Origin of the sequence: Mesorhizobium humile (assembly GCF_033977215.1) — a bacterium.
Classification (GTDB): Bacteria; Pseudomonadota; Alphaproteobacteria; order Rhizobiales; family Rhizobiaceae; genus Mesorhizobium; species Mesorhizobium humile.
The window spans coordinates 169,059-224,101 of sequence record NZ_JAVIIV010000009.1 but is presented as its reverse complement, the minus strand read 5'-3'; the positions used below and the strand labels follow the sequence as shown (position 1 = coordinate 224,101).

Genomic DNA, 55,043 nt, shown 5'->3' with positions numbered 1-55,043 from the left:
CGCTGAACGGGCAGGGCGGATGACGGCGGAGACTCGCGAGCGCATCCGCGAGACGGCGCGGCTGCGGGGCTTCGGCCGAACAGCCTGGCGCGGAGCCTGTTGCGAAAACACCCCTTCACCGTCGGACTGCCCACCAACGATACCCGTGGCCGCTTCTCGCTGCCGCTGACGGCCGGGGTTTCGGATGCGCTGGTCGACAAAGGGACAACGTCGGCGGCATGCGTGGCCAACATCAAAGCGACGGCCGAAACGGCGCCCAAGGGGGCGATGCGGAGGGCTCTTTAGACCTCGGATAGGTTTTGCCGGTATCTATCGGCAAAAAGGAGCTGGAAAGTCATGACCGAGATCTGGCGCTCACTCCTGGGCAATCTTGCCCTCGTCTCGATCCTGGTCGTCGCCTGGGACCTCGTGGCGGATTTCACCGGGCGCCTGCCGCGGTTGATACAGTCGCTGATTCTGGGCGCGGTCATGTGTGCGGGTTCGATCATTTCCATGGCGACCGCGCTCAACGTCTCCGGCTTCGTGATCGACCTGCGTGCCGCCTTTATCGCCGCGGCCGCCTTCTTCGGTGGATGGCCGGCAATGTTCATCGCAACCGCCGGCTCCATTGCCTATCGCGTCTATCTGGGCGGGCAGGGCGCGAATGTCGGGGTCATGAGCATCCTGATCACGGCGATCGTCGGGTTGGCATGGCATCACGTCGTCGCGGTCCGCTCGCGCACCATGCTCGACATACTCGGCCTTGGCGTCACGGTGGCGCTTGCCGGGCTGATCACGCTTGTGGTCATCCCGCAGCAGATACTCGCCGGCTTCGTCCAGCAGAGCACGCTTCCGTCCCTGGTGTTCCGCTTCCTCGGCACCTTCATCATCGGCGTGCTGCTCGACCGGCAGCAGCGGCGCCGCGATCTCGCCATGTCCAACATGATCTACCGCGCCATGGTCCGCGAGCTGCCGGATTGCCTCAATGTGAAGGATGCCGCCGGCCGCTTTGTCGTGGCAAACCCTGCCACCGCCGAAATGATGCGCGCCGCCTCGGCCGAGGACCTTATCGGCAAGACGGATTTCGATTTCTATCCGAAGGATGTGGCCGAGCGCTTCAGGCAGAATGAAATGGGCGCGCTGGAGACCGGGCAGACGTCGCGCATCGATCAGCAAGCGCTTTTCCTCGACGGCAGCCAGGGCTGGCTCTACACATTGAAGGCACCCTTCCGCGACGAGACCGGCAAGATCGTCGGCGTCATCACCTACAACCGCGACATCACCGAGCAGAAGCGGAACGCCCAGCTCAAGAACGACTTCATCTCCACGGTCAGCCACGAATTGCGCACGCCGCTGACGTCGATCCGCGGCTCGCTCGGCCTGATCGCGGCGGGCGTCGCTGGCGAATTGCCGCCAAAGGCCGCCAATCTCGTCAACATCGCCCACAACAACAGCGAGAGGCTGGTTCTTCTCATCAACGACATCCTCGACATGGAGAAGATCGAATCGGGCGTCATCAGCTTCAAGATCAGGCAGATGCCGGTACGGCCGGTCCTGGAGCAATCCATTGCCGCCAGCTCCAACTATATGGCCGAGAGCAGGATCCGCATCGTCCTGGTCGACGATGCGCCGCGCGCCGAGGCCAATATCGACCCCGACCGCCTGCACCAGGTGATGGCGAATCTTCTGTCGAACGCGATCAAGTTCTCCAATCACGGCGGCGCCGTGATGGTGAAGCTGCAGCGCCGCGACAGCGGCATGCTGCGCATCTCCGTGATCGACCAGGGCGCGGGCATTCCCGAAGCATTCCGCAGCCGCATATTCGGCAAGTTCGAGCAGGCCGATGCCTCCAGCACGCGCAGGAAGGGCGGCACGGGCCTCGGCCTGAGCATCGTCAAGACCATCGTCGAAAAGCTGGGCGGCGCCGTTTCCTTCGAGACGGAGGAAGGCAAGGGAACCTCGTTCCATGTCGATCTCGCCGAAGCGCAAAGGCAGGCCGAGAAGCCTGTTCTGGTCGAGCGCCGGTCGCGTAAGCGCGACGGCCGGCTGCGTGTCCTGATTTGCGAGGACGAGCCCGATGTCGCCACGGTGATCGCAGCACTTCTCGACGCCGAAGGCTTTTCCAGCGACGTCGCCCCCGACATCGACACCGCCAAGGCGCTGCTTGGCTCGCGCGATTATGTGGCGCTGACGCTCGACATCAAGCTGGCGGGGGAATCCGGCATCAAGCTCTTCCACGACATCAGGGCATCGCCGGTGAATTCCGACATTGCGGTCATCGTCATCTCGGCCGTCGCCGACGAAGCCAGGCGCTCGCTGAACGGTGCCGCGGTCGGCATCGTCGACTGGCTGGAGAAGCCGGTGGATTCGAAACGGCTGCACGCCGCTCTCGCCAAGATCGTCGGCCGCAGGGTCGAGCCGAAACCGCAAATCCTGCATGTCGAGGATGACGAGGGCGTGCTTGCGGTGATGTCGGAGGGGCTGGGTTCGGGTGTCTCGATCACCTCGGCGAAAACGCTCAAGGACGCGCAGCATGCGATCGCCAACCGTCGTTTCGATCTTGTCATCCTGGACATCGCTCTCCCCGACGGATCGGGATTGGACCTGCTGACCGACCTGCCGCTCGAGACCGGGGTCATCGTGTTTTCCGCGGCGGAGCTGGACGACAGACTGGGTGATCGCGTGCAGGCGATCATGACCAAGACCAAGGCGTCGGAGATCGATGTCGCAAAGCTGGTCAGGAACATGCTGGTTGCGACCCGCGACGCCTCCGCGCAAGCCAGGGAGTGACCTTCATGCCGGCAAGGATCCTTTATGTCGACGACGAGGACGACATCCGCGAGATCGCGCAGATGTCGCTCGAGCTCGAGCCGGAATTCGAGGTGCGGTCCTGCGCTTCGGGCGCGGCGGCGCTGGTCGATGCGGCGGCATGGCAACCCGACCTCATCCTGCTCGACGTGATGATGCCGGACATGGACGGGCCGGAGACGCTGAAGCGCCTGGCCGAATCGCAGCCGACGGCGACGATACCCGTGGTGTTCATCACGGCGCGCACCCAGACGCACGAGGTCGAGCGCTATCTCGCCATGGGAGCGGTGGGCGTCATCGCCAAGCCCTTCGACCCGATGGCGCTCGCCGGCGACGTGAAGCGGTTGCTTGCGTCGCGCGCCGGCGGCCCGGCTGCTTAGCGCGTTTTCACCGTTTCACGGAAACGGCGAAACGCACTATCTCCTTGTTTTTACGCAATTCCGGACGGAAGGCTACGGCGAAGTCGACGAGCCTAACCGCTCACACTTTTCCTGGAATTGCTCTGGCCGCAAGAGCGCCTGCGGCGGCGTGAAGCCTGTGTCGGCAAGCGCCGGCCTGGTGTTTACGCCTCCTATACCATGCGCCGATATTCATCTACTGATTGCATCGAAATGCGGCCGTCGCGAATCGGTCTATCTATGATCGGGCGGCATTGGTCGGCGCGGGCGACTGCGCGGGCATTATTTCATGGACCGCGTTGGCGGATGTCGGTTCATGGATTGGCTACTCCGGGGGGCACGAGGCGTAAACCGGAGCAGGACTGGTGGATGGAGCGAAGGCAAGAATTCTGATCTGCGACGACGACCCCTTGTTGCTCGAGCTGATGGAATTCAGATTGAGGGCGAAGGGATACGAGGTCGTCAAGGCAGTCGACGGAGCGGAGGCGCTCGAGAAGGTGCAGCGGGACGCCCCTGACGTCGTCGTGCTCGACGCGATGATGCCGAAGGCCGACGGCCTGGAGGTGCTGGCACGCATCAAGGGCGACCCGGCTTTGTCTGACACGCCGGTGGTCATGCTGACGGCCCGCAAGGGCCAGAAGGACATTGTCTCGGCCCTGGACAAGGGCGCCGACGACTATCTGGTGAAGCCATTCATCCCCGAGGAACTGCTGGCCAGGCTCGCGCGGCTGATCGCGCGCAAGAGCGGGAAGCGCTGATGCGGCACGGCCGGCGCTTGAGCCTTGCCGCATGCCTGATACTGGCCGTCGCCGCCGCTCCGCAGGCGGCGCTGGCGCAGACCGTCGACGAGCTCTACGCATCCGCCGTCAAGGCGAGGCAAGCGCAGCATTTCGACGAGGCCGCCGACCTGCTCAAGCGCGCACTGGCGCTCAAGCCCGACAATGCCGACGCGCTGGTCCAGCTTGGCTTCGTCGAGCTCGGCCGCAACGACCTCGCGGCGGCGCGTGACGCCTTTTCCAAGGCGCTTTCCATTGCCCCGACCTATCGGGATGCCTCCTTCGGCATGGCCGAGGTCGAGTTCCGCTCCGGCAATCTGGACACAGCGCTGCCGCTCGCCGAGCAGGCCGCGCAGGCCGACCCGGGCAATGCCGATGCCGCGGCGCTTGTCGACAACATCCGCAAGGCGAAGCAGGCCAGCAAGCCGAAACCGGCCGCCGCGGCCCCGGCGGCGGTGAAGAAACCGCATCGCCGGCCCGATCCCGTCGCTGTCCAGTTGGAAGAGGGTAGGCGCCTGCGCCAGGCAGGCAAGCTGCCCCAGGCGGAGGCGGTCTATCGCCGCGCCCTCAAGCTGTCGCCGAAAAACACCGACGTCCTCGTCGAGCTTGGCCTTGTCGTCGGCTCCAGCCAGCGCTTCGACGAAGCCGGGCAGTTCTTCGACCGGGCTTTGGCCATCAAGCCCGGCCTTCTCGATGCGCGTCTGGGCAAGGTGCGCCTGGCGATCTGGCAGGGCGACACGCCCCGCGCCCGCGCTCTGATCGACGAGGCGCTGGCGAGCGCGCCGGACAATGTCGAGGCGCTCGACCTCGACGGCAGGGTCGCGCTGCTCGAAGGCGACCACAAGCGGGCCGGGCAGTCGTTCCAGCGCGCGCTGGCGCTCGAGCCGAAGAATGCCGAGGCGCTGGTGGGTATCGGCGACGTGCGCCGCGCCGAGGGCGATGACGAGGCCGCGCGGCAGGCTTACACCCAGGCGCTCGCCATCGAGCCGGGTTCCGCCGACATCGAGCAAAGGCTGGCCGTGCCGCCGCCGCGCAAATGGCGGCTCGACATCGGCAGCGAGGTGAGCGATCTCACCAATGGTCTCGGCGACTGGACCGACAGCTCGGCCGGTCTCGCCTATCGGCTGTCGCCGCGCACGACGATTTCCGGCCACACCCGGCTGGCGACCCGTTTCGGCCACACCGACGTCCAGCTCGAGGGCCGCATCGACCAGGCCTTCACGCCGGCCTTCTCCGCCTATGCGCTCGCGGCAGTGACGCCGGATGCCGACTTCCTGGCGCGCTATTCGGTCGGCGCCGGCGCGTCCTGGCAGGTCGCGGCGCCGGCAAAGGCGTTCGGCCCGCTCTCGCTCAACATCGATGCCCGCTACGATAACTTCGCCGACACCGGCGTCACCAGTATCCAGCCCTGGGTGCAGGGCTACATCCTCGACGGCCGGCTGGGCCTTTCCGCGCGCTGGGTGCATGCCGAGGACGATACCGGCACGCGCGCGGACGGCTATGTGCTTCGCGCCGATCTTGCGGCGACGCCGCGCTTCAACGTCTTCGCCGGCTATGCCGACGCCCCCGAGATCGATGACGGCGCATTGATCCCGACGCGCACCGTTTTCGGCGGCATTTCCTTCGACGTCAGCGATCCGCTGACGCTGCGCGCCAGCATCGCGCATGAGGAACGCCCGACCTTCGACCGCAACATATTCGGCCTCGGCCTGACGGCGCGGTTTTGACCATGTGGTATATCTGGGACCTCTCGATACTGCTCAGCACGCTTTCCCTGGTGATCATGCTGTTGCTGATCGCGCGGCGCTTGCTGCAGGAGCGCCGGGGCAGGGCGACGGCCGAGCAGCGGCGCCAGGTTCTGACCGCGCTGATCGCCTTCACCGAGAACCGCGATCGCGAGGCCCTGAAGACGGTGGTGCTCGCCGTGCCGGCCGGCGTGGCGATCGACGCCGGCTTCGAGTTCATTGCGCTGCTGCGCGGCGAGGAGAGGGACGACGTGCTCGTCGCCTTCAACGAATGCGGCCTGCCGGCCCGCGTCGCCAGGCAGCTGCGCAAAGGCAACATCGCCGAACGCATCCACGCGGCCGAGATGCTGGCCTCGCTGGGTTCGGACGATGCGTCGGCACACCTGCTTGCGGCGCTCACCCAGGACCGCTCGCGCGAAGTCCGGATCGCGGCGGCCATTGCGCTTTGCGATCTCGGCAGCCTGCCGCTGCTCGGCACCGCGCTCGACTTCATCGGCGTGGCGGGGCAGCGCTCGCGGCGGCTGATCGAGCTGTTCAGGCGCTTCCCGCGCTCGCGCTTCAACGAGCTTGCGGTCCACGCATCGCGCATCGACGCCTCGCCCTTCATCAGGGCGGCCGCGATCGACGCGCTGGCCCGCGCCGGCGGCTTCGGCTTTGCCGAGTTCTTCGCCGGCCTCGCCGGCGATGCCTCGCCCGAGGTTGCCGCCGCCGCGCTGCGGGCGCTCGGCCTTACCGGGCACGCCCAGGCGCCGGCCATCCTCAAGCGCGCCATGGAAAATAGCGACTGGGACGTGCGCGCCGCCGCCGCCGAATCCGCGGGCCGGCTCGGCCTGCCCGAGATCGCGGCGCCGCTCTCCACGCTGCTGGACGACGAAGTGTGGACCGTGCGCTATGCCGCCGCCAACGCGCTGCGCTCGTTCGGCCAGCCGGGAGAGCGGCTGCTGCGCGAGATTGCTTCCCACGAGGTCTCGCGCAGCCAGCGCACCGCCTCGCTCATCCTTGCCGAGGGACCGGCCCTATGATCGCCGACTGGAGCCACGAGGTCGTTCTCGCCGCCACCATCCTGTCCTGGTTCATCATCGGGGCAGGGCTGGCGCAGACGACGATCTACCTGCTGCAGCTCGTCGTCGCCGGCTACGCGCTGTCCGAGCGCCCGCCGGTGGCGCGCTCGGCGCTGCTGTGGCAGCGCTATGGCGACGTCGCGCCGCCGATCGCGCTGCTGGTGCCCGCCTATAACGAGGCGCTGAACGTGGTCGAGAGCGTGCATTCGATGCTGGCGCTCGAATATCCGAATTTCGAGGTGGTCGTCATCAATGACGGCTCGAAGGACAACACGCTGCAACTGCTGATCGAGGCTTTCAAGCTGGTGAAGTTCCACCGCCCCTATGAGGAGGCGCTGGCGCACCAGCCGATCCGCGGCCTCTATTCCTCGCCGATGACCGAGCGGCTGTTCGTGGTCGACAAGGAGAACGGCGGCAAGGCCGATGCCCAGAACGCCGGCATCAATGTCTGCCGCGCGCCGCTCTTCTGCGTCATCGACGGCGATTCCATCCTCGAGCCCGACGCGCTGATGCGCGCCGCCCAGCCCTTCATCGACGACCCCGAGCGCACCATCGCCGTCGGCGGCACGATCCGCATCGCCAACGGTTCGCGGATCGAGGCGGGCAGGGTGCGCGAGATCCATTTGCCGCGCCGCCTGCTGCCCTTGTTCCAGGTGGTCGAATATCTGCGCGCCTTCCTGATGGCGAGGCTCGCCTGGAGCAGCATCAACACGCTGATGCTGGTGTCCGGCGCCTTCGGCATGTTCCGACGCGCCGAAGCGGTTGCGGTGGGCGGCTTCACCAAGGGCTCGATGGGCGAGGACCTCGACATCGTCATCAAGCTGCACCGCCATATGCGCGATACGAAGCGCAAATACCGCATCCAGTTCATTCCCGAGCCGGTGTGCTGGACCGAGGCGCCCGAAACGCTGAGCGTGCTCGCCCGCCAGCGCTCGCGCTGGCAGCGCGGCGCGCTCGAATGCTTCTTCCGCTACCGCTCGATGCTGTTCAACCCGCGCTATGGCCGCGTCGGCTTCCTCGGCTTCGGCCATATCCTGGTCGTCGACGTGCTGGGACCGGTGGCCGAGGTGCTGGGCTATATCCTGATCCCGGCCTTCTGGCTGCTCGGCATCCTGTCGGCCGAGTATCTGCTCGCCTTCACCGCGCTCATCTTCACCTATGGCGTCTGCGTCAGCGTCTGCTCGCTGATCCTCGAGGAGGCCGAGCTGCAGCGCTTCCCCCGCGCCAGGGACCTCGCCGTGCTGACGGCTGCCGCCGTGATCGAGAATTTCGGCTACCGCCAGCTCAACAATTTCTGGCGCGTGAAGGGCTGGTGGCAATTCCTGCGCGGCAACCAGGGCTGGGGCGAGATGACCAGGACCGGCCTGGGCGGCGCCAAGAAATAGGCGCGGCCGGCGGGGGCAGGCCCGCGCCATTCACCCGAGCGTCCGCTCAATCTCCGCGATCAAGGCATCGAGCGCCGCCCGCACGCTCGCGCCATCCGCCTGTTCGACGAGCAGCGTCTCCAACGCCGAAGCCCGCGCGCTGATCTCCGCAAAGCCGAATGTGCCGGCAGCACCCGCGAGCGAATGGGCGAGCCGGACCAGCGGATCGTTGCCGGGCAGGGGAGCAGCCTGACGCGCGATGGCCTTCAGTTCGGTCAGCTGATCGGCGCAGCGGGCGAGGAAGCGTTGGCGAAGCGGGGCGAAGGGATCGGTGGGGATGGGTGGTGCTCCTGGGTGGGTCCGCAGGGCATTGAAGCAGAAAGCGGGGTGGGGTGGAATGGTTGGTCAAAGATTGCCGATCGCGGCCGGGTCCGGAGACAAACCGCGATTCTTGACCTAAACGCCCCCCGCATTCGCCTTTTTCCGATAGGCGTCCCAATTGGCGCGCCTCGGCACTACGCGCTCCTTTAACTTGATTTTGGACGGAGCTTAGCATATCGTTCACGATATGTTCTGATGTGCAACCATCAGTTGAGAGGCGTCGTTTCGTTAACTTATGGCGGCTACAATGCGTCAGCTCAGAAGTTGATGGAACGCTGTGGATCAAGCAAGAACTATACATTTTGTTCGATACAGGCTCGTAGGACAACGGTAGTCTAAAAAGGTAGCGACTACGGGTCGCGTCGAAGGGAGACTATGACCACTGCTCGCCACATCGTTGCACTGCTGCGAAGCCATGTCGACGGAGATGAAGAACGCTTTCTCTCCGTGGCGACGCAGCTTGCCGCGCACGAGGCACGTCAGGGGCATGGAAAGCTCGCGCAGGAACTTCGCGAACTGATCGACGCTGCAAAGGGCAAGGGCGCGACGGTCGCGCGCCGTGGCGCTGGCCCGGTTCCCCTCGCGCAGCCGAAGGGCGAACTCAGCAGCCTGCTCGCGGCCCGCTATTCGGACATCCGCCTCATCAGCATGGTGCTTGCATCTGATCTGCACGAGCGGCTTGCGCGCGTCATAACGGAGCATCGCCAGCAAGAGCGCCTACGGGCGCGAGGCCTCGCGCCGCGGCGAAAGCTTCTCCTTGTCGGTCCCCCCGGATCGGGAAAGACCATGACGGCGGCCGCTCTTGCGGGTGAGCTGAAGCTGCCGTTGTTCACCGTGCTCTATGACGGGCTCATTGGTAAACTTATGGGCGAGACCGCGACGCGGCTCCGGCTCGTCTTCGAGGCAATCGCCGTGCAGCGCGGTGTCTACTTCTTCGATGAGTTCGATGCGATAGGCTCGCAGCGGTCTGGGCCGAACGACGTCGGTGAGATCCGCCGCGTTCTCAACTCCTTTCTCCAATTCTTGGAGAATGATGATGGACCGAGCCTGATCGTCGCTGCCACGAACCATCCCGAATTGCTAGACAGGGCGGTGTTCCGTCGGTTCGACGACGTGATCACCTATGGCCTGCCGAGCCCACAGATCGCGCGTGGAATCCTCGAATCTCATTTGACCGGTTTCGATCTGAAGGATGTGGACTGGCGGCAGATTCTGGAGGCGACGTCTGGGTTGAGCCAAGCTGAGGTGTCGCGTGCTGCCGACGAGGCGGCGAAGGTGGCGGTGCTCTCGGAAACGGATGGGATCAGGACGTCGACGCTGCTCTCGACATTGGCGGAGCGCAGAGCCGCCACGAATTGAGGAAGTCGCAGCGAGATGGCCCGAGCCCCACGTAATCGGCCACATTTCCATGTCGAGGGTGGCGGACAGGCGGAACCCTATACGTCGCCGCGATTGGTCATCACCGGGTTGCCGCCCGCTCGCGTAAGGGCGGCGCACGCTCAGAAGCTGGAGCGTGCGGTCGGGGCCGCCGTTGCCGAAGCTCGCCGCAAGCTGGCGGCACGCGATGATGCGGTCGCCGAAGGCGAGAAGGGTTTCTACCTTGAATTCGAAATTCCGGCAGCGGAGCGAGCAGCCGTCGAGGGGCTCGAGAACCGTCCTGCCGCAATTGAGCTGGTCGCGGTCCGTCCGGTGGACATCGGCGACGAGACGGTCACCGCGACGGTCTTCGTGCCAGAGCGTTCCGCCGAGTTTTTCTCGCGGAAGATTACGGCCTATCGGGATGAGAATACGAAGACCGGCAGGCCCAAGAACGAAGCCCTCGTGGCTCGCATCGAGGATATCCGGCTCGCCGTCGTCCGCTCGCTCTTCACCGACGACCTAGCTCTCTTTCCGCGAGCAGGGCAACCCGCTTGGTGGGAGGTGTGGATCCGCGACGGTCGGATTGAGGCCTTTCGGCATGTGGCTCAGCGACTGAATGTTGCGCTGAAGGATCACGCGATCAGCTTCCCGGAACGCGACGTCGTTCTGGCGCTGGCGACCGAAGAGGTGATGGCGCGCCTGGTCGAGAACACGGATGCCATTGCCGAGCTCCGCTTGGCGAAAGACACGCCGACGCTGTTTCTCGAAATGCGGCCGGTCGAGCAGGCGGATTGGGCCGGGGACCTTGTCGATCGCGTGGACGGCCCCGGTGCGCTGGCGCCGGCTGTCTGCATTCTCGACAGTGGCGCGAATCGCGCGCATCCGCTGATCGAGCCGGGCCTGGAGGCTGCCGATCAGCACGCCTATGACGATAGCTGGGGCGTTGGCGACAGCGCTTTCTGGAATGGGCACGGCACATCGATGGCCGGTGTCGCCCTCTACGGTGACCTGGAGGCGGCGCTCAGCCACGGTGACGATGTCGAACTTCGTCATCGGCTGGAGACCGTGAAGATCTTGCCGCCCGTCGGTCAGAACGATCCAGAGCTCTATGGCGCGATCACCGAGCTCGGCGTCGGGAAAGCCGAGGCATATGCGCCTCGGCGCCGTCGCGTCTTTTGCCTCGCCGTGACCAGTGAGGTCGGCCTCGGGCGTGGTAGGCCATCCTCGTGGTCGGCGGCGATCGACCAGCTTTGTTATGGTGGCGGCGATCGCAGGCGGCTGATGGTTTTGGCTGCGGGAAATCTGCGCGGCGACATCGAGGTTGACGCCTATCTTGACCGAAACGACCTCGAAGAGGTCGAGAGCCCGGCGCAGGCGTGGAACCCGCTGGTCGTCGGGGCCTATACCGACAAAATCGCAATTGCGCATCCGGACTATGCAGGATGGGAGCCTGTCGCCCCGGCCGGGGATTTGTCACCCGCAAGCCGCACGTCCGGGATTTGGGAGAGACAGTGGCCGATTCGTCCCGACGTCGTGTTCGAGGGGGGCAATTTTGCGCACGATGGGGCCAATCCGGCCTCTGCGATCGATGACCTGCAATTGATCACGACGCATTACCGCCCGCACATGCGTCTCTTTGAAACCTTCGGCGATACCAGCGCTGCCGCAGCGCTCGGCTCCAACCTTGCGGCCGGTGTTCTGGCGGCTCGGCCGGAGCTTTGGCCAGAGACCGTGCGCGGACTGCTCGTCCATTCCGCTGAGTGGACGCCGGCAATGCGCGCGCGCTTCGACGCAGCCGGCACCCAGGTGCAGAAGATGGCGATGCTTCGCCGGTACGGCTGGGGTGTGCCCGACCTGAACCGGGCGGTGTGGAGCGCCACGGATGACGCTACGCTGATGGTCGAGGACGTGCTGCTGCCGTTTCGGCGTGACGGATCCGCGATCAAGACGCGGAACATGAATCTGCACCAGCTGCCTTGGCCGCGCGATGAGTTGCTGGCGCTCGGCGATCAGGATGTCGAATTGAGGATGACGCTGTCCTATTTCGTCGAACCCAATCCCGGCGAGCGGGGTTGGACACGCCGTCACCGCTACGCCTCTCACTCCCTGCGATTTGCCGTCAAACGCTCGCTGGAGAGCCTCCAGCAGTTCCGGCAGCGCATCAACAGGGCGGCAGAGGCGGAAGAGGAGGGGCAGATCGGCGTCGCGGCAGGCGGGGACGATTGGGTTCTCGGCCCCATCCGCGATCGCGGCTCAATCCACTCGGACATTTGGCGGGGGAGCGCTGCCGCACTGGCGGATCGCGATGCCATCGGTGTTTTCCCTGTGAGCGGGTGGTGGAAAGAGAAGCCGGGCCTGCAGCGATGGGACCGACCGGCTCGCTACGCGCTCCTTGTGTCGGTCCGTGCGCCCGGCGCGAACATCGACATTTACACACCGATCGCCAATCAGCTTGTGATCCCGATACCGGCGGCATAGCGATGCGTTCACTGACCGATTTTCTGGCCGATCTGCCTGGCGTGATGCCGAGAAATGCGCGGAAGCTCATTCTCGATGGGAGCCTCCTTTCGCAGGCAGAGCGCGCCGACATTCACTCACGCGATCGCAGCTTCCTCGACCTCGTCCTCGAGGTTGGTCCAGATGCGGCAGCGGCGATCCTGGCGACCTATAGGGAAGGTCGATTATGAAGCGCGGCGAAACGCCGACCAACGCACCGGACGCCGAGGCCTACGTGGCGACAGGTGGCGTCCTTCGGCAGCAGATCGCCGAGCGCCGCCGCAGAGAGCAAGCAATAAAGGATCCGTCGCTGATCACTGAGGCCGACCTTGCTGATCATCGGCTTATCGACCGTGTGTTCATCGAGAATATGGGTCGCGGTTCCGGCTCGATGGTGTTGGCGGGCATCACGGTTCAGAAGCAGGTGATCGGCTACAAGAGCAATAGCGGCAAGAGCACCGGCTGGTACGTCCGTTTCGATTGGACAGGTTCGGATGGTAGGCCTCGCAACTCGGAGGTCAGCCCACCGGAGACCGACAATCGCCGAAACGATGCCAATCGAAACTGGGGACTTTACGAGTAGTAATAAGGACGGCACCGTTTGCATTCGTACCCATACGTAGGGATCCGGTAGACCGTCGCGCGCGGACGTTTCACCCCCTTGCCAACCTCCCCACCTTCCCCTACTCTCCCACCTGAGAAAACCTTTTCCCAACCCGCCCCGCGTCCGCTGACCTCACCCGTCATCACCGCGCAGGGCGGAAAGAGAAAACCTTTTCCCAGCTAAGGAATCCGCCGCGCCCATGTCCGCCGACGCCGAGCCAGCGCCAGTTTCCGCCAAGCCGCCGGTCACGCTGCGCGAGGTCGCGGCCGCGGCCGGCGTTAGCGTCGCGACGGCCTCGAAGGCGCTGAACGGGCAAGGGCGGATGACGGCGGAGACGCGCGAGCGTATCCGCGAGACGGCGCGGCTGCTCGGCTTCCGGCCGAACAGCCTGGCGCAGAGCCTTTTGCGCAAACGCTCCTTCACCGTCGGGCTGCTCACCAACGATACCTATGGCCGTTTCTCGCTGCCGCTGATGGCCGGCGTTTCGGATGCGCTGGTCGACAAGGGCGTGTCGGTGTTCCTGTGCAATGTCGAGGACGACCCAAGGCTCGGCCAGCTGCATGTCGAGGCCATGCTCGACAAGCGCGTCGACGGCATCGTAGCCACCGGAAAGCGCATCGACCGCCATCTGCCGGTCGATCTCTCCAATCTGCGCATTCCGGTCGTCTACGCCTTCACCCAGCCCGATCCCGGCGCGGTCGGCCTCGTCTCCGACGATGCCGGCGGCGCGCGGCTGGCGGTCGAGCAGTTTTTGCGGCTTGGGCGCCGTCGCATCGCCCATGTCACCGGGCCGGAGAGTTTTGCCGTGGTGCACACGCGGGCCGAGGCCTGGCGCGATGTCCTGAAGGAGAACGGCTTGCCCACAGCCGAGCCGCTGCTGGGCGCCTGGTCGGAAGCCTGGGGGCATGATGCAGTCGAAAAACTGTTCGGCAAGGCGGGCAGGGAAGGGTGGCCGGACGCCGTCTTCTGCGGCAACGACCAGATTGCCCGCGGCGTCATCGATGCGCTGCGCGAGCGCGGCATCCGCGTGCCCGAGGATGTCGGCGTCATCGGCTTCGACAATTGGGAGATCGTGGCCGAGGCGACGCGCCCGCCGCTCACCTCCGTCGACATGAATTTGGCGAGTCTCGGCCGCGAGGCCGGGCTTGCCCTGCTTTCGCTCGTCGAGGGCCAGCCGGCCGCGCCGGGCATCAGGAAACTGCCGTGCCGGCTGGTGGTGCGTCAGTCAGGATGAAGCAACAAGGCCACGCGTCCGCCGGGCGGCGTGGCCAAAACAGGGAGGAGAACCATGAGGAGGAGTAACGTGAAGACCATGTTTGCCAAGCTGGCCTTGGCCGCTGCCGTCATCGGCGGCGGCCTGCAGGCGGCGTCCGCCGAGACCGCCAACATCTGGGTGCGCGCCGACGGCTCGAACTTCATGCCGCGCATCGTCGACGCCTTCAACAAGGCGAACAAGGACCAGGTCAAGCTCGACATCATTCCCAATGCCGAGATCATCCCGAAATATGGCGCGGCCGCCGCCGGCGGCACCGCGCCCGACGCGCTCTCGCTCGACCTGATCTACACGCCGTCCTTCGCCGCCGCCGGCCAGCTGGAGGACATCACCGACTGGGCGAAATCCTTGCCCTATTTCGCCAGCCTGTCGCCGGCGCATGTGAAGACCGGCACCTACAAGGACCGCATCTACGGCCTGCCGTTCTCGGCCGACGCCTCGGTGCTGATCTGGAACAAGAAGCTGTTCAAGCAGGCGGGGCTGGACCCCGAGAAGGGACCGGCCAACTGGTCCGACATCGAGGCCGACGCCGAAAAGGTCAACGCGCTCGGCGGCGACATCAAGGGCTTCTACTTCTCCGGCAATTGCGGCGGCTGCAACATCTTCACCTTCACGCCGCTGATCTGGGCCTCGGGCGGCGACATCCTGTCCGAGGACGGCTCGAAGGCGACGCTCGACAGCCCGCAGCTGCGCGGCGCGATCGACCTCTACCGCTCGATGGTCAAGAAGGGGCTGGTGCCAGAGGGCGCGCAGACCGACACCGGCGCCAATTTCTTCGCCGCCTTCGCGGGCGGCAAGATCGGCATCTCGCCCTCCGGCGCCTTCGCCATCGGCGCGCTCAACACGCAGTATCCGGACGTCGACTACGGCATCACCTTCCTGCCGGGCAAGGATGGCGGCTGGTCGTCCTTCGCCGGCGGCGACAATTTCGTCGTCACCAAGGGCACCAAGAAGATCGCCGTGGTGAAGGAGTTTTTGGACTTCGCCTATTCGCTGGAGGGCCAGACCATCCTCGCCAAATATGGCAGCCTGCCGGTGCGCAACGACATCGCCAAAGACGCGCTGAAGGATCTCGATCCGCGCTACCAGGTGGCGGCGGAGGCGATGGCCAAGGGCAGGACGCCCTATTCGGTGGTGTTCAACGACCTGATCAACTCCGCCAACGGCCCGTGGACGCAGATGATCAACGAAGTGTTCTTCGGCGACGACGTCGACGGCGCCATCAAGAACGCGCAGGACACCATGCAGTCGATCATCGACCAGGCGCCGAACAAGTAGACACCAGGGCCTATAGGCGGCGAGGATCGCGCAACGCCTCGCCGCTCAGGCTCTGACCGGCCGCCCGCCCCGTCTCCCTGGCCGGGCGGCCGGATGTTGCATTCGCTGAATGGCAGGGACTGACGCGTTGAGACAGCACACTCTCACTAGCATCGCCAATTTGAGGCGCCGGCGGGCTGGCTCCCCCTTCTCCCCTTGTGGGAGAAGGTGGCCGAGCGAAGCTCGGTCGGATGAGGGGTGCTCCAGCGGAGTGAGACGCCGGCATCCCCTGGAACACCCCTCATCCGTCTCGGCGCTGCGCGCCGATCCACCTTCTCCCACAAGGGGAGAAGGGGAGGCGCAGCCATGACCGCCATCACCGCCACCTCCGCGCCCGCCCGCTCTCGCACCCGCACCGGCCTGCGGCAATGGGTCGGTCTGCTCTATGTCCTGCCGGCCGTCGCGCTGGTCACGGTCTTCTTCGTCATCCCGCTCGGCATGACGGCCTGGATGTCGCTCAACAACTGGCCGCTGATGGGCGAGCATTCCTTCATCGGCCTCGACAATTATGTCGCCATCCTGCGCGACACGCGCTTCTGGAACGCGCTGAAATTCACCTTCTACTACACGGTGATCGTCACCATCGCGATCTTCGCCGTCGCCTTTCCGCTGGCGATCTTCATCGAGCGGCCGCGGCCGCTCACCAACCTCTACCGCACCGCCTTCTTCATGCCGGCGGTGGTCGGTTTCGCCTCGGCGAGCCTGCTCTGGTCGTGGCTGCTCAACGTCGATTCAGGCCTGTTCAGCCCCGCCGCCTACGACCTCGGCCTGATCGCGAAGAAGGTCAATCTTCTCGCCACCTTCCAGCCGGCCTTCTGGTCGATCATCGCCATGGTGGTCTGGAAGGTCGCCGGCTTCACCATGATCATCCTGATGACCGGCCTGCAGTCGATCCCGCAGGATCTGCAGGAGGCCGCCGTCATCGATGGCGCCGGCCCGTTCGCGAGGTTCCGGGCGATCACCTTGCCACTGATGCGCCGCACGCTGGCGCTGGCGCTTATCCTGTCGGTGGCGGGCTCGATCCTCGCCTTCGACCAGTTCTACATCATCCTGCGCGGCGGTCCGCGCAACCAGACGCTGACGGCGGTCTACTGGATCTTCAACCAGTCCTTCGTGTCGTTCAAGCTGGGCTATGGCGCCGCACTTTCCATGGTGCTGCTGGTCATCCTGGTGGCGCTCAGCCTCATCCAGCTCTGGCTGCTGCGCAAGCCCGAGGGGCTCGACTGATGGCCGAGGCGATGTCGCAGAACCGCAAAGTCGGCTTCAGCCTGGCCAGGCATTCCACCGGCATCATCGCCTCGGTGCTGTTCCTGGCGCCGATCGTCTGGACCGTGCTGTCGACCTTCAAGCCGGCGCAGGAAGCGCGCCAGCCGCCGCTGCCGCCCTGGCCGACCACCGGCTTCTCGATCGAGAACTACGAGACGCTGAACTCCTTCGGCGACGGGCTCTGGGTCTCGGCGCAGAACAGCATCTACGTGTCGGTGATGACGGTGCTGCTCTCGGTGCTGGTCAGCGTGCTTGCCGGCTACGGCTTCTCGCGCTTCCGTTTCCCGTTCCGGGATTTCTTCTTCGTCCTCATCCTGTCGACGATCATGATCCCGTTCCAGTCGATCCTGACGCCGATCTTCCTGGTGCTGACGAAGCTTGGCCTGCACAACACGCTGACCGGGCTGGTCTGCGTCTACGTCACGCTGCAGCTGCCCTTCTCGATCTTCATGATGCGCAATGCCTTCGACGCCGTGCCGCGCGAGATCGAGGAAGCCGCGCGCATGGACGGCGCCAACAACGTCACCATGCTCATCAAGGTGATGCTGCCGCTGGTCTGGCCGGGCGTCGTCACCATCGCGCTCTTCGCCTTCCTCGGCGCCTGGAACGAGTTCCTGGCCGCACTCGTGCTGATGACCGACCAGTCAAAGTTCACCCTGCCGGTGATGATGACGGCGCTTCAGTCCGGCCGCTTCGGCGCTATCGACTGGGGCGCTGTGCAGGCCGGCGTCACGGTGATGATGGTGCCCTGCCTGATCCTGTTCCTGGCGCTGCAGCGCTTCTACATCCGCGGCCTCATGGCCGGGGCCGTCAAGTAATTCGAATGGAGTGAAACCATGACCGCATCGCAAGCCGCCACGCAGACCGGCGCATCCGCCAGGCCGAAGCTCGCCTTCCGGCCGTTGCCCGTGCCGCAGGTCGATGTCCGCGGTTTCTGGGGCGACCGTGTCGATGCTGTCGCCGCCAGGACCGCCGGCATCCTCTACGACCGCTGCGTCGAGGCGCGCATGCTGGAGCAGATCGATCCGGACCTGCCGTCGCCCGGCGTGGTCATCCCGTTCCATGTCAGCGACGGTTTCACCTCGCGCACCGTGACGACGCAGATGTTCTGGGATTCCGACTGGGGCAAGACGATCGAGACCGCCGCCTATTCGCTCTACCGGCGCCGCAATGCCGATCTCGAAAAGAAGATCGACGCCGTCATCGACATGTATGGCAAGCTGCAGCAGGAGGACGGCTATCTGTCCAGCTGGTACCAGCGCATCCAGCCCGGCCTGCGCTGGACCAATCTGCGCGATTGCCACGAGCTCTATTGCGCCGGCCATCTGATCGAGGGCGCTGTCGCTTACTTTCAGGCGACCGGCAAGCGCAAGCTGCTCGACATCATGAGCCGCTACGCCGACCACATCGCCGACACGTTCGGTCCCGAGCCCGGCAAGCGGAAGGGCTATTGCGGCCATGAGGAGATCGAGCTGGCGCTGGTCAGGCTGGCGCGCGCCACCGGCAACGACAAATATATGAAGCTGGCTAAGTATTTCATCGACCAGCGCGGCCAGCAGCCGCATTACTTCGACGAGGAGGCGCTGGCGCGCGGCGCCGACCCCAAGGATTTCCACTTCAAGACCTACGAATACAACCAGTCGCACAGGCCGGTGCGCGAGCAGGACAAGGTCGTCGGCCATGCGGTCAGGGCGATGTATCTCTATTCCGGCATGGCCGACATCGCGACCGAATATGGCGACGACACGCTGAAGGTTGCGCTGGAGCGGCTGTGGGACGACCTCACGACGAAGAGCCTCTACGTCACCGGCGGTCTCGGCCCGTCCGCCGACAATGAGGGCTTCACCAATGACTACGACCTGCCCAACGAGACCGCCTATGCCGAGACCTGCGCCTCGGTCGGCCTGGTGTTCTGGGCAAGCCGCATGCTCGGCATGGGGCCGAACGCCCGCTACGCCGACATGATGGAGCGGGCCTTGTACAACGGCTCGATCTCCGGCCTGTCGCTCGACGGCTCGCTGTTCTTCTACGAGAACCCGCTGGAGAGCCGCGGCGGCCACCATCGCTGGAAGTGGCACCGTTGCCCGTGCTGCCCGCCCAATATCGGCCGCATGGTCGCCTCCATCGGCAGCTATTTCTACGGCCTCGCCGACGATGCGCTTGCCGTGCACCTTTATGGCGACTCGACCGCGCGCTTCGAGATCGCCGGCCGGCAGGTTACCCTGGTCCAGGCCAGCAACTATCCCTGGGACGGCGCGGTCGCGATCGAGGTCGGGCCGGAGGCGCCGGTCGCGTTCACGCTTCATTTGCGCATACCCGCCTGGTGCCGCAAGGCGGCGTTGCGCGTCAACGGCAAGCTGGTCGATCTCGAAGCGGCGACGGTCGACGGTTATGCCGCGATCCGCCGCGAATGGCGCCAGGGCGACAAGGTCGAGCTCGACCTCGAAATGTCGATGGCGCGCCTCTTCGCCAACCCCAATGTGCGCCAGGACATCGGCCGCGTGGCGCTGGCGCGCGGCCCGCTGATCTACTGCGTCGAGGAAACCGACAATGGCGGCGGGCTGCATCGCATCGCCCTGCCGCGCGAGGCCAGGCTCGAGGCGCACAAGGATCCGAACCTGCTCGGCGGCATCGTCACGCTTTCGGCCATCGGCAGCAGGGCGCAGACGGAAAACTGGGGCGCCGATCTCTATCGCCCGAAACCGCCGGCGACGACGGAGACGAAGCTCAAGGCCGTTCCCTATTTCGCCTGGGACAACCGCGATTCCGGCGAGATGCTGGTCTGGCTAAGGGAAGGATAGGCGTTTGTCGCGGAGAGTAAACTTGAGACGCTGGCGGGACAGCGCCTCGTCTGTCCTGCCGGACACTAAAAGAAACGCTACTTTGCCAGCTTATCCTTATTCTTTCGCCTCCCTGATCTCGGAGCGCCAGCCTTTTGTTCCTCCTCCAGCGCCGCCTTCACCAGCGCGTTGGCCGTCCACACCGATAGGTCCTCGCCCTCGGCCACGCTGAGGCCGCAGATGTCGCGCTGGACGATGAGCGCCTCCCAGCCGATCACCATGGCCAGCGCGTGGACGAGCCGGTTCCAGCCGTTCGGTTTCAGCCGGTCCCGCAATGGCGACAACGCCTGTTCGATCCATTCGATCCGCCGGTAGCCGCGGCGCGGCACGCCTTGCTCGGACGGCGCGCCGTCTACGGTCAGGCGGATCAGCGAGCGCCCGAGGCGCTCGACCTCGGGACTGACGTGGTGCAGCGCGCGGACCAGATGCTCCACGCGCGCTTCGCCGTCGTCGCTCGCCTCATCGATGGCGCGGTCGACCGAAGCTTGGCTTAGCGCGCCGATGGTCGCGTCGAGCAGCAACTGATCGAAGCTTGGAAAGTAGAGATAGACCGTCCGCCGCGACACCTCGGCCGCCACGGCCACGTCGTTGACGGTCGGCGTCTTGCCATTGGCGAGCAGCGCGATCGCCGCGTCGACGATGGCCTTGCGGGTGCGCCGCTTCTGCGCGGTGCGGAGACGTGGATTGACATTCATGAGCGCAAAGTATACCGGAGTGCACTAATTGCACAAGTGTGCAATATAGGCTCAAAACGTTGATAGGGGGTTTCCATGACAGTCTCCAGCAATGCCGCCAATGCGGCCTGCTTTCTCGCGCCGGGCGAGGGCGAGGCCATCTGGTTCTTGCGCAACAGAATGACAGTGAAGGCGACCGCGGAGACGACGCGCGGCGGATTCGCACTTCTTGAAACCTTGCTCGCCCCCGGTTTTTCACCGCCACTTCACATCCACCATCGCGAGGACGAATCCTTCTACGTGCTCGACGGCGAGATGACGATGAAATGCGGCGACCGGATTTTCCGCGCCGGCGCTGGCTCGTTTGTATTCCTGCCGCGAGACGTTCCGCACACTTTCGTCGTCGAGGGAGGCAAGCCGGCCCGGATGCTGACGCTGTTGACGCCGGGAGGCGGCGAAGGCTTTTTCATCGACGGCGGCCGGCCGGCAGAGGCGGAAGGTCTTCCGCCGGCGACACCACCCGATATCGAGGCTTTGAAGCGCGTCAGCGCCCTCTATGGCGCGGAAATCGTCGGGCCGCCAATGGCGCCGACGGTCAGCGCCTAGCTTACGCTAAAGATGCACGAAGGCCGTCAGCGGCAGGTGGTCGGAGGCGACGCGCGACAGTGGCGTGTCATGCGCCTCCACTGCTGAAACCAGATCGTGCCGGTTGCCCAGGATGCGGTCGAGCGCCAGCACCGGCAGGCCGGATGGGAAAGTCGGCACCGCCGGCGGCGTCGGCCCGAACGTCGTGTGCAGCGTGTTCAGCGCCGAGCGGTTGCCGAGCCGCCATTCGTTGAGGTCGCCGAGCAAGAGCGTCGGCCTCTCGTCGGCGCTGCTCATGATGTCGAGCACGACGCGGGCCTGTTCCGAGCGCGAGCGGCGCAGGAGTCCGAGATGGGCGGCAATGACGCGCAGGCTGCGTTTTTCGTCGAGATCGATCTCGGCGACCAGCGCGCCGCGCGGCTCCAGCCCGGGCAGCTTGATCTGGTGGACGTCCCGCACCGTTCCGCGCTTGAACAGCAGCACATTGCCGCGCCAGCCATGCCCCTTGCCGTTGCCGATTACCGGCACCGGAACCAGCCCCGTATCGTGTTCCAGGCGGGCAAGATCGAGCAGCCCGGCCTTGTCGCCGAAGCGGTTGTCCGCTTCCTGCAGGGCGATCACGTCGGGGCTCATCTCGCGGATGACGCGCGCCGTCCTTTCAGGGTCGAACTTGCGGTCGGTGCCGATGCATTTGTGGACATTGTAGGAGGCGACGACGATCTCGGCGCCGTTGACGCGCTTGCGCGGCGTCGCCTTCGCCTTGCGCGCATTTCTGCCGCGGATCGACAAGATCACGGTCTCCGGCAGGCTGCGTCCCTTTATGTCGTCTATCTCCATGATCCCGGTGCTCGATTTCCTGTTCTAAAGATAGGGCGATCCCAGCCATAGCAAGCGGTCGAAGACGCGGATTGCGAACGGCCTTGCCTTCAGCGTCTGCAGCGTCACCGGCTGGGCGGTCGAGATGGCCGCCCCGATGCGGGCGTCGATCTCGGCGGCGAAGTTTTCATCCAGCACTTCCATGTCGATCTCGAAATTCAGTCTCAGCGAGCGCGCGTCCAGGTTGGAAGAGCCGACATAGGCCCACACGCCGTCGATCGCCATCAGCTTCGAATGGTCGAATACGCCTTCATGGCGCCAGACCCGGCAATAGTGCTTCAAGACCTGGTCGAACTGCGCCGTCATCGCATGGTCGACGAGGAAAAGGTTGTTCACCGCCGGCACGACGATGTCGATTTCGACACCGCGCCGGCCGGCGGTGGTCAGCGCGCTGATGAATTCCCGGTCCGGCAGGAAATAGGGCGACATGATGCGGATCGATTTGCGGGCGACAGAGAACGCGCCCATCAGCAGCTTGAGATTGGTTTCGTTGGACGCGTCCGGCCCGCTCGCGACCGCGCGCACCAACATTGGCTGCCCGGGCGGCGGCGCGGCGCGCTCGACCTGCCAGGGTCCGTCCTTCAAGGCCTCGTTGCCGGCAAAGCGCCAGTCCTCGGCGGCAACCGAGAACAGGTCCGCCACCACCGGCCCGGTGACCTCGAAATGGGTGTCGCGCGAACTGTCGGAACCGGCGAATTCGGCCGAGAATCCCTTGCGGATGTTCATGCCTCCGGTGAACGCCACCGTGCCGTCGACGATCAGGATCTTCCTGTGGGTCCTGAGATTGGCATAGGGAAGTCTCAGGCCCATGACGATGTTGCCGTTGAACAGATCGACGGTGACGTCGGCTTCCCTGAGTTGCTTCAGGATGCTGGGCACCGAATAGCGCACGCCGACGGCGTCGATCAGCACCCGCACGGTGACGCCGCGCTTGACGGCGTTGCCGAGCGACTGGACGAAAAGCGCGCCCACCGCGTCATTGTCGAAGATATAGGTTTCGAGCAGCACGCTTTTCTGCGCCGCATCGATCGCCCCGCACATCGCCGTATAGGCCTCGTCGCCGGTCTTGAGCACGGCGATGGTGTTTCCCGAGGTGAGGGGGCGCCGCGCCACCCTGTCGCCAAGCGTCTTCAGCCCGGTGAAACGCTGGCCGTATTCGGCGTTGATCAGGGCTTCAAGCGCGACGTCGCGGTCATGCCTGGCGGCGGCGGCCTCGCTGGAGACAGGGCGCATGGCGCTGATCGTCGCGCGGCGGATGCGGTTGATGCCGGCGATGGCGTAGATGATCGCGCCGAGGAACGGCGACAACAGCATCACGCCCACCCAGCCGGTGGCCGCGCGCACGTCTTCCTTGGTCATGATGGCGTGGACGATGCCCACCGCCGCCATCGCCAGCGAGAGGATCAGGATAAGCGTCGACCAGTGACTCGCAATCGCCTCGAACATCGGCCCGACTATTGTGCGAGCCGGCGCGGAAGGCAATGCGGGCGGTCATTCCCGCAATCGTTCGGATGCATGAAATCTGGCGGCGAGGACCGCGGTCATCCGATCGGCCAGTTCCGCGACCGGCCCGGTCTTTTCCCAGGCATAGAGCGAGACCACCATCGGGGGCTGGGCGCCGAACGCCGCATAGGGCTGGACATGACGCCCGGCCACCGCGCTTTTGGGCAGCAACGAAAGGCCGAGCCCGGCCTCCACGCCCACCAGCACGTTGCGCAGGCTGCTGCCGGAGAAGGCGATGTACCAGCGCCGTTGTTCGCGTCCGATCCGCTCGAACATCGCCTCACGATAGAGCCCGCCGGGCGGAAAGACGACCAGCGGGATGGGATCGGCCCAATCGGATTGCCGGTCAGCGCTTTCGAACCACGCCATCGGTTCGGGAAAGCTCGCCCGGCAATCGGGCTCGGCGACCGCCTCCTTGACCACCACGATGTCGAACTCGCCGGCGCGATAGCGCCGGGCGAGGTCGCGGCTCAAGCCGGCGGTGACGTCCAGCCGCGCCGCGCGGTTACCCTTGGCGAAACCGCCGAACACGTCCGCCATCTGCGAATTGACGATATCCTCCGGCACGCCGATCCGCACCGGCGCGGTGCCGGCCGGATCGCCAAGCGCCGTTTCCGCTTCGTGCTGCAAATCGAGGATGCGACGCGCATAGCCAAGCAGGCGTTCGCCCGCGGCCGTCGGCTGGATCGGCCTCGTGTCGCGATCGACCAGGCGTTGGCCGACCGCGTCCTCCAGCCGTGCAAGCTGCTGGCTGATCGTCGATTGCGTCATGTTCAGCCGCTCCGCCGCCTGGGTGAAGCTGCCGGCGTCGGCAATCGCAATGAAGGCTCGCAGAAGGCGCGGATCGAGCATCTTTCCCATTTCGCCGGTACATCGGTGTCGATCATTTAAAATCATAATGTGATCGATGCATACATTTAATTTCTAAATGCCTCTGCGCGGCCCTATCTGGAAGCGCGGACAAGACCATGCGTGGCCACAGCCGGTAGGAGCCAGGAATGCATCGTCTCTTTTTTGTTTTTGCCTTGCTGGTGCTCGCTTGCGTTTCGGCGATCGCGTCAGGAGAAACCATGCGCACAACCCCTTTGCACGCCGCGGCCGCCGCTGACGACGTGGATGCCATCGGCAGGCTTTTGTCGCAAGGCGCCGAGATCGACGCGCGCGACGGCACCGGCGCCACGCCGCTGCTTGTCGCCACGCACGACAACAGGATCACCGCCGCGAGCGCGCTGATCGCTGCCGGAGCGGACGTCAACGCGAAGGACAACATCGAGGACAGCCCGTACCTCTACGCCGGCGCGCGCGGGCATCTCGAAATCCTCAGGCTGGCGCTCGCCCATGGCGCCGATCTCGAGAGCATCAACCGCTATGGCGGCACCGCGCTCATCCCGGCTTCCGAGCGCGGCCATGTCGAGACCGTGCGCACGCTGATAGAGGCCGGCGTCGACGTCGACCATGTCAACAAGCTCGGTTGGACCGCGCTGCTGGAAGCCATCATTCTCGGCGACGGCGGCGAGCGCCACCAGCAGATCGTCGACTTGCTGATCAAGGCCGGAGCCGACGTCAATCTAGCCGACGGCGATGGCGTGACGCCGCTGCGGCATGCCCGCGACCGCGGCTTCAAGGCGATCGAAAAGCTCCTCATGGCCGCCGGCGCAAATTGAGAAAAATGGGTGGCGACGTGAACGGACAGAAAAGTATCGAGGCGGCGTCCAGCCGCTTTCTCATGCTTGCCGTGGTCGCCCTGGTCGGGCTCAACCTCAGGCCGTTCATCACCGGCATCGGTCCGCTGGCGGCGGGCATGCGGGCCGAAACCGGTCTCGGCACGCAGGGCATCGCGCTGCTGACGCTGGTGCCGATGCTGCTGATGGGGATCCTCGCCTTTGCCGGCCCGTCCTTGCAGGCGCTGATTGGCGCCAGCCGGGCGGTCATCGCGGCGCTCGCCATTCTCGCCCTCGCATCCTTCCTGCGCCTCTTCGTATCGACTGGTCTCGGAATGGTGGGCACCGCCGCACTGCTCGGTCTGGGGGCGGCTGTCGTGCAAGCCGTGTTCCCCGGCATCGTCAAGCGGCAATTCCCCCGCCATGTCAGCCTCGTCATGGGGCTTTATTCATCGATGCTGATGGGCGGCGGCGCGCTCGGCGCGCAGCTTGCGCCGCTGGTCGCCACAGCCTCGGGCGACTGGCATTTCGGGCTGGCCTGGATGGCGTTCCCGGCATTGGCCGCGGTCGTGCTCGCCTTGGCCTGCTTGCCGCGTGACGCCGCCCGCCCGCAAGGCAGGAACGCGACGGCGGGCTTCCTCAAGCGGCCGCGCACCTGGCTGCTGATGGCCTGTTTCGGCCTCGTCAATGGCGGCTACTCGACCTCGGTGGCCTGGCTGGCACCCTACTATCAGGAGCAAGGCTGGACGAGCGCTTCAAGCGGCGGCCTGCTGGCGGTCATGGCCGTGGGGCAGGCGCTCTCGGCCCTGCTGCTGCCGGCCCTTGCCGGCAAAAGCGCGGACCGCCGGCCGTGGCTCTGGCTGACCTTGGCCATGCAGGCAGTTGGTTTTGCCGGGTTGATCCTGCAGCCCCAGACCGCGCCCTTCATCCTCGCGCTCCTGCTGGGAGCGGGGCTGGGCGGTTCCTTCTCGCTGACCATGATCGTCGCGCTCGAACATCTGCCGGACCCGGCGGAGGCCGGCGCGCTGTCGGCCATGATGCAAGGCGGCGGCTTCCTCATCGCCGCGATACCGCCCTGGATCGTCGCGGTGCTGCACGACATGGCCGGCGGCTTTCGCGCCGGCTGGCTGCTGCACCTCGCCTGCATCTCGATCGTGATGGTGCTGACCTTCCGTCTCGCGCCACGCAGCTATGCGCCGGCAATGAAGCTGCCGGCACCTGAGCCGGTCGCGGTGTGACGTAGGCTCATCAACCGCAACCGGTCTAAAGCTTCCTGAAGAAGCCGGACAGGATGTTCGGGCCCGCTTCGCCTGGCCGCAGCCGGATCCCGTCCTCGAAGCAGTTCATCGTCACGCATTCGAAACCGCTGGCCGCGAGGAGCGCCACCAGCGAGTCGCGGTCGAAATGGTGCAGGTGCTCGTTGGGCAGGCGCATGCGCCAGTTGGCGAACCAGTTGTCGCCTTCGGCGCCGAGCTCGCGCCAGCGGCAATAGGGGACGGCGACGGCCAGGTGGCGGGTCTGAAGGCGGGACAGGAAACTGAGATCGGGAATGTGCTCGAGCACGTCGAACATGGCGACGAGATCCCAGGTGCCGGCGAGCGCCTGGTCCCAATCGACGAAGCGAACGCCCTTGGGCAGAGGGAACTCCGCGATATCGCAGCCGGCGCAATCGGCGACGCCGGTTATTTTCGCGGCTTCGATGAATGTGCCGGTGCCATATCCGATTTCCAGCACCGAGCGAGGAATCTCGCCGGTGATGCCGAGCACCCAGCCAAGCCGCTGATAGCCGAGCTTGATGGTCCGGTCGCTCAGGTCCTCGTAATAGGAGATGTACTTCTTGTCGTATTTGATCGGCGTGAAGTCGATCTGGTGGATGACGCCGAATCTGTCCACCTCATAATTGTCCAACATTGTCCGCGCCGCCTCCGGATACCGATTTCCCTACATTGTCAATTGCACGTGGCAGCGGCCTTGAGCGCATCGGCCCGGGAAGATGCGGGCAGATTTCCGATCCGTCGAACAGAGGCGTAGAACCTTGGATAGTCGCCGGAGCACAAGTCGAACAAGCGGAGAAACGCCGGAACCTCTTCGCCATAGACAGCGGTCGCGGCAAGCTTTGCGTTGTTGATGGGGCTATCGAACCAGGCGTCGTATCCGCGGTATCCGGCCCATCGCTGGTCGCGCATTTGCCGGTAGCGCGTCCGCAGCCTGTCGATGGTGGCGGCTTTGGCGGCTGCCTTCTGCTCCGGGCGACGGGGGCTTCCATAGACCTGGCTCAGCTCGTCCCGGGTCTTCGCGATCAGTCCGAGAAAATCGGCCTTGCGCCTGCGATCGGCTTCGTAACTGCGCAACCCGGCGCGATTGCCGGTGGCGCCCAGCCATTTCCTCGTGCCGGTGGTTTCGACGGAAACAGCGAAAGCCTCGTTGAACGCGGAGTCGCCGTTCACATAGACTTTCTGATGCGCCAGTTCATGGAAAACGAGGCTTGCGAGGTAGGTGTTGTTCTGGCGCAGCATGGTGCTGAGCAACGGATCGCTGAACCAGCCCAGCGTGGAGTATGCCGTGATGCCCGTCACATAGACGTCCAGCCCCTGCCGCTGCAGTCCAGCGGCATTTTCGAGCGCGTCCTTGCGCGAAAAATAGCCCTTGTAGGGAACGCAGCCAAAGACCGGAAAGCACCATGTTACCGGAGCGAGAGAGAATTGCGGCGCGGCAAAGACCGCCAAGGTCACATCGTTGCGACCGACGTCGACATAACTGCGGTAGCTGCTGTTGTCGGGCAATGCCAGTTCTTGCGTGGCAAAGCGACGTATGGCGCTGGCCGAGGTCAGCTTGGCACGCAATGGCTCCGGCGTCGAAGGATCATGGATCAGCGTCGCAACATTCTTGCGCGCGGCCATGATCTCGACATGGCCCTCCAACGACTGCGCGTAGTAGGAAATGCTGGTGCATCCGGTCATACCGGACGCCATGATCGCAGCGGCGAGCAATCGAAAAACGCGCTTCAAAGCCTGCCCACCGCCTGCTGATCTCCCATGGAGCAAATGTCCATTTGCTCCCGTGTCTCAGGCGCGCCTATTTTCGTCAAGACCTGGAAGAGCAGCGGTCGGACCTTCGATTTCGCAGCGGTGATCGGGATACGGCGCTCAGCGAAGATCTGCCCTCCGCCGCGCCATCAGCCGCAGTCGTGGGGAGGCCACCATCAACAGGATACATCGGCGCCATGCCGCTGAGCAGCAAGGCGCCCGCCCGGATTGGCCCCTCCAATCGCCGACATTCGGGCTCCGGCCCAGGCAAAGCGGTCTTCGCCGCAAATGACAGCAGGCTTGGGACCTTTCCCCTAGGTATTGCTGGCTCGTGGGGGTAGCATGAGGCGCACTGGGGATGTGCACGATGACAGACGCCTCGATACGCCGGGCGGACTTCATGATGGTCCTGGCCTATGCTTCGGACCTTGCCACCGGCCATTCGCGCGATTTCGCGCTGAAATCCTGCGTGCTTGCAATGCGGATCGCCAAGCTTGCGGGCCTTTCCGACGAGGTTCGGCGTAACGCCTATCACCAGTCTATGCTGCGTTATGTCGGCTGCAATGCCGACACCGACCTGCTCTCGGCCACCTTCGGCGACGAAATCGCGCTTCGCCAGGATCTCGTCGGTCTCGACATGGGCAACCGTGCGGAACTGGGCAGGGTCTTCGTGCAGGCCTTCAAGCGGTTCTACTACGATCTCGAGCCTGACGCGCAGGCCAGGGCGATCGAGGCCGCGATGTCGCAGGCGCTCGCCGTAGCCCGCCCGGTGCTCACCGCGCATTGCGAGGTCGCTCAGCGGATCGGCGAGCGGCTTGGCCTGTCCGAGGGCATCCGACGCAACCTTGGCCAGATCTACGAACGCTGGGACGGCAAGGGCCTGCCGCGCGGCTTAAGCGGCGAGGATGTCCTGCCGGCCGTCCGTCTGATCACGCTGGCGCAGGATGCAATCGCGCTCAGCGAGGCGGTCGGCGTCGACGGGATGGCCGAAACCATCGCCAGTCGCGCGGATGGCCCATACGAAGCGGATCTGGCCCGGCTCGTCCCGGCCAACGCGGCGGCCTTGATGGACGGCATCGGCGCCACGGTCGACCGCGAGACGATTTTGGCGCTGGAGCCCGATCCGCCGGTAACGCTGGACGAGGGGGCTTGCGATGAGGCGTTCCTCGCCATTGCCGACATGATCGACATGCGCATGCCGTTCACGCAGGGCCATTCGCGAATGGTGTCGGAACTGGCCGCGGGTGCGGGGGCACGGATCGGGCTGCCCGGGGCTGACGTGCGCGCGCTGCGCTGGTCGGGCTGCATCCATGATATCGGCGAACTCGTCGTGCCGGTGGCGACCTGGATGCGCAACGGCCCGCTGTCGGTGCGCGAGCGCGACGCCGCGCAACTGCACGCTTATTACGGTGAGCGGGCGCTGGCTTCCTTCGGCCACGACGGCGATGCGATGGGCGCGCTCGTGCTGCGCCATCACGAGCGCCTGGACGGTTCGGGATATCACCGCAAGGTCAGCGGTTCCGACCTGTCTCCGGCGGCCAGGATCCTGGCCGCTGCCGAAGCCTTTCAGACGTCGCGGGAGGAACGTCCGCACCGCAAGGCGCTGTCCAGCGAGGCGGCGGCAACGCAGTTGCGTGCAGCTGTTCGTGACGGCTGTATCTGCCCCGACGCTGCCGAGGCCGTATTGTCCTTCGCCGGGCAGCAGTCGCGCCGGGCTTTGCCGCAGGCGCTAGCCGGCATGACGCGGCGCGAGATCGAGGTGCTGCGCCTGATCGCCGCCGGCCTTACGGCGAAGGAAACGGCTCGCAAGCTCGATATCGCGCCCAAGACCGCTGACCATCACATCCAGAGCGTCTATTCCAAGATCGGCGTGGCCACCCGCGCCGGCGCCGCGCTCTATGCGGTCGAGCACGGCCTTGTCCGGCCGGGCGTAATGCCGGCATAGGGAATCCACCCCATGTGCGCCCGCTCCGGCGCGCGCATCGTGATCCTGTCGACGGACCAATGGTGGCCGCGACCGACAGGAGGAAATCAGATGCTTCTCGCAACGACCAAGGTGGCGGACGTCGACCGCTTCATCCGGATCTTTTCTACCAAGGGCGCCGACAAGCGCCGGCTGCACGGCTCGAACGGCGCAACCGTGTTCCGCGACCCGAGCGAGCCTGACCGCGTCTGGGCGATCTTCGACTGGGACGCCGAGGGTTGGAAGAACTTCGTGTCGGATCCGGAGGTCCCCGCGATCCTGCAGGAAGCCGGCCATGTCGGCAAGCCGCAGGCGGCATTGCTGCTGGGCCACTACGAGGCCTGAGGTCAACCGTGCGCGCCGCCTGCCGTCGGCGGCGGCGCGCCCGACGAAACCCCAAAGACGAACCTCAGAATCGGAGAAATCAGATGGATCCGAAACCCATCAAGATCGGCCTTATCGCCGAGCTCACCGGCCCATTGTCCTTCATGGGCATCGCCAACGCCAACCTCACCACCATGCTTGTCGACGACATCAACGCCAAAGGCGGCCTCCTCGGCCGCCCGGTGGAGCTAGTCATCGAGGATGGCGAAACTCTCGAAAGCGTCGCCAAGGCAAAGGCGGCGAAACTAGTCGACGTCGACAAGGTCGATGTGGTCGTCGGCGGCATCTACAGTTCGACCCGCCTGGCCATCAAGAGCGAGGCGGTCACCCGGGGCGGGACGCTCTACCTCTATACCGAGCAGTATGAGGGGCAGGAAAACGATCCGCTGATCTTCTGCACTGGCCCCGTGCCCGCGCAGCAGGTCGAGCCGCTGATCCCATGGCTCATGAAGTCCACGGGAGCCAGGAAATTCTACCTGCCATCCGCCGATTACATCTGGCCTCATTTGCTGAACAAGGCCGCGAGCCACGTAGTGCGCGCCAATGGCGGCGAGATCGTCGGCGAGGAGTACTTTCCACTGGACACTGTCGATTTCCGGCGGACGGTGCAGCAGATCATGGCGAGCGGCACCGACGTGGTTTTCTACACCATCGTCCCGCCGGGGCTGACACCGTTCCTCGAAGAACTGCACAAGGCCGGCTTCGGCAAACGCGGCGGCCGGATCGTCTGCACCTACTTCGATGAGAACTTCTTCAACCTGGTGCCGCCCGAGCAGATCGAGGGCCTCTACAGCTGCCTCGACTATTACCAGGAACTCGACGAACCGTTCGGTCGCGCGCTGTTGCGGCGCTACAGCGAACGGTTCCCCGGCGGCGCTACCTTGACTGCGGGCAGCGGGTGCACTGGTCACTACCGGGCGATCAAGATGTGGGAAGCTGCCGTGAAGGAGGCGGGCAGCGTCGAGCGCGACGCGGTCATCCGGGCACTCGACCATGCTCGTATCGCCGAAGGCCCGGGAGGTGCGGCCGAGATGGTTCCCGGCCAGCATCATGTTCGCATGAATATGTACATCGCGCAGGCGCAGGGCGGTCAATTCAGGGTCGTGAAGAACTTGGGTCCGATCGATCCCAACGAGCGCGTGCTTACCAACGAACTCCAACCAGGTTAGAGCATTTCACCGTTTCACGGAAACGGCGAAATGCCCTATCTCTTTGCTTCTACGCAATTCCGGACGGAAAACCGCTCACACTTTTCCTGGAATTGCTCTAGGTGGAGCGAGCGTCGGCACTTTTCTTCCAATTGGCGGGGGCCGCTGAACGGTCCCGGTCCAGCCTTATGCCCGCCTGCCCACCAGCCGCAGCCATGGCGCAAGATGGAAGGCCGCCATCAGGAGATACATCGGCGCCATGCCGCTGAGCAGCGACGCGCCCGAGCCCGGCATGCACATCATGTCATGGCCGCCATAGGCGACCGTCAGCAGCGCCATTGTTGCAAAGGTCGGCGCCGCGGCGAGGCAGAGCCAGTCGGCGAGGCCGAAGCCGCTCAAGCCGGTCGGGCGAGGGGAGTCGATGCTCATGATATCCACCTTCTGAAGCGGTCAGGTTTCAAGCCCTTAGGGCGAAGCGATCGGCTCCGGCGGCGCAGTTCCACGCCGCCGGAGTCGCTTCACGCTCAGGCGTTCTTGTTGCGGAACGCCGCTTCGCCGGCATCCGACACCTCGACCCATCTCTGGTCGGGGGCAGCCCCTGCTTCGTAACTGTCGTGCCAGTTCCACCACTTGTAGGTCTGGGTCTGCGGATAGCCCTCGGGCGAATCCTCCCACACCTCCTGGCGGCCGAGCGGCGTGACGTCGAGATAGCTCCAGACGGTGCCGAACGCTTCATCGCCGCGGTTGTTGACGAAATAGGTGCGGAAAATACGCTTGCCGTCATGGATGAAGACGTTGTGGCCGTGCCATTCGTCGACGCCGAAATCCTTATCCCAGCTGTCGGTGATGGTGTACCAGGGCATCTTCCAGTCCATCTGCTGCTTAAGCCGCTGGATGTCGGCCTGCGGCGCGCGCGAGGCATAGGCAAGCGTGGTGTCGCGGGCATTGAGATGGGCGAGGTTGCCGACCTGATCGGCGCCGAGCGAGCAGCCGCGGCAGGCATGCTCGGGCCAGCCATAGACGCCCGGCTCGAAGAAGGCGCGGTAGATGACGAGCTGCCGGCGACCTTCGAACAAATCGAGCAAGCTCACCTTGCCGTTCGGGCCTTCGAACACATAGTCCTTCTTGACTTCCATCCACGGCATGCGGCGGCGTTCGGCGGCCAGAGCGTCGCGGGCGCGGGTGACGGCCTTTTCCTTGACCAGCATCTCTTCATAGGCGCCTTCCCATGCTTCCTGCGAAACGACCGGCGGTGTCTTCATGTGTTGGGTCATTGCTCTTGTCCCGTTCTTGGGTTTGGTTGGGGGGTGACGAGGACAGACATAGGGCCGCACACCGCAATGGTGGGAGTTACAAGTGTGACGCGATTTGCTGCGGCGGGCTTTGAGGCGACGGCATGGACTCGCTGATCAACGCCGCCGGCCGCGCGCTTGCCGCTGGCGATCCGCTCGGCGCCCTGAAGCGCGTCGCGCTGCGCGACGACGCGCCGGCGCTGGCGTTGCGCGGCATCGCGATGGCGCAGCTCGGCGATTTCGCCAAGGCCAAGGCGCTGCTGAAGGACGCCGCCCGCGCCTTCAGCCCGAGGGAAGCGGTGGCGCGGGCGCGCTGTGTCGTCGCCGAGGCCGAGATCGCGCTCGTCTCGCGCGACCTCGGCTGGCCGGAGAAGGCCCTGCGATCCGCCCGCGCGACGCTCGCCACGCATGGCGACCGGCTGAACGCCGCCTATGCCGGCAGCCTCGAGGCGCGCCGCCTCATCCTGATCGGCCGGCTCGACGAGGCCGAGCGCCTGCTGGCGGATTTCGATCCGGCGCCGCTGCCGCCCGTGGCGCGCGTCGCGCATGAACTGGCGGCGGCCGGCATTGCCGTGCGCCGCCTCAGGACAAAGGCGGCGCGCTCGGCCTTCGGCCGGGCATCGCTTGCCGCTTACCAAGCCAACATCCCGGCCTTGAGGGCCGAAGTCGAAGCGGCATCCCTGGTGTTGAACACGCCGGTCGGCCGGCTGATTGCGCGCGGCGCGGAGAATGATCTGCTGCTCGATGAGGTCGAGGCATTGCTGGGCTCGGGCGCGCTGGTTATCGATGCCTGCCGCAATGTCGTGCGCGAAGCCGACGCGGTCGTGTCGCTGGCAACCCGGCCGGTGCTGTTTACGCTGGCGCGCACGCTCGCCGAGGCATGGCCGGCGGACGCATCGCGCGAGGAGCTGCTGAGGCGCGCCTTCCGGGCCAGGCATGCCGACGAATCGCATCGTGCGCGGCTCAGGGTCGAGATGGGACGGCTGCGCGCCGAGCTCGGTGAGTTTGCCGAGATCAACGCAACCGCCGCCGGTTTCGCCATCGCGCCGCTGAAGGCCGCCGAGGTCGTCGTGCTTGCGCCGCCGGTCGAGGATGAGCATGGCGCGGTGCTCGCATTCCTGGCCGATGGCGAGGCCTGGTCGAGCTCGGCGCTGGCGATCGCGCTTGGCGCCAGCGCGCGCACCGTGCAGCGGGCGCTGGAGGAGCTTTCGACGGCAAACAAGGTGCAGGCGGTCGGCCGCGGCAGGGCGCGCCGCTGGATGATGCCGCCGGTGACCGGATTCCCGACTGTGTTGTTACTCCCGGGTCCGCTGCCGACCGACTAGTCTGCGGCCATTGTTCGAATGGAGATCGAAAATGAAACGAGCCGCTGCCGAGATCCTGCGTGAATACGGACCGTTCCCCGGCGTCGAGCGCGTCAACGGCGTTACCTATGACGGCGAAAATGTCTGGTTCGCCAGTGGCGACAGGTTGAACGCGCTCGATCCTGACAGCGGCATGATCGTGCGTACGATCGATGTCGCCTCGCATGCCGGTACCGCCTTCGACGGCGAGTATCTCTACCAGATTGCCGAGGATCGCATCCACAAGGTCGACCCGAAGATCGGCAAGGTCGTCGCAACCATTCCCGCCCCCGGGAACGGGGGTGATTCAGGCATGGCCTGGGCCGAAGGCTCGCTCTGGGTCGGTGAATATCGGGCACATAAGATCCATCAGATCGATCCTGAAACGGGCAAGGTGATCCGCACGATCGAATCGAAGCGCGTCGTCACTGGCGTCACCTGGGTCGATGGCGAGCTCTGGCATGCCACCTGGGAGGGCGAGGAGGGCGATCTGGTGCGCGTCGATCCCGACACAGGCGACGTGCTGCAGGAACTGGCGATGCCCTCCGGCGTGTCGGGGCTGGAATCCGATGGCGGCGGCTGCTTCTTCTGCGGTGGCGGAAGCAGCGGCAAGATCAAGGCCGCGCGGCGTCCGGGACATAGAGCAATTCCAGGAAAAGTGTGAGCGGTTTTCCGTCCGGAATTGCGTCAAAACAAAGAGATAGGGCGTTTCGCCGTTTCGGTGAAACGGTGAAACGCACTAGCGCCGGCAAATGACGGACTGGCGGAAGAGGCGGCCCGGTCAGGCCGCTTCGCGCGCCTGCCGCGTCATTGGCTTGCTAGCCTTGGCGGCGTTCGGCCCGTCGACATGCGCCCAGGCCGGCCGCTCGAACAGGAAGGTGCCGAAGCCGATGCGCTTGACGATGAAGTAGAGCACCACCGGGCTGACGACCGAGACGAGCAGCACGGCGAGGCTCAGCATGCCGGTGTCGGTCAGCAGGCCGCTTGCCAGCATGACACCGCGGAAGATCGACATCGGGATGGTGAAGGCAACATAGACGACCAGCGAATGCTCGCCGAGCCAGCGCAGCCATTCCATGGACGCGAATTTCGACAGGAAGCCGCCCGCGACGCAGAGCGCCACCGCGCCGGCGACAGCGAGCGACAGATGCAGCGGCGGCCAGGCTGCAAGGCCCATCTGCATGCCGATCGGCTGCACGGCGTAGCCCGGCGAATAGACGAGCAGGCCGTTGACGATCGCCCAGGCGAGCAGGCCGGCAACGGCGACTGCCGGACGAGCCTGTGTCCATTCGACCAGCCGGAAGATCAGCGGCGCCAGCACAAAGCCGAGATAGAAGAACACGAAATAGGCCGCGAACTGCTCGAGCGCGTAGCTGTCCGGCTTCGGTGCCCACATCTGCAGCACGGCAGCAGCCAAGATGACGATCCAGTGCGGCACGCGAAGCTCGCGCAACAGGCGGATGACGATCCCGAAGACCGCCAGCATGTAGATGAACCACAAGACGCCGTACGGCTCGACGACGGCCATCGCGAGATCGTGCAGCATGCCGGCGGGGTCGCGGCTGAAGATGCCGATCTTCAGCCCGATCGAGATGATCGCCCAAAGCACATAGAAGTAGAGATAGTGGACGACGCGGCGGTCGATATAGCGCCGCCATGGCCGGTCGATCACCTGCGACAGGAACAGGCCCGAGATCAGGAAGAATTCCGGCATGCGGAAGGGCGTCGCGAAGCCGATGACATAATGCAGGAAGCCGACGCCGCCGGTGTATTCGCCGGTGTTGTAGGCCGAATACATCATCACCACCAGGAGGATGGAAAGGCCTTTTGCCGTATCCACCCACGGCATGCGGTTCGGGGAGCTCATGCGCGATCTCGAGGAAATTCAACTGACGCAATTGTAGCGGACGGGCGCATGTCCCGCAGCAACAAGCTTACGATATCGTAAACGGAAACCTTGTTCGGGGCCGGCGTTAACCATCGCCCGGCGCTGGAAATGGGACGGCGACGCCAGTCTCGCGCATCGCTATCGCCACGATCGCACCCGACAGGAAGGTCAGCGCAGCGACTGACCCGATCGCCGCGGCGAAGCCGAAGAAGTCGGCGATCAGGCCTGCCGACAGCGCCCCGATCGCATAGCCGAGGTCGCGCCAAAAGCGGTAGACGCTGAGCGAGCGCGCCCGCCAGGAGGGATGCGATGCGTCCGACACCGCCGCGATCAGGCTCGGATAGACCATCGCAGTGCCGAGGCCGAGCAGCAGGCTGGCCAGCAGCCACCAGCTGAAATCGCGCGTCATGGCGGTGGTGAGAAGCCCCGCCGCCTGCGCCCACATGCCGGCGACGATCAGGCCCTTGCGGCCCCAGCGGTCGCTGAGCGGCCCGGTGGCGACCTGGAAGATGCCCCACACCGCCGGATAGACCGCCTTGAGGATGCCGATCCGCTCGACGCCGAGCCCATTGGCGACGAAGAAGAGCGGAAACAGCCCCCAGCTCATGCCGTCGTTCAGATTGTTCACCAGGCCGGCTTGCGATGCGGCGAACAGGTTGCGGTTCCCGAACGAGGTTAGCATGAAGATCTCGCGAAAGCTCAGCGGCGAAGCTGCTTTCGGATGGTTCGCCAGCTCCAGCCGCACATGCTCGCGCGTGTCGCGCACAAGCAGGATCGACAGCGCCGCACCCAGGATCGCATAGCCGACGCCGAGATAGATCGGCACCGGACGCAGCCCGTAGCGGCTCGCGAGATAACCGGTGAGGAAGGCGGTGACGCCGACCGCGAGGTAGCCGGCGAACTCGTTGAGGCCGACGGCGAGCCCGCGCGATTTCGGCCCGACCAGGTCGACCTTCATGATCACCGTCATCGACCAGGCGAACCCCTGGTTGATGCCGAGCAACGCGTTGGCGGCGACGATCCAGCCCCAGCTTGGCGCCCAGATGATGATGAAGGGCACCGGCACGCCGAACAGCCAGCCCAGGATCAGCACGCGCTTGCGGCCCCATGTGTCGGCGAGCTGGCCGGAGACGAGGTTGGCACAGGCCTTGACCACGCCGAAGCTGACGATGAAGGACACGACCAATGTGGTCGACGCGACGCCGAATTCCTCCGCGCCGATCAGCGGCACCACGGTCCGCTCGATGCCGACCATGCCGCCGACGAAAGCGTTGATCAGCACCAGCAGCGCGAACTGCTTCCAGTTGGCCTTGAGGCCGAGCGCGACGGCGGGCGCCGCTGCGCTCAAGGTTTCGCCCCGGCGTTGACGGCCCGGTTCCGTGCGGCCCCCGGCGGCGGGGGAGGGATATCGGCGGTCATGGCGGCGACGAACTCACCCTCGTCCTCGATGCGGAAGGCCTTGTTGAAGCGTCGCTCGAAGCCGATGGTCGACGTCGGCTTGCCGCTCAGCGAACGGCCGCAGACAGAACCGGAATAGGCGCCGGGCAGCACCTCGATAAAGTCGGGCAATCCCTTCAGCCGGCGCACGCTGGCGAAGAGCGCGCGGGCGCCGTCCTCGGCGCTGGAAGCAAGCTCGGTGCGGCCGAGATCGCCGACCATCAGCGTGTGTCCGGTGAGCACGAACCAGGGTTCGGTCGATCGCGTCCGGTCGGTGACGAGAAGGCTCAGATGCTCCGGCGTGTGGCCCGGCGTGTGCATCACCGTTGCCGTGACATTGCCGAGCTCCAGCACCTCGCCGTCCTTCGCGCGCCGGAACGGGAAGCCGGCTTCGGCGCCTTCGAACAGCACGTATTCGGCGCCGGTCGCCTCGGCAAGCGCCCGGCCGGCCGAGATGTGGTCGGCATGGATATGCGTGTCGACGACATAGAGGATGCGCATGCCGGTCGCGCGTGCCGCCTCGACATAGGGCACGATGTCGCCGACCGGATCGACGACAGCCCCGGAAGCCTTGCCGCCGCAGCCGAACAGGTAGGAGGCGGCAACCGGGTCGGTATGCAGGAACTGCCTGAGAATCATTGCGTTTCCTCCAAACGGACAGCCGTCCCGGGCGAAGCAGCCAAGCTTGACAGCAAGCCAAAACTATCATTCAATTATTCCATTGAATGACGATGCGTCGCTGAAAGGCCGATGTCAATCCGCAATCCGAAGCAGGCGCTCTACGAACAGTTCGCGATCGTCGCGAAGGCGCTCGGCCATCCTTTGCGCCTGGAGATGATCGAGCATCTGGCGCAAGGATCGCGCAGCGTCGAGGCGCTCGCGGCGAAACTCGGCCAGCCGGTCGCCAACATCTCCCAGCATCTTCAGGCGCTGCGCCGCGGCGGCATCGTCTCGGCCGAACGCGACGGCAAGTTCGTGCATTATTCGCTCGCCGATGCGAGCGTGCTGTCGGCCTTCGCCGCCATTCGCGGCGTCGCTGAACGGCAGCTTGCCGAAGTCGACCGCATCGTGCGCGGCTATTTCGACGCGCGCGACGACATGCGGCCGGTCGGGCGCGAGGAACTGCAGGCACTCATGCGCGACGGACTGGTGACGCTGATTGACGTTCGTCCGGCCGATGAGTTCGCGCTTGGCCACGTGCCGGGCGCGATCAATGTGCCGCTCCGCGAAATCAACGCGTGGTCCGGCAGCGCCGATGCCGGCAAGCAGATCGTCGCCTATTGCCGCGGTCCGTGGTGCGTGATGTCCTTCGAGGCTGTCGCTGCGTTGCGCTCGCTCGGGCTCGCGGCGCGCCGCCTCGAGGAAGGCATGCCAGAATGGAGAGCTGCGGGCTTGCCGGTCGAAGCGGCCGCCTGACTGCGGGCAATGATGCCGAGCACTAAAGCATGTCTCCCGAAAGTGGTCCCGGTTTCGGGGCAAAGACATGCTTAAGATCAAGGACTTAAAGCAGATTGCGTGAATCCTTTTTCACGCGACCTGCTTTAGCGCGAACTGCTTCCAGTTGGCCTTGAGGCCGAGCGCGACGGCGGTGGCGTTCACGCGGGAAAACCGGCCTTTATGAAGCCTGAAGTGAAAAGCTCCAGAGCGACCGGGTCGGCGAACGGGAGACATGAAATCAGCCGAACAGTTACGTCGTGTTTCCTTGTCAGCGCTTCCTCGACTTCAGCGCGCGCCTTCTCCATCTCACCCAAATGTGCGTATGTCGCTGCGAGGAAGGCGTGAATGAAGAAATGGTCGCCGGCCCTCCGATACGAACCGACGGCTTCCGAGTACCTTCCAAGCAGGAAGAGCGAGCTGCCCTTCACCTCCCAGAACCATATCGGAGGTAACGGGTCGCGCAGGAGCGCGCTTTCGAGCACGCGGAGCGCGGTCTCGGCTTGACCACCATAGTTGAGCCAGCTTGCGTAATCGCCTGCTATGTTCACGTCCAGCGGGTTCAACGAGCGTGCCTGCTCGAAATGCATTCCCGCATCGCTATGCTGGCGCATGTGCGTAAGCACCAGCCCCATGCTCTGGTGACAGACGCCATCGCTCCTGTCGAGGGCGAGCGCCGTTCGCGCCGAGTTCCAGGCCTTCTGCAGTGTCCTCGGATCGTTGTCATACCAGAATCTGCCAACGAGGGCCTGTGCGAGGAAGGCGTGGCCCTGAGCGAATGTCGAATCGAGCTCGACACATCGAACGAACAGGGACTCGGACTCGTCCATTTCATATTGATGGAAGAGCGCGCGCCCCTGCAGATAGTAGTCGTATGCATCCCAATCGGCCGGAGGCTTGCGTCTGGAGCGGCTCGCTGTATCGGCCTCAGCCTGGCCCTCGACCATCGAGGCGATGAGAGCGGCAACCTCGTCTTGCAATGCGAAGATGTCGTTGAGGGCCCGATCGTACCGTTGGGCCCACAGGTGGGCGCCGGTGGCGGCGTCAATCAATTGCGTGGTGATGCGAATGCGGTCGCCGAGCTTTCGTACGCTGCCTTCGACCAGGTATCGGACCCCGAGTTTGCGATGGACTTCGGCAATGTCCAATGCCGGATCGCGAAACTGAAAGGACGAATTGCGCCCAATGACGAGGAGGGAGCGAAACCTGGCCAGCTCCGTGATTATATCCTCGGTTATGCCGTCACTGAGATACTGCTGGTCGTGATCGCCGCCCAGATTGGCAAAAGGCAGCACCGCGATCGAGGGCTTGCCGGACGATGGTATCGGTTTGGAGGATGCGCTCGCCACCGGCTCGACAGTCCCGGTGAAGCGGTAGCCGACGCGAGGCACGGTGGCGATCCACTCACCGCCATTGTCAGCCGGACCGAGAGCCTTTCTCAGTGTCGCGATCTGGACGGTAAGGTTGCCTTCCTCGACGGCGGTGCCCGGCCAGGCAGCGTCCATCAGCTCGGCCTTGGTCACGATCTCGCCGGGCCGTGCCGCAAGCGCGGCAAGGAGCGTCAGCCCACGATGCCCGACAGCGATCGGGGTCCGCTCTTTCAGGAGCGTCCCGATGTCGGGATCGAGTACGAACGGACCAAAGGCGATGCGAGTCCCCTGCATGGGGGGATATTAGCCGTTTCGGAGTTTCCGGAACAGTTTCGGCACTGCGGCTACGGAGCGCCAATTGCGAGCTCAAGCAGATCTACGACCGGCCCGGCGCCGGTTCTTTCGGAAGCGGCTGGATCAATGTCCGTGCCGCAGCCTTCCCTGCCGCGAGGATGCGGTCCGACAATTCGGATCCTTCCATGGCGCGGGCAAGTTGAAGAGCGCCGATGAGGGTCGAAAAGACGCCCAGCGCAACGGCCTCCGGATCTTCGGTCGGCGGCAGAGCTTCAGCTAGCTGTCGCATCAAGGATTGGACGCGCTCGGCATAAACAGCCCGCGTTTCAGCCGGCTGCCGTGCAATCTCCGGCAACAGCGCGGCAGAAGCGCAGCCCTTGCCAGGATTGTCCCGGTGCTCAGCCGATAGATAGGCATCTATGGCCAATTCCAGGCCGCCAGCGGCCAATGCTTCCTGCAATTGGTGCGACTGCGCTTCCAAGGCCGCCGCCACGCTCTCACGCACGAGCTCGGCCTTGGATTGAAAATGCGGGTAGAAGGCCCCGTTCGTGAGCCCCGCGTCGCTCATGATGGCGGCAAGGCCCGACGCCGCGATCCCGTCCGACCGGAAACGGTCGGCGGCGACCTCCATGATCCGGCCGCGTGAAGCATCCTTCCGGCCCTTTTCGTAGCGCATGGCAGCCATCCCTTTCTGTTATTGCATTATGAGCATAATGTGATATTATGATTGTAATTCAACTGACACGAAAATGCTAGCCCCCGTGATTTTGGAGAACGAAATGAATGCGAATTCCGGAAAAACTGCAATCGTGACCGGAGCTTCCTCGGGTATCGGCCGGGCCAGCGCCGAGGCCTTGGCGCGCGCGGGGTTTACCGTCTTCGGGACAAGCCGCCGCAAGGCCGGCAATGGCCCGGAAGGGGTGACAATGCTGGCATGCGACGTGACCGACGGCGAGGCCGTTGCCGCGCTCGTTTCGACGGTGCTGTCGCAGACCGGCCGGATCGACCTCCTGGTCAACAATGCGGGTGTCGGCCTGCTTGGAGGCGCCGAGGAATTCTCGGTTCCACAGGTGCAGGCCCTGTTCGACGTCAATCTGTTCGGTGTCATCCGCATGACCAATGCGGTGTTGCCGTCGATGCGGCGGCTCGGCCAAGGGCGCATCGTCAACGTCGGCTCGGTGCTGGGACTCGTGCCGGCACCGTATTCGGCGCATTATTCGGCGGTCAAGCACGCGCTCGAAGGCTATTCGGAATCGCTCGACCACGAGGTTCGTGCCTTCAATGTCCGTGTCTCGGTGGTCGAACCGGCATTCGTGCGCACAGTCTTCGACCAGAACGGTATCCGGCCGGTCTCCCTGCTGAAGGAATACGACCGGGCTAGAGCCGGGCTCGAAGCGCTCCTTCGCGATGTGATGCCTGTGGCCGATCGGCCGGAAGTGGTGGCCGAGGTGATCGTCAAGGCGGCGACCGCTGCTCGTCCGCGGCGGCGCTACACCGCCGGCAAGGCAGCGCGCCAGGTCAGCCTGCTGCGCCGCTTCGCCCCCGCGGATATATTCGACAAAAGCCTGCGCAAACAATTCCGCCTTCCGGTCTGAACGCAACGCGGCAAAGGATTTCGCGCGCAGGCGACTGGCAAGCAAGGCCTTCCGCTGTGCCCGCCACCTTCCGAACCAACTGTTTCAAGAAACACGTTTCAGAAAGTCACTGCAATGAAAGCATTTGTCGTCAATCGCTATAACAAGAAGGGCATTCTGCGGTTGGCTGAGATGCCGGCACCGAACGTCGGGGATAGCGATGTCCTGGTCGAGGTCCACGCCGCGGGGGTGAACCTCCTGGACTCCGATCTCAGAACCGGAAAGTTCAAGCTCATCCTGCCCTATCGCCGGCCCTTCATCCTCGGCCACGACATGGCTGGGACGGTTGTCCGCGTGGGATCGAAAGTCCGTAAGTTCAAGCCCGGCGACGATGTCTACGCGCGGCCGCGAGATGGCCGGATTGGCACATTCGCCGAGTTCATTGCCCTGGATGAAGCCGACGTGGCTTTGAAGCCCAAGAACCTCGGCATGGAGGAGGCAGCCTCAATCCCCTTGGTCGGCCTTACCGCCTGGCAGGTGCTCGTCGAAAGGGCGAATCTGAAGAAAGGACAGAAGGTCTTCATCCAGGCCGGCTCAGGCGGCGTTGGCACATTCGCCATCCAACTGGCAAAGCACCTCGGCGCGGCCGTTGCGACGACCGCCGGCGCGGCGAGTGCCGATTTGGTCAAGGGGCTCGGCGCGGACGTGGTTGTCGACTACAGGAAAGACGACTTCGAGAAAGTCTTGTCGGGCTACGATGTCGTCCTGAACAGCCAGGACGCCAAGACGCTCGAAAAATCCCTGAACGTGCTGAAACCGGGCGGCAAGCTCATTTCCATCTCCGGCCCGCCGGATCCTGAATTTGCGCGGGCGAAGGGACTGAACCTGGTCCTGACGTTGTTAACGCGGCTGTTAAGCCGGGGTATTCGGGCCAAGGCCAGGCGCCATGGCGTGAGTTTTTCGTTTCTTTTCATGGCGGCGCAGGGTGATCAACTGACCAAGATCACTGCCCTCATCGAATCCGGGGCGATCCGCCCGGTTGTCGATCGGGTTTTTCCATTCGAGGCGGCCAACGAGGCTCTGGCCTATGTCGGAACAGGGCGCGCCAAGGGCAAGGTTGTGATCAAGGTCAGGTAGCACCCTGCCGTTTTTGCGAGCCGGCACTCAGGACAGGGCAAGGCAAGGCACGCCAATGGGGCGGCACGCCTGTCCTCAGAAGCCGCGGCAATTTGGCTGACGTAAGCTCTCAGTCCTTGGCGCGCTCGACATACGAGCCGTCGGCGGTCATCACCACGATGCGCGTGCCGGCGGAGATGTGCGGCGGCACGGTTGTGCGCACGCCGTTGGAGAGCACGGCCGGCTTGTAGGAGGAGGACGCCGTCTGGCCCTTGGTGACCGGCTCGGTATCGACCACCTCGAAGGTGGCGCGCTGCGGCAGCACCAGCGAGATCGGCACGCCGTTGAACTGCGCGAGCTGCACGGCCATGCCCTCCTGCAGATAGGGCGCGAAGTCGCCGACCACGCCTTCCGAGGCCACGACCTGGTCGTAGCTTTCCGGGTTCATGAAGTGGAAACCTTCGCCATCGGAGTAGAGGAAGGTGTGTTCGCGTTCCTCGACATAGGCGCGCTCGACCATTTCGGTCGTGCGGTAGCGTTCCGACACCTTCACCCCGTCGCCGATGCGGCGCATGTCGAGCTGGGTTACCGGCGTACCCTTGCCAGGGTGGATGTTTTCGGCAAAGAGGATGACATAGAGCTTGCCGTCCTTATCGACGACGTTGCCTTTGCGTAAGGAGCTGGCGATGACCTTGACCACGATATTCGATCCCGTTCGAGTTTTTCGGCCTGCGAGCGTCGATTTCCGCGAAGCGGCGACGGCGGCCATCGCGTGCGCCCTAGCGCATCTTGCGCCGAACCGCCAGCCTTCCGCTCGATTTTCCTGCCCATGACCGCCGCTTCGCCCTGGTGGACGCCTGATATCCATGCCGATCGCCGGCCGCGCCTGATGGCGCGCAATGCCATCGCCGCAGCATTGCGCGGCTGGTTCTCGACACGCGATTTCATCGAGGTGACGACCTCGGCGCTGCAGGTTTCGCCGGGCAACGAGGCGCATCTCGCCGCCTTCGCCACCGAGGCGATCGGGCCCGACGCATCGCGCCGGCCGCTCTATCTCCACACCTCGCCGGAATTCGCCTGCAAGAAGCTGCTTGCCGCCGGCGAGGAGCGCATCTTCAGCCTCGGCCCTGTCTGGCGCAACCGCGAGCGCGGGCCGCTGCACCATCCCGAGTTCACCATGCTCGAATGGTACCGCGTCGGCGATACGGTTGAGCGCCTGATGGACGACTGCGCCGAATTCCTGGCGCTCGCGGCGGAAAGGGCCGGCACAAAGCGCTTCCGTTTCCGTGGCCGCGAGGCCGACCCTTTCGCCGAGCCGGAGCGGCTGAGCGTGGCGGAGGCTTTCAAGCGCCATGCGGGCATCGACCTGCTGGCGACCGTGTCAGTCGACGGCAGAACTGACCGCGACGCGCTTCACGAAGCGCTGGTCCATGCCGGACTGCGCACCGCGCCCGACGACAACTGGGCCGACCTGTTCAGCCGGGTGATGGTCGAAAAGATCGAGCCGGCGCTGGGGCAGGGGCGGGCCACCATCCTTTACGGCTATCCGATTTCGGAAGCGGCACTCGCCCGGCCGAGTGCCGAGGATCCGCGCGTCGCCGAGCGCTTCGAGCTCTATTGCTGCGGCGTCGAGCTTGCCAACGCTTTCGGCGAGCTGACCGACGCGGCCGAACAGCGCCGCCGCTTTGTCGCCGAGATGGACGAGAAAGAACGCGTCTATGGCGAGCGTTATCCGCTGGACGAGGATTTCCTCGCCGCTCTGGCCCTCATGCCGCAAGCCAGCGGCTCGGCCCTCGGCTTCGACCGGCTGGTGATGCTGGCGACCGGGGCAAACAGGATCGAGGACGTGATCTGGGCGCCGGTGGCCGAGTAGCACGCCCTTCTCGGCCCTGGGGTAAAGCATCCGACACGAACCACGGCGATTGCCTTGAGATTGCCGCATCCGCCATTGCACAAGCGTCGGTGGAACAATAGATGGTGCGGACGCATCCATGATGGTGCCATGGCGTCCATGATGGTGCGGCACCATCATAGCCGGCAGGGTTCCTCCTGACGGACTGCGTGAACAAACAGGAACAACCGCATGACCGATAAGCTCGACGCAGCGAAATTGACCGATCGCGTCGCGGCGCTCGTCGAGGCGGCCAGGCGCGCCGGCGCCGACGCGGCCGACGCGGTCGTGGTGCGCGGCCGCTCCGCCGGCGTGTCGGTTCGGCTGGGCAAGGTCGAGGGCACCGAATCGTCGGAGAGCGAGGATGTGTCGCTGCGCGTCTTCGTCGGCCAGCGTGTGGCGAGCGTTTCGGCCACCGCCGCATCCGACCCCAAGGCGCTTGCCGAGCGTGCCGTGGCCATGGCCAGGGTTTCGCCCGAGGATCCGTTCCAGGGCCTCGCCGATCCCGCGCTGCTTGCCCGCAATCTGCGCGATCTCGATCTCTTCGACCCGACGGAGGTATCGGCGGACCAGCTGAAGGAAGCGGCACTTGCGGCCGAAGCGGCCGCATTGGCGGTCAAGGGCGTGACCAATTCCGCGGGCAGCAGCGCCGGCGCCGGCCTGGGCGGCATGGTTCTCGCCACTTCGCATGGCTTTGTCGGCCAGTATGTCGGCTCGCGTTTCTCGCGCTCGACCAGCGTCATCGCGGGTGAGGGAACCGCGATGGAGCGTGACTACGAATTCTCCTCGCGCCAGCACTTCGCCGACCTCGACGCGCCGGAAGAGATCGGCCGCAAGGCGGGCGAACGCGCGGTGCGCCGCCTCGGCGCCCGCAAGGCGGCGACCGGCCCGGTCGACGTGGTGTTCGATCCGCGCGTCGCGCGCGGCATAGCCGGCCATCTGGCCGGCGCCATCAACGGCGCCGCGGTCGCCCGCAAGACCAGCTTCCTGCGCGACATGATGGGCAGAGAGGTGGCGTCGGCCGCGATCACCGTCACAGACGAGCCTTTGCGGCGGCGCGGCCAGGCCTCGCGCCCCTTCGATGGCGAGGGCGTCGAGGGCGAGAAGCTGCTGATGGTCGAGAAGGGCGTCTTGAACCACTGGTTCCTGTCGACCTCTGCCGCGCGCGAGCTCGGCCTCGTCACCAATGGGCGCGGCTCGCGCAGCGGCTCGTCGGTTTCGCCGTCCTCGACCAACCTTGCCATCGAGCCGGGCGGGCGTTCGCCGGAAGATCTGATCGCGTCGTTGAAGAGCGGCTTCTATGTCACCGAGGTCTTCGGCCAGGGCGTCGACATGGTGACCGGCGAATACAGCCGAGGCGCCTCCGGCTACTGGATCGAGAACGGCGCGCTGGCCTACCCGGTGGCCGAGGTGACGATCGCCTCGAACCTGAAGACCATGTTCCTCAACATGGTGCCGGCGAACGATCTCGACCGCAATTTCGGCACGGCGGCGCCGACGCTCCTGATCGAAGGGATGACCCTTGCCGGCGCTTGACCAATTGACCTCGAGCGAGGCCCGCGAAGACCTCGCTTTGCTGCGCGATGCCGCTCGCGAGGCCGGCGCCATCGCCATGCGCTATTTCGGCAACAACCCGCAGGTGTGGATGAAAGGCGGCACCTCGCCGGTGAGCGAGGCCGACCATGCGGCTGACGCCTATCTGCGCGAGACCTTGCTTCGGGCGCGTCCGGATTATGGCTGGCTGTCGGAGGAGACCGCCGACGACCATGCCAGGCTGTCGGCCCGCCGCACCTTCGTCGTCGACCCGATCGACGGCACGCGCGGCTTTCTCGATGGCCTGCATTCCTGGTGCGTCAGCGTAGCCGTGGTCGAGGCCGGGCGCTCGCTCGCGGGCGTGCTCGAATGCCCGGCCAAACGCGAGACCTATTGGGCGCTGCCGGGTGAGGGCGCCTATCTCAACGACAGGCGCATCCATGTCCGTCCGCTTGGGCAGGACGTCGATATCGGCGGACCCAAGCCGCTGGTCGACTTGATGCCGCAGGCCTGGCAGGGAAGGCTGCGGCGCACGGCCTACATTCCTTCGCTTGCCTATCGGCTGGCGATGATCGCCGCGGGCAAACTCGACGCGACCTTCGTCAAGCCGAGCGCGCATGACTGGGACATCGCAGCTGCCGATCTCATCCTCACCGAGGCCGGCGGCGCATTGATAGACCGCACCGGCAAGCCGCCGCGCTACGCCGGCGAGGTGATCAATCATGGCGCGCTCGCGGCCGGCAGCGGCGAATTGCTCGGCGTGCTTGCCGGGGTCATTGCCGGGCTTGACGAAGGGTGAGGCGGTCGGCGGTTCCAATACCGGCAGCTTTGGTCTAAAACCTGTCACGAATTCATAAGCATGCGAAGGATCGGCATGGCCGTGGAAGACGGAAAGAAGCAGCTTTTGCACCTGGTTTTCGGCGGCGAGCTGAAAAAGCTGGGTGGAACCGAGTTCCGCGATCTCGAAACCCTCGACATTGTCGGCATCTATCCCGACTATCAGACCGCGCTTGGCGCCTGGAAAGCCAAGGCGCAGGCCAGTGTCGACAATGCCCATATGCGTTATTTCGTTGTTCATCTGCACCGTCTGCTCGATCCAGAATCGAAGGTCGGCGGTTGACGTCGATGGAGCATGAAGCGGTGAAAGGGGCGACTGGGCGGCGCGCCGCCAGGCGCGGCGGAACGCGCACGCTGTGGCGGCGCATCCGTGAGCCGTTGGCGCAGTCGAGTTTCGTCAAGAACTTCATCGCCAACCTGTTCGCCTGGTTCGTGCGGCTGATTCGCGTCACCAGCCCGCTCGTCGAAGGCTCGACCCAGGTAGCCGGCGGCGCTTACGCGCATCTCGAGCCCGGCATCATAGCGCTCTGGCACGGCCAGCATCTTCTGACCCCAGCCTATTATCCCAAGGGCCGGCAGCTGGTCGCCATGGTCTCGCGCAGCGCCGACGCCGAGCTCCAGGCGCTGATGATCGAGAAATTCGGTATCGAGGCGGTGCGCGGCTCCGGCGGTCGCAACAGTTCGAGGCATCTCGACAAAGGCGGCGCCAAGGCCTTGATCGCGCTCAAGAAGTCGCTCGTCGCGGGCAAGAACGTCGCCATGATCGCCGACATTCCGAACGGCACGCCGCGCGACGCCGGGCTTGGCATCGTTCTCCTGGCAAGACTTTCCGGCCGGCCGATCCTGCCCTCGGCCATCGCCACCAGCCGCCGCAAGGTGCTGGAGAAGAGCTGGGACAAGACCACCATCAACCTGCCTTTCGGCCGCTCCGCGGTTATAGTGGGGCCGCCGGTCTTCGTACCGGCCGATGCCGACGATGCCGAGATGGAGCGCAAGCGCCAGGAGGTCACTGCCTCCCTAAATGCGGCAACGGCCGAGGCCTATCGCCTCGTGGATAGCGGCAAATGAGCGAGCGTTGGGCGCGCGTGGCCCTGACCGCCTACCGCTATGCCGGGGCGGCCGCCTATCCGCTGATCGGACCCTATGTCGCCTGGCGCGCCTCGCGCGGCAAGGAGGACCGCGTCCGCCGGCGCGAGCGCTATGGCGTAGCCGGCCGTCCCCGTCCGGAAGGGCCGGTGATCTGGATCCATGCCGCAAGCGTGGGCGAGACGATCGCGGTGGTGCCGCTGGTCGAGAGCATCCTCGACTATGGCGTCAACATCGTCCTGACCACCGGCACCGTGACCTCGGCCAAGGTCGCCGAAGAGCGCCTCGGCAGCCGCATCATCCACCAATATGTGCCGCTTGATCTGAAACCCGCGGTGAGCCGCTTCCTCGATCACTGGCGGCCGGAACTGGCGATCATCGCCGAATCGGAAATCTGGCCGATGACCATCCTGGAACTTGGCGCCCGCAACGTGCCGCAGGTTCTGGTCAATGGCCGGCTGTCCGACCGCTCCTTCACCTCGTGGAAGAAGCGCGCCGGCGTCGCCGAGGCGCTGTTTGAGAACCTCGCCCACGTCATCGCCCAGTCGGATACCGACGGCGAGCGGTTTCGCGCGCTCGGCGCCCGGCCGGTTACCGTATCCGGCAACCTCAAGGTCGACACCAACCCGCCGCCGGTCGACGAGCGGGCTTTGGCCACCCTGCAGCGCCAGATCGGCGATCGTCCGACCTGGGCGGCGATCTCGACCCATGACGGCGAGGAGGTCGTGGCCGCCGAGGTCCATGCCAGCCTGCACAGGCGCCATCACGGGCTCCTGACCATCATCGTGCCGCGTCACCCCGACCGCGCGGATGCGCTTGCCGCGCAGATTTCCGGCATGGGCCTGACGGTGGCAAGGCGCAGCAAGGCCGACCGCATCTCGCCCGACACCGATATCCTGCTGGGCGATACGATCGGCGAAATGGGCCTTTACCTGAGGCTGACCGAGATCGCTTTCGTCGGCCGCTCGCTGACCTCGGAAGGCGGCCAGAACCCGCTCGAGCCGGCGATGCTCGAAACCGCCGTGCTTGCCGGCCGCAACGTGCAGAATTTCCGCGAGGCCTATCAGCGCTTGCTCGACAGCGGCGGCGCCAAGCTGGTGCGCGACCGCGACATGCTGGCCGGCGCCGTCAATTTCCTTTTGACCAACGAAGCGGCACGCCACGAAATGATGGCGGCGGGTGCCGCCACCGTCGACGAGATGCGCGGCGCGCTTGCCCGCACGCTGAAATCGCTGGAGCCCTATATCCAGCCGCTGGTCGTCAAGGCGCGCCTGAAAGGCGCAAACGGGCGCTAAAGCAATTCCAGGAAAAGTGTGTAACGGTTTTTCCGTCCGGAATTGCGTAAAACAAGGGGTAGAGCGCATGATCCCAAAAATCGGGACCGGTTTTTGGAAAAGCTCATGCGCGAAGCCGAGGCGCATAGGGCCGGCGCGATGACCAGCGAAGCGCCACCCTTCTGGTGGGAAAAGCCGGACTGGCGCGTGCTCGCGCTGTCGCCGGCTTCGGCGGTCTACGGCCTGGTGGCGGGCCGCCGCATGCGCCACGCTCCGCGCGAGAAGGTCGCAGCACCCGTGCTGTGCGTCGGCAACCTCACCGTTGGCGGCAGCGGCAAGACGCCGGTCGCCATCGCTTTGGCCAAGCAAGCCAGGCGCATGCAGCTTACCCCAGGCTTCCTGTCGCGCGGCCATGGCGGTTCGTTCGCCAAGCCGCATGTCGTCGACGCGCATCACGACGCCGCCAAGCATGTCGGCGACGAGCCGCTGCTGCTCGCCGAACACGCGCCTGTCGCGGTGACGGCCAACCGCGCCGCCGGCGCGAAGCTGCTCATCGAGGGACATGGCTGCGACTTCCTGATCATGGATGATGGCTTTCAGTCGGCGCACATCCACATCGATTACGCGCTGGTCGTGGTCGACGCCCGCTTCGGTGTCGGCAACGGCCGCGTCATTCCGGGGGGGCCGCTCCGCGCCAAGGTCGTCGACCAGCTGGTCTTCACCAGCGGCTTGCTGAAGATGGGCGAGGGGGCCGCCGCCGACGGCGTCGTGCGCCAGGCCGCGCGCGCCGGACGGCCGATCTTCCTGGCGCATGTCGAGCCGGCCGACCCGTCACGCTTCGCCGGCCGCCGCTTCCTGGCCTTCGCCGGCATCGGCCATCCGGAGAAATTCTTCGACACGGTGCGCGGCGCGGGCGGCGAAGTCGCGCTTTCGCGCGCTTTTCCGGACCATCATTTTTACGCCCAGGACGAGCTCGCCGACCTCCTGGTGCTCGCCCGGCAGGAGGGACTGCGCCTCGTCACCACGGCAAAGGACGCCGCGCGGCTGCGCCATGGCGAGACGCCCGCCGGTTTTCTCGACCAACTGGACGTGCTCGATATCGAGGCGGTGTTCGAGCTCGATCATGTGCCCGAGCGCATAATCGACGAGACGCTCGACGCCTGGCGCCAGCGCAAGATGCGGGGTTGAGCGGCGCCCGCCGTCAATTGCCGTTGATCAGCCGGCGGAAGTAGCGAACCGTTTCGCCAAGCCCATCCTCGAGGGCGACGCGAGGGGACCAGTCCAGCGTCGATCGCGCCAGATCTATGTCGGGTTGGCGCTGTTGGGGATCGTCTTGCGGCAGGGGCTTGAACTCGATCTTGGACTTGCCGCCGACAATGCCCAGCACAAGTTCGGCCAGTTCCAGGATCGTGACTTCCGACGGGTTTCCAACATTGAGCGGGCCTACGAAATCGTCGGGCGTAGCCATCATCCGAACCATCGCGTCGACGAGGTCGTCGACGTAGCAGAAGCTGCGCGTGTGGCTTCCGTCGCCGTAGATGGTTATGGGGTCGTTCCGCAGGGCCTGGACGATGAAATTGCTGACCACGCGTCCATCCGACGGATGCATGCGAGGCCCGTATGTATTGAATATGCGCAGCACCTTGATGGGTAATTTCGACTGGCGCCAGTAGTCGAAGAACAGCGCCTCGGCGCATCTCTTGCCTTCGTCGTAGCAGCTGCGCGGTCCGATCGGATTGACGTGGCCCCAATAGGCCTCGGTCTGAGGATGGACTTGCGGATCGCCATAGACCTCGGATGTCGATGCCTGAAGGATTCTGGCTCCGGAAGCGCATGCGAGATCGAGCATGTTGATCGCTCCATAGACGCAGGTCCTGGTCGTCTCGATCGGAATGCGCTGATAGTGGACGGGCGAGGCCGGGCAGGCGAGATTGAAGATCTCATCCGTTTCGACTTCGAGGGGCACGGTAATGTCGTGTCTCAGAAGCTCGAAATTTGGATTGCCCAGAAGGTGACGGATGTTTTCTTCCGAGCCGGTGTAAAAATTGTCGGCGCATATTACCTGCCGGTCTTTTGCCAGCAACAGGTCGCATAGATGCGAACCGATGAAGCCGGCGCCGCCGGTCACAAGAGCCTTCACGATAACCCCCGTACCCATCGCCCTTTGGTGTCTATAGCCCCGGAAGCGCGAAAGTGTCAGCACTGAAATGACGGCCTAGGGCCATCAGCCGGGAAGGGAAGGGTGGCCGCTTCTAACCCGCGCGGCGCATCGCCTTCAGGATCGCCTCGTCGCGCTCGACGTTAAGCTTGCTTTCGAAGTCGAAATGCCAATCCCTGTCGCGCAGCGCTGAAGTCGAAGCGTCGCCGCGCCGGATTTTCTGGTCGAGGTCGGCAAGCGATCGCGACCAATAGTGATTGATCCTCAAGATATCGAGCTTGGGGGGCATGCCGGGCACGATGGTCCGTCGATGGGTATCGAGCCCTTCACCGGACAGGAATTTCGACAGATGGACGCCAACCTTGTAGACCATGCGAGGGTTGACGATTGTCTTGGCCGTCGTGATGTCCGGCCCGGCTCGCATCGTGTAGGCTTCGACCACCGGACTTTCCGGCCTTTCGACATGGCCGGAGGAGCCGTAAAACGCCTGCCAGACACAGACGCCCGGCAGGTCGCGATAAGCGTTAAGGACGGAGCGCACGTCACGCCCGTCGGGCGCGAAAAGAAACTCGTCGATATCGAACAGCCCGATCCACAATGCTTCATGCCAGTGCCTGCGGATACAATCCTTGTAGGCCGACAACTGCCCTACCGGCCGCGGCCAGTCGACCAGCGTAACCAGCCCTTCCTGGATGAACGGGTCCAATACGGCTTTGAAGTCGTCGGTCGAGAAGTTGTTGTACAGATAGAAATGCTCAAATCCCACGCTCTGATGGAACCTGATCCATTCGGCCAGGAACGGCGCTTCCTCACGGAAGATGGCGCAGGCCGTCAGCTTGAACCGTGGGGCTTTCGATACCGCCCGATCGCGCAATCTCGCGCGCATGATTAGTGGCATGCGAACGGCAGTCTTGAGAGAATTCTTTAGGTTTTTCAATGCAATACCCTAAGCGCGGTCGAAATTGATGGCCACGGCGCCATGGGTTCGCATGGCCTATCCCCGCTTGCGCAATTCCGGGTGCATCTCGATCTCGCGGGCAAGCGAGACAGCCGCGTTCACGTAGGGCTCCTGCCGGGCGACGCTCCAATATTTGAGCTCGTCGAGGGGAATGTTCTCGCCCGTCACCGCGCAGCGCACGAAAGAGCCGGGACTGGTGACCTGGAAGTCGCCGTCGAGATAGCGGATCCGGGCTTCCCTGCCGCCCGGGCCTTCGAAACGATTCATCATGGAAGGACGCTTGAGTTCATCGGGTTTCAATCGCCACAAATCGCAAGCAACGTCAAGCTTGACGCAATGCTCATGCAGTATGGCTGAGCGGCAAAATGCTTTCCGGAAACCGGCATGGACATCACCTCGACCCGCCTGAACACGCTGATCAATGAGGCGCTCACGCCGCAGGCGGTGACGTCGCCGAAGGCCGATCCGGCGACGACGGCTTTGATCAAGGCGCTGGTCCAGCCGCCGGCGCCGACGACGGGGCAAGCGGCGCAAATCGCGGCCCAGTCGCTGCAAAGCGCGCAGCCGCGCCAGGCCGCTCAGGCATCGCAACGCCTGTCGTCCTCCGAGGTCGAGGACGCCTACCGGGCCATCATGGAGCCCGATGCCGCCACCGACGATGCGCCGGCAAGACCCTCGACGGCCAGGGCGGCGACGGATACCGATCAGGCTCCGCGCGGCTTCGTCCCACCACCGGCAGCGGTTGCCGACAATACGTCCAGGCCCGTGGCTGCGCCGGCATTGTCCACATTTTCGCCGACCGCCGCTTCCGCTTCGGCGCTGGTCGCGGCCAACGCCAACGCGCCTCAGCCGCGCGGCGCCGCAGTCCGTCCGGCTGGACACGCTCCGCGATCGGAATCCGCGCCGATATCCCTTTGGACGATCTCGGTCGTCACCGCCGTCGTCTCGGCGGTGACCGCAACGATCATGGTGCTGTTGCTTCGCTGATCCCGCTCAGACGTCGTCCTGAAGGAAAGCTTCGAGCTTTTCCGGAGCAAGCGCTGCCTGTTCGGCAATGCGCCTGGCAAGGTCCGCCGCCGCCGCGCGCGGCCGGCCGACCGGGCGGTCCATCCAGTAAGACACCGGGTTGAGCGCAACGCGCTCATCGACGGCGACGATACGGCCGGATTGGAGCTGGTCTGCGGTCAGCGGCGGTCGTGCCAGCGCAATGCCCAGCCCGTGCGCCGCAGCATCCAGCACCAGATTATAGTCTTCGAAACGCCTGTCCTGCGGGCGTGGGCGATAGTCTACGTCCTGCGCCGCGAACCAGGCGCGCCAGGCGGAAGCGTCGGAATCGTTGATCAGCGGGAATTTCAGCAGTCGCGCAGGGTCGCCTCGTCCGATCTCCTTCGCCAGCTCCGGCGAGGCGATCGGGAAAACATGCTCCTCGAAAAGCTGCACCGAGACGCGGCCCGGAATGCGGCCGCGTCCGCAGCGCACCGACAGGTCGATGCCTTCGTCGGCGAGGTCGGCCTGGCGGTTGTCGACGTCGAGCACGATACGCAGCTTGGTCGGATGGTTCTCCAATTCCGCCATGCGCGGCATCAGCCACAGCCCGCTCACCGACGGGATCGAGGCCAGCCGCACCACGGCGGTGCCGCGCGGCTCGACCCAGCGGTCGGAGTTGACCGAGATCAGCGCGAAGGCCTCGGCGGTCCTCAAATGCAGGCGGTTGCCCTCGATCGTCAGCGTCACGCCTCGTGCGTTGCGCTCGAACACTTTCAAGCCCAGCCAGCCCTCCAGCTTGGCGATCTGGCGGCTCACCGCGCCATGGGTGAGGTTGAGCTTTTCGGCCGCCGCGGAAAAACTCCCTGTCCGCGCCGCCGCGTCGAAGGCGCGCAAGGTTTCGAGCGGCAGTATCTGGTCAGAGCTGTGATCCATATTCACAGCTGACCCTCGAATTGGTCGTTTGTCAATTGGCCGGCAATGCCGTTTTCTGCCTCCATGACACAGAAAGACGAGGCTACGGCAATGAGCGCTTACACCGGCACGTTGAATGAGACACAGCGCATGGACACCACCGCGGCGGTCG

The 55,043-nt window shown here is 65.0% G+C and carries 54 protein-coding genes and 1 pseudogene (2 of these 55 cut by a window edge); 36 read left to right on the top strand and 19 right to left on the bottom strand.

The genetic code is table 11. The features are described from left to right. The 7 genes and pseudogenes from RFM52_RS16175 to RFM52_RS16145 form a co-directional block, all read left to right on the top strand. Positions 1–222: pseudogene (locus RFM52_RS16175) on the top strand (LacI family DNA-binding transcriptional regulator) (its annotated part extends 45 nt beyond the left edge of the window); the annotation flags it as partial. A gap of 114 nt (positions 223–336) precedes the next feature. Further along, entirely contained in the window at positions 337–2,769 is a 2,433-nt protein-coding gene (locus RFM52_RS16170; RefSeq protein WP_320297446.1) for a hybrid sensor histidine kinase/response regulator, read from the top strand. A gap of 5 nt (positions 2,770–2,774) precedes the next feature. Continuing rightward, on the top strand, positions 2,775–3,167 hold the full coding sequence (locus tag RFM52_RS16165; RefSeq protein ID WP_320297445.1) for a response regulator: 393 nt from the start codon (positions 2,775–2,777) through the stop codon (positions 3,165–3,167). A gap of 383 nt (positions 3,168–3,550) precedes the next feature. Beyond that, on the top strand, positions 3,551–3,943 hold the full coding sequence (locus RFM52_RS16160) for a response regulator transcription factor (RefSeq protein WP_320297444.1): 393 nt from the start codon (positions 3,551–3,553) through the stop codon (positions 3,941–3,943). Next, positions 3,943–5,688 carry a YaiO family outer membrane beta-barrel protein gene (locus RFM52_RS16155; protein WP_320297443.1) on the top strand — a complete coding sequence of 582 codons (1,746 nt, stop codon included), beginning with the start codon at positions 3,943–3,945 and terminating at the stop codon, positions 5,686–5,688. The genes RFM52_RS16160 and RFM52_RS16155 overlap by 1 nt, the downstream gene beginning before the upstream one ends. Positions 5,689–5,690: 2 nt before the next feature. Continuing rightward, entirely contained in the window at positions 5,691–6,728 is a 1,038-nt protein-coding gene (locus RFM52_RS16150) for a HEAT repeat domain-containing protein (RefSeq protein WP_320297442.1), read from the top strand. Beyond that, complete coding sequence (locus tag RFM52_RS16145; RefSeq protein WP_320297441.1) at positions 6,725–8,152, top strand: glycosyltransferase family 2 protein; 1,428 nt, start codon at positions 6,725–6,727, stop codon at positions 8,150–8,152. The genes RFM52_RS16150 and RFM52_RS16145 overlap by 4 nt, the downstream gene beginning before the upstream one ends. Before the next feature lie 30 nt (positions 8,153–8,182). Here RFM52_RS16145 and RFM52_RS16140 read toward each other — a convergent pair whose 3' ends face one another. Further along, on the bottom strand, positions 8,183–8,470 hold the full coding sequence (locus RFM52_RS16140; RefSeq protein ID WP_320297467.1) for an Hpt domain-containing protein: 288 nt from the start codon (positions 8,468–8,470) through the stop codon (positions 8,183–8,185). A 417-nt stretch (positions 8,471–8,887) separates the two neighbouring features. Here RFM52_RS16140 and RFM52_RS16135 point away from each other — a divergent pair, with 417 nt between their 5' ends. The 9 genes from RFM52_RS16135 (at position 8,888) to RFM52_RS16095 (ending at position 19,628) form a co-directional block, all read left to right on the top strand. Next, positions 8,888–9,871, top strand: coding sequence for an AAA family ATPase (locus tag RFM52_RS16135; RefSeq protein ID WP_320297440.1), 984 nt, complete (start codon positions 8,888–8,890; stop codon positions 9,869–9,871). A 15-nt stretch (positions 9,872–9,886) separates the two neighbouring features. Next, positions 9,887–12,349 carry a S8 family peptidase gene (locus RFM52_RS16130; RefSeq protein ID WP_320297439.1) on the top strand — a complete coding sequence of 821 codons (2,463 nt, stop codon included), beginning with the start codon at positions 9,887–9,889 and terminating at the stop codon, positions 12,347–12,349. A 2-nt stretch (positions 12,350–12,351) separates the two neighbouring features. Further along, entirely contained in the window at positions 12,352–12,558 is a 207-nt protein-coding gene (locus RFM52_RS16125; RefSeq protein WP_320297438.1) for a hypothetical protein, read from the top strand. Continuing rightward, positions 12,555–12,950, top strand: a complete 396-nt coding sequence (locus RFM52_RS16120) for a hypothetical protein (RefSeq protein ID WP_320297437.1) — start codon at positions 12,555–12,557, stop codon at positions 12,948–12,950. Before RFM52_RS16125 ends, RFM52_RS16120 begins: the two co-directional genes overlap by 4 nt. A gap of 220 nt (positions 12,951–13,170) precedes the next feature. Beyond that, positions 13,171–14,205: a LacI family DNA-binding transcriptional regulator gene (locus RFM52_RS16115; RefSeq protein WP_320297436.1), complete on the top strand. Its 1,035-nt coding sequence runs from the start codon at positions 13,171–13,173 to the stop codon at positions 14,203–14,205. 78 nt (positions 14,206–14,283) lie between these two features. Beyond that, positions 14,284–15,522 (top strand): ABC transporter substrate-binding protein, encoded by a 1,239-nt coding sequence (locus RFM52_RS16110; protein WP_430699282.1) that lies wholly within the window; start codon positions 14,284–14,286, stop codon positions 15,520–15,522. Positions 15,523–15,867: 345 nt separating this feature from the next. Next, on the top strand, positions 15,868–16,788 hold the full coding sequence (locus tag RFM52_RS16105; protein WP_320297434.1) for a carbohydrate ABC transporter permease: 921 nt from the start codon (positions 15,868–15,870) through the stop codon (positions 16,786–16,788). After that, on the top strand, positions 16,788–17,645 hold the full coding sequence (locus RFM52_RS16100; protein WP_320297433.1) for a carbohydrate ABC transporter permease: 858 nt from the start codon (positions 16,788–16,790) through the stop codon (positions 17,643–17,645). Before RFM52_RS16105 ends, RFM52_RS16100 begins: the two co-directional genes overlap by 1 nt. Positions 17,646–17,663: 18 nt before the next feature. Then, positions 17,664–19,628: a glycoside hydrolase family 127 protein gene (locus tag RFM52_RS16095; protein ID WP_320297432.1), complete on the top strand. Its 1,965-nt coding sequence runs from the start codon at positions 17,664–17,666 to the stop codon at positions 19,626–19,628. 77 nt (positions 19,629–19,705) lie between these two features. On the opposite strand, the gene RFM52_RS16090 is transcribed toward RFM52_RS16095, so the two are convergent. Then, positions 19,706–20,362 (bottom strand): TetR/AcrR family transcriptional regulator, encoded by a 657-nt coding sequence (locus tag RFM52_RS16090; protein WP_320297431.1) that lies wholly within the window; start codon positions 20,360–20,362, stop codon positions 19,706–19,708. A gap of 75 nt (positions 20,363–20,437) precedes the next feature. Between RFM52_RS16090 and RFM52_RS16085 the strand changes: the two genes are divergently transcribed. Beyond that, positions 20,438–20,947, top strand: coding sequence for a quercetin 2,3-dioxygenase (locus RFM52_RS16085; protein ID WP_320297430.1), 510 nt, complete (start codon positions 20,438–20,440; stop codon positions 20,945–20,947). Positions 20,948–20,953: 6 nt separating this feature from the next. Here the strand turns inward: RFM52_RS16085 and RFM52_RS16080 are convergent, their stop codons facing one another. From RFM52_RS16080 to RFM52_RS16070, 3 genes are read right to left on the bottom strand one after another with little or no spacing between them, the layout of a single operon-like run. After that, positions 20,954–21,763, bottom strand: coding sequence for an endonuclease/exonuclease/phosphatase family protein (locus tag RFM52_RS16080; protein WP_320297429.1), 810 nt, complete (start codon positions 21,761–21,763; stop codon positions 20,954–20,956). A gap of 24 nt (positions 21,764–21,787) precedes the next feature. Next, complete coding sequence (locus RFM52_RS16075; RefSeq protein ID WP_320297428.1) at positions 21,788–23,248, bottom strand: phospholipase D-like domain-containing protein; 1,461 nt, start codon at positions 23,246–23,248, stop codon at positions 21,788–21,790. Between the two features lie 45 nt (positions 23,249–23,293). Further along, positions 23,294–24,157 carry a LysR family transcriptional regulator gene (locus RFM52_RS16070; protein WP_320297427.1) on the bottom strand — a complete coding sequence of 288 codons (864 nt, stop codon included), beginning with the start codon at positions 24,155–24,157 and terminating at the stop codon, positions 23,294–23,296. Positions 24,158–24,303: 146 nt separating this feature from the next. Here RFM52_RS16070 and RFM52_RS16065 point away from each other — a divergent pair, with 146 nt between their 5' ends. Together RFM52_RS16065 and RFM52_RS16060 are read left to right on the top strand one after the other, a co-directional pair. After that, positions 24,304–24,969: an ankyrin repeat domain-containing protein gene (locus RFM52_RS16065; RefSeq protein ID WP_430699279.1), complete on the top strand. Its 666-nt coding sequence runs from the start codon at positions 24,304–24,306 to the stop codon at positions 24,967–24,969. Between the two features lie 17 nt (positions 24,970–24,986). Continuing rightward, positions 24,987–26,204, top strand: a complete 1,218-nt coding sequence (locus RFM52_RS16060; RefSeq protein WP_320297425.1) for a cyanate transporter — start codon at positions 24,987–24,989, stop codon at positions 26,202–26,204. 25 nt (positions 26,205–26,229) lie between these two features. On the opposite strand, the gene RFM52_RS16055 is transcribed toward RFM52_RS16060, so the two are convergent. After that, complete coding sequence (locus RFM52_RS16055) at positions 26,230–26,877, bottom strand: class I SAM-dependent methyltransferase (protein WP_320297424.1); 648 nt, start codon at positions 26,875–26,877, stop codon at positions 26,230–26,232. 38 nt (positions 26,878–26,915) lie between these two features. Beyond that, positions 26,916–27,938: an aminopeptidase gene (locus tag RFM52_RS16050; RefSeq protein WP_320297466.1), complete on the bottom strand. Its 1,023-nt coding sequence runs from the start codon at positions 27,936–27,938 to the stop codon at positions 26,916–26,918. 421 nt (positions 27,939–28,359) lie between these two features. On the opposite strand from RFM52_RS16050, the gene RFM52_RS16045 reads away from it, so the two are divergent. The 3 genes from RFM52_RS16045 to RFM52_RS16035 all read left to right on the top strand — a co-directional run bounded on the left by RFM52_RS16045 (position 28,360) and on the right by RFM52_RS16035 (position 31,508). Then, entirely contained in the window at positions 28,360–29,937 is a 1,578-nt protein-coding gene (locus RFM52_RS16045) for an HD domain-containing phosphohydrolase (RefSeq protein ID WP_320297423.1), read from the top strand. Positions 29,938–30,027: 90 nt separating this feature from the next. Next, positions 30,028–30,300: a hypothetical protein gene (locus tag RFM52_RS16040; protein WP_091581466.1), complete on the top strand. Its 273-nt coding sequence runs from the start codon at positions 30,028–30,030 to the stop codon at positions 30,298–30,300. Positions 30,301–30,383: 83 nt separating this feature from the next. Beyond that, positions 30,384–31,508, top strand: a complete 1,125-nt coding sequence (locus RFM52_RS16035; protein ID WP_320297422.1) for a substrate-binding protein — start codon at positions 30,384–30,386, stop codon at positions 31,506–31,508. A 165-nt stretch (positions 31,509–31,673) separates the two neighbouring features. Here RFM52_RS16035 and RFM52_RS16030 read toward each other — a convergent pair whose 3' ends face one another. Together RFM52_RS16030 and RFM52_RS16025 are read right to left on the bottom strand one after the other, a co-directional pair. Further along, complete coding sequence (locus RFM52_RS16030) at positions 31,674–31,916, bottom strand: hypothetical protein (RefSeq protein WP_320297421.1); 243 nt, start codon at positions 31,914–31,916, stop codon at positions 31,674–31,676. 95 nt (positions 31,917–32,011) lie between these two features. Next, complete coding sequence (locus RFM52_RS16025) at positions 32,012–32,761, bottom strand: DUF899 domain-containing protein (protein WP_320297420.1); 750 nt, start codon at positions 32,759–32,761, stop codon at positions 32,012–32,014. Between the two features lie 122 nt (positions 32,762–32,883). Here RFM52_RS16025 and RFM52_RS16020 point away from each other — a divergent pair, with 122 nt between their 5' ends. After that, positions 32,884–34,104: a helix-turn-helix domain-containing protein gene (locus tag RFM52_RS16020; RefSeq protein ID WP_320297419.1), complete on the top strand. Its 1,221-nt coding sequence runs from the start codon at positions 32,884–32,886 to the stop codon at positions 34,102–34,104. 31 nt (positions 34,105–34,135) lie between these two features. Next, positions 34,136–34,786 carry a Vgb family protein gene (locus RFM52_RS16015; protein ID WP_320297418.1) on the top strand — a complete coding sequence of 217 codons (651 nt, stop codon included), beginning with the start codon at positions 34,136–34,138 and terminating at the stop codon, positions 34,784–34,786. A gap of 117 nt (positions 34,787–34,903) precedes the next feature. Here the strand turns inward: RFM52_RS16015 and RFM52_RS16010 are convergent, their stop codons facing one another. The 3 genes from RFM52_RS16010 to RFM52_RS16000 form a co-directional block, all read right to left on the bottom strand. Next, entirely contained in the window at positions 34,904–35,989 is a 1,086-nt protein-coding gene (locus tag RFM52_RS16010) for an acyltransferase family protein (RefSeq protein WP_320297417.1), read from the bottom strand. 106 nt (positions 35,990–36,095) lie between these two features. After that, positions 36,096–37,358, bottom strand: a complete 1,263-nt coding sequence (locus tag RFM52_RS16005; protein ID WP_320297416.1) for an MFS transporter — start codon at positions 37,356–37,358, stop codon at positions 36,096–36,098. Further along, positions 37,355–38,086, bottom strand: a complete 732-nt coding sequence (locus tag RFM52_RS16000; protein ID WP_320297415.1) for an MBL fold metallo-hydrolase — start codon at positions 38,084–38,086, stop codon at positions 37,355–37,357. Before RFM52_RS16000 ends, RFM52_RS16005 begins: the two co-directional genes overlap by 4 nt. A 111-nt stretch (positions 38,087–38,197) precedes the next feature. Here RFM52_RS16000 and RFM52_RS15995 point away from each other — a divergent pair, with 111 nt between their 5' ends. Beyond that, entirely contained in the window at positions 38,198–38,863 is a 666-nt protein-coding gene (locus RFM52_RS15995; protein ID WP_320297414.1) for an ArsR/SmtB family transcription factor, read from the top strand. A 179-nt stretch (positions 38,864–39,042) separates the two neighbouring features. Here RFM52_RS15995 and RFM52_RS15990 read toward each other — a convergent pair whose 3' ends face one another. After that, positions 39,043–40,545, bottom strand: coding sequence for a winged helix-turn-helix domain-containing tetratricopeptide repeat protein (locus RFM52_RS15990; RefSeq protein WP_320297413.1), 1,503 nt, complete (start codon positions 40,543–40,545; stop codon positions 39,043–39,045). Positions 40,546–40,627: 82 nt separating this feature from the next. Beyond that, positions 40,628–41,221, bottom strand: a complete 594-nt coding sequence (locus RFM52_RS15985; RefSeq protein WP_320297412.1) for a TetR/AcrR family transcriptional regulator — start codon at positions 41,219–41,221, stop codon at positions 40,628–40,630. Between the two features lie 103 nt (positions 41,222–41,324). Between RFM52_RS15985 and RFM52_RS15980 the strand changes: the two genes are divergently transcribed. Beyond that, entirely contained in the window at positions 41,325–42,140 is an 816-nt protein-coding gene (locus RFM52_RS15980; protein WP_320297411.1) for an oxidoreductase, read from the top strand. 114 nt (positions 42,141–42,254) lie between these two features. Then, on the top strand, positions 42,255–43,256 hold the full coding sequence (locus RFM52_RS15975; RefSeq protein WP_320297410.1) for an NADP-dependent oxidoreductase: 1,002 nt from the start codon (positions 42,255–42,257) through the stop codon (positions 43,254–43,256). 109 nt (positions 43,257–43,365) lie between these two features. On the opposite strand, the gene efp is transcribed toward RFM52_RS15975, so the two are convergent. Then, positions 43,366–43,935 (bottom strand): elongation factor P, encoded by a 570-nt coding sequence (efp, locus tag RFM52_RS15970; RefSeq protein WP_320297409.1) that lies wholly within the window; start codon positions 43,933–43,935, stop codon positions 43,366–43,368. A 129-nt stretch (positions 43,936–44,064) separates the two neighbouring features. Between efp and epmA the strand changes: the two genes are divergently transcribed. The 7 genes from epmA (at position 44,065) to lpxK (ending at position 51,044) form a co-directional block, all read left to right on the top strand. Continuing rightward, complete coding sequence (gene epmA, locus RFM52_RS15965) at positions 44,065–45,108, top strand: EF-P lysine aminoacylase EpmA (protein ID WP_320297408.1); 1,044 nt, start codon at positions 44,065–44,067, stop codon at positions 45,106–45,108. A gap of 210 nt (positions 45,109–45,318) precedes the next feature. Next, positions 45,319–46,662, top strand: coding sequence for a TldD/PmbA family protein (locus tag RFM52_RS15960; RefSeq protein WP_320297407.1), 1,344 nt, complete (start codon positions 45,319–45,321; stop codon positions 46,660–46,662). Continuing rightward, entirely contained in the window at positions 46,649–47,458 is an 810-nt protein-coding gene (locus RFM52_RS15955; protein WP_320297406.1) for a 3'(2'),5'-bisphosphate nucleotidase CysQ, read from the top strand. Before RFM52_RS15960 ends, RFM52_RS15955 begins: the two co-directional genes overlap by 14 nt. Positions 47,459–47,533: 75 nt before the next feature. Then, positions 47,534–47,779 carry a DUF4170 domain-containing protein gene (locus tag RFM52_RS15950; RefSeq protein WP_320297405.1) on the top strand — a complete coding sequence of 82 codons (246 nt, stop codon included), beginning with the start codon at positions 47,534–47,536 and terminating at the stop codon, positions 47,777–47,779. Positions 47,780–47,784: 5 nt separating this feature from the next. After that, entirely contained in the window at positions 47,785–48,564 is a 780-nt protein-coding gene (locus RFM52_RS15945; protein WP_320297465.1) for a lysophospholipid acyltransferase family protein, read from the top strand. Beyond that, positions 48,561–49,877: a lipid IV(A) 3-deoxy-D-manno-octulosonic acid transferase gene (waaA, locus tag RFM52_RS15940; RefSeq protein ID WP_320297404.1), complete on the top strand. Its 1,317-nt coding sequence runs from the start codon at positions 48,561–48,563 to the stop codon at positions 49,875–49,877. The genes RFM52_RS15945 and waaA overlap by 4 nt, the downstream gene beginning before the upstream one ends. A 138-nt stretch (positions 49,878–50,015) precedes the next feature. Further along, a complete protein-coding gene (gene lpxK, locus RFM52_RS15935; RefSeq protein ID WP_320297464.1) occupies positions 50,016–51,044 on the top strand; it encodes a tetraacyldisaccharide 4'-kinase in 1,029 nt (342 codons plus the stop codon). A 13-nt stretch (positions 51,045–51,057) separates the two neighbouring features. Here lpxK and RFM52_RS15930 read toward each other — a convergent pair whose 3' ends face one another. The 3 genes from RFM52_RS15930 to RFM52_RS15920 all read right to left on the bottom strand — a co-directional run bounded on the left by RFM52_RS15930 (position 51,058) and on the right by RFM52_RS15920 (position 53,242). Beyond that, positions 51,058–52,014 carry a UDP-glucuronic acid decarboxylase family protein gene (locus RFM52_RS15930; protein ID WP_320297403.1) on the bottom strand — a complete coding sequence of 319 codons (957 nt, stop codon included), beginning with the start codon at positions 52,012–52,014 and terminating at the stop codon, positions 51,058–51,060. Between the two features lie 94 nt (positions 52,015–52,108). Next, on the bottom strand, positions 52,109–52,900 hold the full coding sequence (locus RFM52_RS15925) for a glycosyltransferase family 92 protein (protein ID WP_320297402.1): 792 nt from the start codon (positions 52,898–52,900) through the stop codon (positions 52,109–52,111). A 108-nt stretch (positions 52,901–53,008) separates the two neighbouring features. After that, complete coding sequence (locus tag RFM52_RS15920) at positions 53,009–53,242, bottom strand: DUF2093 domain-containing protein (protein ID WP_040986608.1); 234 nt, start codon at positions 53,240–53,242, stop codon at positions 53,009–53,011. A gap of 114 nt (positions 53,243–53,356) precedes the next feature. On the opposite strand from RFM52_RS15920, the gene RFM52_RS15915 reads away from it, so the two are divergent. Continuing rightward, positions 53,357–53,959, top strand: coding sequence for a hypothetical protein (locus RFM52_RS15915; RefSeq protein WP_320297401.1), 603 nt, complete (start codon positions 53,357–53,359; stop codon positions 53,957–53,959). Between the two features lie 6 nt (positions 53,960–53,965). Here RFM52_RS15915 and RFM52_RS15910 read toward each other — a convergent pair whose 3' ends face one another. Next, positions 53,966–54,892, bottom strand: a complete 927-nt coding sequence (locus RFM52_RS15910) for a LysR substrate-binding domain-containing protein (RefSeq protein ID WP_320297400.1) — start codon at positions 54,890–54,892, stop codon at positions 53,966–53,968. Positions 54,893–54,982: 90 nt separating this feature from the next. Between RFM52_RS15910 and RFM52_RS15905 the strand changes: the two genes are divergently transcribed. Beyond that, positions 54,983–55,043 carry the start of a DMT family transporter gene (locus RFM52_RS15905; protein ID WP_320297399.1) on the top strand. The gene runs 833 nt beyond the window's last position, so 61 of the gene's 894 nt are visible here — the first part of the coding sequence; its start codon is at positions 54,983–54,985; the stop codon falls past the right edge of the window.

Excerpts from the sequence above, each read along its gene's own strand:
- RFM52_RS16170 (WP_320297446.1), top strand. The coding sequence starts at position 337 with ATGACCGAGATCTGGCGCTCACTCCTGGGCAATCTTGCCCTCGTCTCG.
- RFM52_RS16165 (WP_320297445.1), top strand. The coding sequence starts at position 2,775 with ATGCCGGCAAGGATCCTTTATGTCGACGACGAGGACGACATCCGCGAG.
- RFM52_RS16155 (WP_320297443.1), top strand. The coding sequence starts at position 3,943 with ATGCGGCACGGCCGGCGCTTGAGCCTTGCCGCATGCCTGATACTGGCC.
- RFM52_RS16150 (WP_320297442.1), top strand. The coding sequence starts at position 5,691 with ATGTGGTATATCTGGGACCTCTCGATACTGCTCAGCACGCTTTCCCTG.
- RFM52_RS16145 (WP_320297441.1), top strand. The coding sequence starts at position 6,725 with ATGATCGCCGACTGGAGCCACGAGGTCGTTCTCGCCGCCACCATCCTG.
- RFM52_RS16135 (WP_320297440.1), top strand. The coding sequence starts at position 8,888 with ATGACCACTGCTCGCCACATCGTTGCACTGCTGCGAAGCCATGTCGAC.
- RFM52_RS16130 (WP_320297439.1), top strand. The coding sequence starts at position 9,887 with ATGGCCCGAGCCCCACGTAATCGGCCACATTTCCATGTCGAGGGTGGC.
- RFM52_RS16125 (WP_320297438.1), top strand. The coding sequence starts at position 12,352 with ATGCGTTCACTGACCGATTTTCTGGCCGATCTGCCTGGCGTGATGCCG.
- RFM52_RS16120 (WP_320297437.1), top strand. The coding sequence starts at position 12,555 with ATGAAGCGCGGCGAAACGCCGACCAACGCACCGGACGCCGAGGCCTAC.
- RFM52_RS16115 (WP_320297436.1), top strand. The coding sequence starts at position 13,171 with ATGTCCGCCGACGCCGAGCCAGCGCCAGTTTCCGCCAAGCCGCCGGTC.
- RFM52_RS16110 (WP_430699282.1), top strand. The coding sequence starts at position 14,284 with ATGTTTGCCAAGCTGGCCTTGGCCGCTGCCGTCATCGGCGGCGGCCTG.
- RFM52_RS16105 (WP_320297434.1), top strand. The coding sequence starts at position 15,868 with ATGACCGCCATCACCGCCACCTCCGCGCCCGCCCGCTCTCGCACCCGC.
- RFM52_RS16100 (WP_320297433.1), top strand. The coding sequence starts at position 16,788 with ATGGCCGAGGCGATGTCGCAGAACCGCAAAGTCGGCTTCAGCCTGGCC.
- RFM52_RS16095 (WP_320297432.1), top strand. The coding sequence starts at position 17,664 with ATGACCGCATCGCAAGCCGCCACGCAGACCGGCGCATCCGCCAGGCCG.
- RFM52_RS16090 (WP_320297431.1), bottom strand. The coding sequence starts at position 20,362 with ATGAATGTCAATCCACGTCTCCGCACCGCGCAGAAGCGGCGCACCCGC.
- RFM52_RS16085 (WP_320297430.1), top strand. The coding sequence starts at position 20,438 with ATGACAGTCTCCAGCAATGCCGCCAATGCGGCCTGCTTTCTCGCGCCG.
- RFM52_RS16080 (WP_320297429.1), bottom strand. The coding sequence starts at position 21,763 with ATGGAGATAGACGACATAAAGGGACGCAGCCTGCCGGAGACCGTGATC.
- RFM52_RS16075 (WP_320297428.1), bottom strand. The coding sequence starts at position 23,248 with ATGTTCGAGGCGATTGCGAGTCACTGGTCGACGCTTATCCTGATCCTC.
- RFM52_RS16070 (WP_320297427.1), bottom strand. The coding sequence starts at position 24,157 with ATGCTCGATCCGCGCCTTCTGCGAGCCTTCATTGCGATTGCCGACGCC.
- RFM52_RS16065 (WP_430699279.1), top strand. The coding sequence starts at position 24,304 with ATGCATCGTCTCTTTTTTGTTTTTGCCTTGCTGGTGCTCGCTTGCGTT.
- RFM52_RS16055 (WP_320297424.1), bottom strand. The coding sequence starts at position 26,877 with ATGTTGGACAATTATGAGGTGGACAGATTCGGCGTCATCCACCAGATC.
- RFM52_RS16050 (WP_320297466.1), bottom strand. The coding sequence starts at position 27,938 with ATGGCGTCCGGTATGACCGGATGCACCAGCATTTCCTACTACGCGCAG.
- RFM52_RS16045 (WP_320297423.1), top strand. The coding sequence starts at position 28,360 with ATGACAGACGCCTCGATACGCCGGGCGGACTTCATGATGGTCCTGGCC.
- RFM52_RS16040 (WP_091581466.1), top strand. The coding sequence starts at position 30,028 with ATGCTTCTCGCAACGACCAAGGTGGCGGACGTCGACCGCTTCATCCGG.
- RFM52_RS16035 (WP_320297422.1), top strand. The coding sequence starts at position 30,384 with ATGGATCCGAAACCCATCAAGATCGGCCTTATCGCCGAGCTCACCGGC.
- RFM52_RS16030 (WP_320297421.1), bottom strand. The coding sequence starts at position 31,916 with ATGAGCATCGACTCCCCTCGCCCGACCGGCTTGAGCGGCTTCGGCCTC.
- RFM52_RS16025 (WP_320297420.1), bottom strand. The coding sequence starts at position 32,761 with ATGACCCAACACATGAAGACACCGCCGGTCGTTTCGCAGGAAGCATGG.
- RFM52_RS16020 (WP_320297419.1), top strand. The coding sequence starts at position 32,884 with ATGGACTCGCTGATCAACGCCGCCGGCCGCGCGCTTGCCGCTGGCGAT.
- RFM52_RS16015 (WP_320297418.1), top strand. The coding sequence starts at position 34,136 with ATGAAACGAGCCGCTGCCGAGATCCTGCGTGAATACGGACCGTTCCCC.
- RFM52_RS16010 (WP_320297417.1), bottom strand. The coding sequence starts at position 35,989 with ATGAGCTCCCCGAACCGCATGCCGTGGGTGGATACGGCAAAAGGCCTT.
- RFM52_RS16000 (WP_320297415.1), bottom strand. The coding sequence starts at position 38,086 with ATGATTCTCAGGCAGTTCCTGCATACCGACCCGGTTGCCGCCTCCTAC.
- RFM52_RS15995 (WP_320297414.1), top strand. The coding sequence starts at position 38,198 with ATGTCAATCCGCAATCCGAAGCAGGCGCTCTACGAACAGTTCGCGATC.
- RFM52_RS15990 (WP_320297413.1), bottom strand. The coding sequence starts at position 40,545 with ATGCAGGGGACTCGCATCGCCTTTGGTCCGTTCGTACTCGATCCCGAC.
- RFM52_RS15985 (WP_320297412.1), bottom strand. The coding sequence starts at position 41,221 with ATGCGCTACGAAAAGGGCCGGAAGGATGCTTCACGCGGCCGGATCATG.
- RFM52_RS15980 (WP_320297411.1), top strand. The coding sequence starts at position 41,325 with ATGAATGCGAATTCCGGAAAAACTGCAATCGTGACCGGAGCTTCCTCG.
- RFM52_RS15975 (WP_320297410.1), top strand. The coding sequence starts at position 42,255 with ATGAAAGCATTTGTCGTCAATCGCTATAACAAGAAGGGCATTCTGCGG.
- epmA (WP_320297408.1), top strand. The coding sequence starts at position 44,065 with ATGACCGCCGCTTCGCCCTGGTGGACGCCTGATATCCATGCCGATCGC.
- RFM52_RS15960 (WP_320297407.1), top strand. The coding sequence starts at position 45,319 with ATGACCGATAAGCTCGACGCAGCGAAATTGACCGATCGCGTCGCGGCG.
- RFM52_RS15950 (WP_320297405.1), top strand. The coding sequence starts at position 47,534 with ATGGCCGTGGAAGACGGAAAGAAGCAGCTTTTGCACCTGGTTTTCGGC.
- RFM52_RS15945 (WP_320297465.1), top strand. The coding sequence starts at position 47,785 with ATGGAGCATGAAGCGGTGAAAGGGGCGACTGGGCGGCGCGCCGCCAGG.
- waaA (WP_320297404.1), top strand. The coding sequence starts at position 48,561 with ATGAGCGAGCGTTGGGCGCGCGTGGCCCTGACCGCCTACCGCTATGCC.
- lpxK (WP_320297464.1), top strand. The coding sequence starts at position 50,016 with ATGACCAGCGAAGCGCCACCCTTCTGGTGGGAAAAGCCGGACTGGCGC.
- RFM52_RS15930 (WP_320297403.1), bottom strand. The coding sequence starts at position 52,014 with ATGGGTACGGGGGTTATCGTGAAGGCTCTTGTGACCGGCGGCGCCGGC.
- RFM52_RS15925 (WP_320297402.1), bottom strand. The coding sequence starts at position 52,900 with ATGCGCGCGAGATTGCGCGATCGGGCGGTATCGAAAGCCCCACGGTTC.
- RFM52_RS15920 (WP_040986608.1), bottom strand. The coding sequence starts at position 53,242 with ATGATGAATCGTTTCGAAGGCCCGGGCGGCAGGGAAGCCCGGATCCGC.
- RFM52_RS15915 (WP_320297401.1), top strand. The coding sequence starts at position 53,357 with ATGGACATCACCTCGACCCGCCTGAACACGCTGATCAATGAGGCGCTC.
- RFM52_RS15910 (WP_320297400.1), bottom strand. The coding sequence starts at position 54,892 with ATGGATCACAGCTCTGACCAGATACTGCCGCTCGAAACCTTGCGCGCC.